Below are 56,070 nucleotides of genomic sequence, written 5' to 3' on the forward strand. Positions count from 1 at the left end.
GGGCGGCCTCGGGGGCGGGGGGCTCGGCGCGTCGTGGAGCCGTCAGCCGGGAGATGAGGCCCTCGGCGCGGATGCGCTTGGTGGACAGCTTGCGCATGGCCGCGATTCGCTGGCCATCGGACGAAAAGAAGTCGAGGTCGCTGTGGAAGAGGTCGTCCGCCACCAGTCCGGTGCTGTCCTGCCGCACATGGACGAACACTCGCTCCCCGGGGGACGCGAGGGCGCGGAATGACTCGATGTGGATGGGAATGAAGGGCTGCAGGGCCATCTCCGGCCGCTGCTGGATGTAGAGGAAGGGCAGCAGCGTGGCGCTGTCCAGGAAGACCGGGTGGAAGTGGAAGTCTTCCAGGTGGTCTCGGGCCGGCTCGCTCAGGTGCAGCGCGCCGAGGACGCCCTCTGCATGGAAATGAAGCGTCCCCTGGCCCTTCATGAACTCGAAGTGCTCGATGGACGCCCCTCGGGCGTAGACGTACGCGTCGTCCACGTCCGTGGTGCGGGACGCGTGACGCACCACCGCTTCGAGCTCGATTCGCCCCGTCAGCGGCGCCTCGACGAAGTGGACCTCGCAGCGGAAGTGCTCCGTGCGCTCCTCCGAAGCGTCCGTGCCTCCGGCGGAGACGGGGTGGCTCTCCGCCTCCACCTGCCAGCCGAGCGTGTCCGCGCCCTGCCGTGGGAGGAATCGCAGGTGGACCCTCCGGTCGCTGTGCTCGGTGGTGGCGACAGGCTTGATGAACAGGATGTTGCGAAGCTCCACCTCGCGGGTGTCGACCCCGTGGGCGCTCAGGGCCCGGAGCACCAGATCGAGGAAGACGACCCCCGGCATGATTCGCACGCCATGGACCCGGTGGTCCCTGACAAGCGGATCGTCATTGCAGACCAGGGTGCTGCACTTGAACTCTTGTCTGAGTGGCTTCACGAGATGAAGCAGAAGCACATAAATGAAGCTGAATCCAAATGTCTACACTGAAACAGCGAATGAGTGTTTTAAGAGGCCATGCTCCGCTGGGTTGCATGTTAATCGCGGAAATTCATTTGTTGGTGAATGCGCCGCACTATGGCGGCCGTTCCCTGACATCTGTGTCGTGCTGTGGTCGGGATGTTCTGCCAATAGTGAATTGGCGCTCCCGGAGGTCTCTTGTATCGCGGCCTTGGCCGCGCCGTGTTGTGGCATTGGATGTTACAAGTTTGAGCCGTGGTGTGGGAATGTTGCGTGTTGCATTTGATGCTACAGATTGGCCGGTGGATTCTCACTAGGTGAGAATCGGGGCGCTGGAGAAGGGGGGGGCGGGCTCGTGCCCCCCAGTCGCCTTGGTGGGGGCCCCAGGTTCGCGCCCCCGGGCGCCCCGGTGCCCTCGGTGGCATTCCCCCTGGACTTGTCCGAACCGCTCTTCCGCGCGAGCCCCACTCCTGCCTCGTCCGGGAGGGGCGGACCTCAAGGCGGCCATGGACGTGCGCGGTGGCCCCGCTGTGTCCAGGCTGTCCGGCGCCCTGGAGCGGCTGTCGGCGAGCAGGGCGCAGGGCGCCGCCACCGCCTTCGAGGCCCAGCCCACGCGGATGACGCTCGCGGCGCTGCTCACGGCGCGGAAGGCGGCGGAGGCGCGCTCGCCCGGGCAGAGGGGCGCTGGGCGACAACTTCTGCCCGGTGAGGACGACGTCCCGCATGGTGCGCCCGCCGTCGCTTCGGCAGGGGACTCTCGGTCGTATGACGCGGGCATCCGGGCTGCCCTGCTGGGCGGCGCACGCAACCCCGTGACGCCCATCCAGGCCGTGCTGGAGGCGAGCGTCGAGGCTCAGGTGCATGGCCGTGAGCAGAGCCGCTGGCGCTCACGGCGACGGAGCCTGCTGCTTTCAACGCGGGAGCTGATTGATTGGCGAGGCCATATGTCTGACTGGGCTGTGCACCCCGGGGCGTACGAAATCCGCGTATCGCCAACGACTCCGGCGCCCAGGTCGATTGTCAGACAAATTCGCGGTCGTGGTTTTCCAATCGCATTTCGCGAGGAGAAGTCCATGGCGAAATGGCATCCCATGGTGGGGGAGTTGGTTGGGCTGTTCGATGCCAATGGTTGGGGGTGTGGCTTTAGTAGGGTTGTTACACATGCATGGCGGTGCCGCCAATGCCTCTCGAAACCGCAACGTGAACGACTGCATGGATGTCATCGCTGCGCCAGTCGGAGGCGACTCCCAGGGCCGCCATCGGCTGAAGCCGCACCGCAGGTTCGATGCGGGGAGTGCACTCCCGGTGGTGGATGCGTTGGTCGCGCCGGGGGCACCCTGCAACCGCGCCGGTGTCTCGTCAGGAATGCTCCGTCGTGGGCCGGCTGAGGGGGCTTCGGGGGCCGAATCGTCGAGGCGTTTCTTCCCAGGCAACCGGTGGTGGCTGGCCCCTGGCGCTCTGGGGGGGCAGCGCGCGTGGCCTGCGACGCAGGCACTACTTGATTCCCGCCCGGTGGGATGCCTACTCCTAGCGCCGTCGTGGACTCTCCTTGTCGCGCACGCGACCCTCTGAGGCCCCCTTGAACTCGAAGAAGCCCGGCCGTAACGACCCGTGTCCCTGTGGCAGTGGCAAGAAGTACAAGGTCTGCCATGCTGCGGAGGACCGGGCCCGCGCCGCGCCGCCCGCCGCTCCCGCTTCGTCCGCGAGGGCGGACCTCGAGGCGGCGATGGAAGTGCTGGGCGACCCCGATGTGTCCCGGCTGTCCGGCGCCCTGGAGCGGCTGTCGGACCTGATGACGGACTGGGGCCCGGCGTCCGGCCTGCGCTTCGACGTGAAGGGCTTCTCCGAGCACGTGGGGAAGGAGCTGGCCCGCCTGTCGGAGACCACGGAGCAGGACGCGGCCAGCGCCCGGCGTGAGCTGCTGGTGGGCACGGTGCGCGAGTTCGGGACACCGGCCTTCCTGGCATCGCTCGGCGCCGCGCTGATGGCGAAGATGTCCACGCCGGGACTGTCCGCCGAGGACCGGCGGGCCATTGGCGTGGGGGCGCTGCTGGCCTCCGCGTTCAAGCGGATGGGCAAGGCCCGGCCGGAGGACATCCCCGTGCTGGACGTGGTGTTCGACGTGCAGTTCCGCGAGTGGAGCGCCAGGCACAAGGAGCTGTCCCAGAAGTACGAGGCGCTGGTGAAGGGCTTGGAGGAGGAAGCCTTCTCCGACGAGGCGAAGGCCGCGCTCCAGCAGGCCCGGGGCGGCGACGTGGGCGCGCTGCTCAAATACGTGCAGGAGGACCCGGAGCTTGTCGAGCGCATCGCCCGCGAGGCCAAGGAGCGGGCTGTTCGTGTGGAGTCGTGGCTGCGGTCCGCGACGTCACCGGCCGTCTTCTCACCCGAGGAGGAGCTGTGGCTGACCTGCGCGCTCTGGGAGCCGATGCAGGCGCTGAAGTCCCTGCCCACGGGCGCGGAGCCCTCGGTGCGCCGGGACGCGGTGACGGCGTTGATGCGGGCAGTGAAGAGCGCGCTCGACGAGTCCTTCCTCTCCGGGCTGCTCGGCAGGCTGCGCGAGAAGGCGAAGGACCCAGGGGCGGATGACGCCGCCCGCGCGGCGTACATGGACGCCGCCATCGCCTTCGAAGCGGAGCCAGCGAGGATGTCGTTGGCCGCGCTGCTCACTGCGCGGAAGGAGGCGGAAGGGCGCTCCCCCGAGGAGATGGTGGCGCTGGCCGACCTCAAGGCGCTCACGGCGTGGACGCCGGAGGCCTTCGAGCCCTACCGCGAACTGCTGGTGAGCATGGGGCTGCCTTCCGCCGCCGCGCTTATCGAGCGCTGCCAGGCGTGGCTCAAGGACCACCCGGTGACGCTTCGCACCGAGCAGGTCTGAGGCGTTGCTGCGTCACGATGCCTCGGGCCGGCACGGCGCGGGGCGTCCACGGGACGCACCTTGTTCACGTCGAGCATGTTCTGGGCGCGCTGGCATGCCCCGGCCGCCTGAGACCGTCATCGGCCGCGGAAGGTCGCGGGCCGGCGTTCGAAGTGGGCGGAGAGCGCCTCCTGGACGTCCTCGGTCGTCGCGAGCTGCTGAATGGCCGGCAGGAGCTTCTCCGCCGCGGCGCGCTCCCCTTCGAGGACGGCCGTCCGCGCGCTTTCGAGGGTCGCCTTGATGGCGAGGGGCGGCTTCGACGCGATGCGGGCCGCGAGGCCCATCGCTGTCTCCATCAGCGCCTCGCGCGAGACGACACGCTGCACGAGCCCCAGCCGGTGCGCTTCACGCGCGTCGAGCGCATCGCCCGTCAGCAGGTACTGCATCGCGTTGCCCCAACCCATGGTCCGCACCCAGCGGGCCGTGCCCCCGCCGAAGGGGAAGATGCCCCGGTCGATTTCAATCTGCTCGAAGGTGGCGTCCTCGGAAGCCACCGTGATGTCGGCCGCGAGCATCAGCTCGATACCGAGCGTGAGGCACTTGCCATGCACCGCGATGATGAGCGGCTTCGTCCTCGCGGGGCCATGCGTGGCCCACGGGTCGATGCCCGCCGCGCTGAACAGCGTCTGGGCGTCACCCAGCCTGGGAAACACATCCATGAGGTCGAGCCCCGCCGTGAACACGGTGCCGTGAGCGAAGAGCACGCACACCCGGACGTTCTCGTCGGCCTCGGCCCGTCCCAGGGCACCCGAGAGTTGCTCGATGAGCGCGATGTTCATCGCGTTCCGCTTCTCAGGGCGGTTCAGTCCAATCTTCCGCACGAACCCTTCGGTCTCTTCCGTGATGAAGTTGCTCATGAGTCCCTCGTTGGGTGGTGGAGTCACTTCGTCTGTTGGAGCCAATCCGCCGCCTCCACCCAGACGGCCTCGGGCGTGCTGGAGCGGAACCAGCCGAAGTGGCCGATTCGCTTCATGCCGAGCTCCGCGGGCGTGCGGTGCAGGTGCTCGCGCGTCGCGTTCGGGTAGTAGTCGAGCAGCGCACGCGCGGCGGCCTCCGGCGCGATGGCGTCGTCGGAGAAGCTGTAGAGCCGTATTCGTGCCCGGACCCGGTCGTTGTACGGCCGCAGCGGCGCACCGTCGTCATCGGAGACGTAGTGTGGGCTGCGGCACCAGCGCGCCCACTGCTTCGCGATGCCTCCTGGCAGGTCTTCCGAGCCCACGGCGCGGCCCGGGAAGTAGCCCAGCAGCGCGACGGAGGCGGGCAGCGCGACGTACCAGATGGCGGCCAAAGCCAGCCCTTGGCGGAGCGGCCAGTGTCGCCACCAGCCGTGCTGTGAGCCAATCAGCAGCACGGCCTGGATGCGCGAGGTGTTCTCCGCCAGCCCCAGCATCTGCCCGCCCGCCGAGTGACCCACGACGGCCAGCCGGTGCGAGGGGAACCGAGCCGTCACCCAGTCCAGCACCGCGGGCATGTCCAGTTCGCCCCAGTCCTGGAAGCGGGCCTGGTTGCGCAGGGACGCGTCGACGACCGACTCCCCCATGGTCCGGTAGTCATACGTGACGACCGTGAAGCCACGGCCCGCGAGGAACCGGGCGAAGGCGTCGTAGTACCTGCGCGGCACCGCCGTCGCGGGATTGATCTGGACGACCACGCCATTGTCCTGGAGCCCCTGGTACACCGTCGCGGCCAGGGGGAGCCCATCCCGGGCGGGAATCCGGACGGTCTCCGTCGAGGCCGTCGCGACGGGAGAGGGCAGGGCGTCATCCCGCATCATGGCACCTTCCGGGAGGGGGCTGTCTCCGGACGCAGGCATCGCCAGGCGGCATCTGCGAGCACCTTCTCGATGCCGGCCTTGAGCTCCACGTGACCGTTGGCCCAGGCGCGCAGCAATTCCTGGGCGGGGCCGAGCAGCAGCGGCATGTAGACGGCCGGAGGCAGTGGCAGCAGCTCGCCCGCGTGGGCATGGGCCTTCATCCGGCTGAAGCCTTCCCGGATGAAGTCGCCCGTCGCGGATTGGATTTCCTGTTCGGCCGCGGCCACGGCTTCCTCACGGCGCATGCGCAGGAGATAGCGGGCGGCCTCCGGGTGCTCCCGGGACCACGCGATGTGGTGGGTGACGATGGTTCGCACGAAGGCTTCCGCGTCGTGCTTCCGCTCCAGCCGACCCCGCAGCGACTCCTGATGGAGGCGCAGGCAGTCGATGTAGAGCGCCACCGCGATGCCCTCCTTCGCACCGAAGTGGTGGTAGACGCTGCCCACGCTGGCGCCGCTGACCTTGCGGATGTCCTCGATGGTCGTCGCCGCCCAGCCCAACCGGGAGAAGCAATCCAGCGCGGCGTCCAGGATGGCGCGACGGCTCTGCTCGCCAGTCGCGCTGCGGCGTTTACGCTCCATGACTAGAATCTGATTCTAGAGCCAGATTCTAGTCAAGCGGCCGGCCGGGCCGGCCCATGTTGTCTGGAGGTCAGAACGCTGGCGCTGGCGTTCCTGTGTCTACAGGGTGGCCGCGCGGACGAGCCGCAGGACGACCGTGAAGTGGAGCCCCGCGCCGACCAGCGTCAGGGCGTGGAACAGCTCGTGGTAGCCGAAGACGCCGGGCCGGAGGTTCGGCCGCTTCAGGGCATAGGCGAGGGCGCCCGCCGTGTAGGCGACGCCGCCCGCGAGGATGAGCGCCAGGTTGCTGCCCGTGAGGGCTTGCCGTGCTTCATCGAAGTACGGCACCAGCGTCCAGCCGACCGCGACGGCCAACGCCGCCGTCACCACCTTGGGCGCCTGTATCCAGAACAGCGACTGAAGGACTCCGGCGAGCGCGCCTGCCCAGATGAGGAGCAGCAGGCGGTTGCCCGCGGCCCCGGAGATGCCCAGCAGCGCGACGGGCGTATAGGTGCCCGCGATGAGGATGAAGATGGAGGCGTGGTCCATCCGTCGCATCCATGTCCTCCCCCGCGTGGACCAGTTCACCCGGTGGTAGGTCGCGCTGACCGAGAACAACACCACCAGGCTGACGGCGAACACGGCGGCGGCCGCCGCGGCCCGATCGGTCGGGGCCATCAAGACGAGCACCAGGCCCGCCCCCAGCGCACCCGTGGCGGCGAACTGATGCAGCACACCCCGCAGTTTCGGCTTCTCCGCGGCCTGGGCGCTCAGGACCGGCCCCGCGATTCATTGACGGCGAGGACGTTGAGCTCGGCTGTGTCGGGCAAGACGGCTCGGCGAGAGACGGGATACATGAGGGGCTCCAACTCCACCGGAGAGTTACCAGTTGGTAGGTTCCGGTCGGGTAAGTTACTGTTGGGTAGGTTAGAGGTCAACGTGGCGACGAAGAAGCGACTGTCGGGTGCCGACCGCCGGGTCCAGTTGATGGCGGTGGGGCGAGGCGTGTTTGCCTCGAAGGGTTACGAGGCGACCTCCATCGAGGAGGTGGCTCAGCAGGCGGGCGTGTCGAAGCCCATCGTCTACGAGCACTTCGGCGCGAAGGAGGGGCTCTACGCGGCCATCGTGGACCGGGAGATGGATGACCTGGTGACGCGCGTGTCGGAGAGCATCGCCTCGGGCACGCCCCGCGAACGGTTCGAGCGGGCGGTGCTGGCCTTCATGACGTACGCCAAGGAGGAGCCCGCGGGCTTCGCGGTGATGACGCGCGATTCACCGCTGGCGGCTGGACGGCGGGGCCTGACGCGCGTCATCGACGACCTCGCGCTGCGGGTCTCGGACATCTTCAAGAGCGAGTTCGAGCACGCTGGCTACAACCCCAAGGTCGCGCCCATCTATGCGAACGCGCTGGTGGGCATGGTGACGCAGGTGGGGCAGTGGTGGGCGGAGGATGGGCGCTCCTTCTCGATTGACCACGTCGCGCGTCACGTCGCGGCGCTCGGGTGGATGGGCTTGCGGCACCTGCCGAAGGAGCCGGCCGCTTCGAATGGGCGGCGAGGCGCGAAGCGACGCGGTGGCTGAGCCCCGCGGCCCGGTTCGAGCATGGGAAACTGGTGGAGCGCCTCGACTTGGTGGATGGTCTCCCCATCACCGTGGACTCCTTCCTCCGTTCACCCCTCCGCTGGCTCTGGCTGCGCTGGTTCTCCATCTCACCGGCGACGCTGCTGGCGCTCTCCTTCGCGGTCCTCATCGGGGTGGGGACGGCGGGGCTGCTCTGGCTCCCGGCGTTGTATACGGGCCCGCGCCTGGGCTTTCTCGACGCGCTCTTCACCATGACCAGCGCGGTGTGCGTGACGGGGCTCTCCGTGGTGAACACCGCGACGGCCTTCACCCGCTGGGGGCATCTGTGGCTGCTCGTCTTCATCCAACTGGGGGGCCTGGGGCTGGTCACCCTCACCACGCTCGTCATCGGCGCGTTGGGCCGGCGGTTGTCCCTCCGCAGCGAGGTCATCGTCGGTGCGCCCATGGACTACACGCACCGGCAGAACGTGCTGTCGCTGGCGCTGCGGGTCGCGCGCTTCACCTTGGGGGTGGAGGCGCTGGGGGCGTTGCTGCTGTGGCTGTTGTGGCTGCCGCGCTTCGGCTGGAAGGAGGCGGCCTGGCACGCCGTCTTCCATTCGGTCAGCGCCTTCTGCAACGCCGGGTTCTCGACGTTCAGTGATTCGCTGGCGGGCTTCAACCGGGAGCCCCTCACGCTCCTCGTCATCTCCTTCCTCATCATCATGGGGAGCTTGGGCTACCTTTCGAGCGAGGAGGCGCTGCGCTGGTGGCGCAGCCGCGACCAGCGCTCCCGGCGGATGAGCGTTCACACCTTCGCGGCGCTGCTCGTCACCGGGGTGTTGCTGGTGGGCGGCACCGTGCTCTTCGCGCTCTTCGAGTGGCGGGGGGCGCTGGCGCCCCTGGGCTACGTGGACCGGGTGGCCAACGCCTGGTTCATGTCCGCCACGGCGCGCACTGCGGGCTTCAACAGCGTGAGCTACTCCGAGGTGAGCAACGCGAGCGGTTTCTTCACCATCCTGCTGATGGTGGTGGGGGGCAGCCCTGGCTCCACGGCCGGGGGCTTGAAGACGACGACGCTGGCGGTGCTGGGCGCGCTCGCCTTCACGCGCATCCGGGGCCGCCGACACGCCGAGTTGCATGGCCGCGCCATCCCGGAGGGCACCATCGAGCGCACGGTGTCGCTGGCCCTCATCGCCTTCGGGGTGATGACGGCGGCCGTCTTCGTGCTCTCCTTCACGGAGGGGCGCGGAGCGGAGTCGGTGCAGGCCGCGCGCGCCAGCTTCCTTCCCGTCTTCTTCGAGGTGGTCAGCGCCTTCTGTACGGTGGGGCTGACCATGGATATGTCGCCCAGCCTGAGCGTGGCGGGCAAGCTGCTGATCATCGGGCTGATGTTCGTGGGACGGCTGGGGCCGCTGTCCTTCTTCGCCGCCCTCAGCCTGCGCGCCCGGACGCACCTGCGGCACGTGCGCCCCGCGCAAGAGGACCTCATCGTTGGTTAAGGAGCACGGATGAAGCGCATCATCGTGGTGGGTCTGGGCAACTTCGGCTCGGTCATCGCCGCGCGCCTGCATGAGCAGGGGCATGACGTCATCGCCATCGACCCGCGACCGGCGGTGGTCGACGCCCTGGGCGCGCGCGTGTCCAAGGCCATGGTGGGAGACGCCACGCAGCGCCAGGTGTTGGAGGAGGTGGGCGCGCGGGGGGCGGACGCCGCCATCGTCTCCACGGGAGAGGACCTTTCGGCCAGCATCCTCGCGCTGCTCGCCCTGAGGGACTCGGGCATCCAGGACATCTACGTGAAGGTCCGCTCGGATGACCATGCGCGCATCGCCAACGCGCTGGGGGCCACCGAGAGCATCTTCCCGGAGCGGGAGAGCGCCCTGGGACTGGCCAGCCGCATCACCAGCGGCCGCCTCCTCCAGTACGTGCAGCTGGGAACGGAGTTCGGCCTTCAGGAGATGCCCGTGCCGGAGGCCTGGTATGGCAAGAGCCTGCGCGTGCTCGCCCTGCCGCAGCGCTACCGCGTGCACGTGGTGGCCGTGCATGACGTGCTCCAGGACCGCATGCTCCCGGTGCCAGACCCGGACCGGCTGCTCACCCCGTCCGACGCGTTGCTCGTCGCGGGTGAGCCCTCCGCGCTCGAGGCAGTGGCCGCGCTGCGCTGAGCTCGTGGCGTGGACGGCTCGGTCCTTTCGCCCGAAACGCCCGAGCCCTTCTCAATGACAACTGGCGCCACCGGCGTTCACGCTCACCGCGCGGTAGACGAGCACCGCCGCCGCCGCCAGCGGCACCGCCCGTTGGAGCAGCAGGGACACCCACCTCGGGCGGTGCTTCCACAGCGCCGCCTGAAGCTGCGCCCCCAGCAGGGCGGGCAGGCCGCCGAGCGCGAACGCGGCGAGCACCAGCGCTCCGCCTCCGAACGAACCGCTCGCCAGCGCCACCGCGAAGACGCCATAGAGGAGGCCACAGGGCAGCAGCGGTGTGACCGCACCCATTGCGCTCGCGCGGCCCGTCCACGAAAACTTTGCGCCCCAGCGCGTGACATGCCGCGCGAGGTTCTCCATGCCCGGCAGCGGGCGCAGGCGCTTGCCCAGCTCCAACGCGGACGCGACCAGCGCCACCGCCATCAGCCAGGGAAGGTAGGGGCGGGTGGAGACCGCCAGCGCCTGGGTGACGCCTCCACCCAGCATGCCCAGTGCGCCGCCCACGAGGGCATAGGCGCCCAGGCGCGCGCCCTGGTAGGCGACGACGGCTCGGCGGCGCTCGGGCCCTGGCGCGCCGGGCAGACCCGCGCAGGCCAGCGGTCCACACATGAGGAGGCAATGCACGCTCCCCGTGAGCCCCACCACGAAGGCGCCCAGTGCGCCGGCGATGACGGTGGGTTCGGAGGTGTGCAGCAGCGAGGCGAGTGCGGCCGGTTCGGGCGACATGAACGCGGTGCATCGCAACAGGCATGCCGTTCGCAAGGTGACATCGTGAATGCCTGCCTCCACGACATCGGAGCCTGCTCCGGCCGCCTGTCTCCACTGCGGCAGCCCCGTTCCTCCGGGAGGCGCGGCGCGCGACTTCTGCTGTGTGGGGTGCGAGGCCGTGCACGGCCTGCTCGTGGAGCAGGGGCTCACGCGCTACTACCAGCTCGCGCAAGGAAAGACGGCGCCCGCGTCTGAGCCGCGCAAGGAACGCGCGTTCGCGTGGCTGGAGCCGCTCATGAGCCGCGCGGAGTCGACGCCGGGCCCCTTGTGCGCGCTCGAACTGGACGTGCAGGGCATCCACTGCGCCGCATGCGTGTGGCTGATGAATGAGCTGTTCCGCCGGCAGCCGGGCGGGGCGGGGCTGACGGTGGACCCGGCCCTGGGCAAGGTGCGGATGCTGTGGCGGCGCGGCGCCTTCGACGTGGCGGAGTTCCTTCGCGGCGTGGAGGGCTTTGGCTACCTCTTCGGCCCCAGCCGCAAGCGCTCGGAGCGCACGAGCCTGGACCTGCCCATCCGCCTGGGCATCTGCGCCGCGCTGTCGATGAACGTGATGCTGTTCTCGGTGAGCTTCTACGTGGGGCTCACGCCGGAGGATGGCGATGTCTTCCGTCTCTTCACGCGGCTGAGTCTGTGGCTGTCGTCCGCGGTCGTGGTGGTGGGGGGCTGGCCCTTCTTCCGCTCCGCGCTTCAGGGCTTGCGGCGCGGCGTGCTGCACCTGGACCTGCCCATTGCCCTGGGCATCCTGCTGGTGTTCGGCATGTCGCTGGCGCAGGCGCGCGGAGGGCGCGGCGACCTGGCGTACTTCGACACGCTCAACACCTTCGTCACGCTGATGCTGGTGGGACGGTGGCTCCAGCAGCGGGTGTTGGAGCGCAACCGGCGCTTCCTGCTGGATGACGACGGGGCGGAGGGGCTCTTCGTGCGCAGGGAAGAGGGCGCGCGGCTCGCCACCGTGCGCGCCGCCGAGGTGGCCGACGGCGACGTGCTGGTGATTGCGCCGGGAGACCTGGTGCCGGTGGACGCGGTGCTGCTCGATTCGGGAGCCCGCGTGTCCACGGATTGGATTACGGGCGAGCCCGGCGAGCGCGCGGTGGGGCAGGGCGGTGCGTTGCCCGCGGGCGCGTTCAACGCCGGGCGCGAGGCCGTGCGTGTCCAGGCGAAGCAGGCGTTCACCGACTCTCCGCTGGTGGCGTTGCTCCGCCGGGCGCCCACGGACGTGGGGGGGGCCGCGCTGCACACCCGCTTCTGGGACCGCGTGTCGCGCCGCTGGGTCGTCACGGTGCTCTTCGTCTCCGCGTTGGGGCTCGTGCTGTGGTGGCCCGCCGGGCCGGACAAGGCGCTGGAGGTGGCGGTGGCGCTGCTGGTGGTGACGTGCCCGTGCGCCATCGGTATCGCCACACCACTGGCCTACGAGTTGGTCCAGGCGCGCCTGCGCCGCGGCGGCTTCTTCATCCGGAGCACGGACCTGCTGGACCGGCTGCCGCGCGTGCGAAAGGTGCTCTTCGACAAGACGGGGACGCTGACGCTGGGGCGGCTGGAGTTGGTGGATCGCGCCGCCGTGGCGGGGTTGACGCCCGCATCGCGCGACATCGCCTTCGACCTGGTGTCGCGCAGCAACCACCCCGCCAGTCGCTGCCTCGCGGCCGCGCTGACTCGGGAGGGCGCGCGCTTCAACCCGGAGGCGCGTGTGTCGGAGTTCGCGGGCCAGGGGCTCGAGCTGAATCGAGAAGGCGTGCGCTGGCGGTTGGGCCGCGCGGACTGGGCCACCGAGGCGCGTGCGGTGGAGACAGGGCAGCCGGACCACGAGCCCACGGATGGCGCGTCGCGTGAGTGGGGCAGCCCCGCGAGCCGCCACTCCAGGCCGAGTGGGCGTGTGGAGGTCCTCCTCTCCGGTTCGGGCCTCGCCGCGGGCCCGGTGCTGACCCGTGACGGCGTGCCCGTGGCCTTCTTCCAGCTCCGGGAGTCGGTACGTCCCGACGCGCGCCGTGAGGTCCAGGCGCTCCAGGGAGAGGGCCGCGAGGTGTGGCTCATCTCCGGGGACAGCCAGGGCCGCGTGAATGACATGGCCGCCGCGCTGGGCATCCCCACCCAGCACACCCTGAGTGGTCAGCGTCCCGAGGACAAGGCGGAGGCCGTCGCGAAGCTGGACGCGGCGGACACGCTGTACCTGGGCGACGGCGTCAACGACAGCCTCGCCTTCGAGCGCGCCCTCTGCGCGGGTACGCCCGCCATCGACCGGCCGGTGATGCCCGGCAAGAGCGACTTCTTCCTCCTGGGCGAAGGCCTGGGCGCCATCCGCGAGGCACTGCGGTTGTCGGCCCGGTTGCGCCAGGTGGTGCGCCGGCTGCTGGTCCTGGCGGTGGGCTACAACGTGGTGGCCGTCGCCGTGTGCCTCGCGGGTTGGATGACGCCCCTGCGCGCCGCCGTGGCCATGCCCGCCACCAGCCTGGCCACCGTGCTCTTCACGGTGTGGTGGCTGTCCGCCTCACGCGAGCGCGCCGCCGCCTCGCCCACGCCGCCGCTCCGGGAGGTGCCGGCATGAACGTCCTCGTCCTCCAGGTCTTCGTGAGCCTGATGCTCGTCGCCAGCTCGGTGCTGCTGTTCGTCTACAGCGTGCGCCACCGCGACCACGAGCACGCCGACCGGCTCTCGCTCTTCCCGCTCGAAGACGACAGCGCCGCTCCGGCGCCGCGTGCTCCCGAGCCTCCGCCCTCCGCTTCCCAGGAGTGAAGCCGTGCATCAGCAACGAATCATCTATGACGACACCACGGTCCGGCGCTTCATCATCGCGTCGGTGCTGTTCGGCATCGTGGGAATGGCGGTAGGGGCGCTGGCGGCCAGTCAGCTCGCCTGGTGGCAGGCGAACCTGGGCATCCCCTACACGACCTACTCCCGCCTGCGCCCGCTGCACACGAACGCGGTCATCTTCGCCTTCGTGGGCAACATGATGTTCGCGGGCATCTACTACTCCACGCAGCGTCTGTTGAAGACGCGCATGGCGTCGGACCTGCTCTCGAAAATCCACTTCTGGGGCTGGCAGCTCATCATCGTCGCGGCGGCGATTTCGCTACCCCTGGGCTTCACCACCTCCAAGGAGTACGCGGAGCTGGAGTGGCCCATCGACGTGGCCATCGCCGTCATCTGGGTCGTCTTCGCCATCAACTTCTTCTGGACGCTGGCGAAGCGCCACGAGAAGAACCTCTACGTCGCCATCTGGTTCTACATCGCGACCATCGTCACGGTGGCGGTGCTGCACATCGTCAACAGCCTGGCGCTGCCGCTGTCGGGGATGAAGAGCTACTCTGTCTTCGCGGGCGTCCAGGACGCGCTGGTGCAGTGGTGGTACGGCCACAACGCCGTCGCCTTCTTCCTCACCACGCCCATCCTGGGCATCATGTATTACTTCCTGCCCAAGGCGGCGGAGCGGCCGGTGTACTCGTACCGGCTGTCCATCATCCACTTCTGGGCCCTGGTCTTCATCTACATCTGGGCCGGCCCGCACCACCTGCTCTACACGGCGCTGCCGGACTGGGCGCAGTCGCTGGGCATGATTTTCAGCGTCATGCTGTGGGCGCCGTCGTGGGGCGGCATGCTCAACGGCCTGCTCACGCTGAAGGGCGCCTGGTACAAGCTGCGCGAGGACCCCGTCCTCAAGTTCCTCATCGCGGGCGTCACCTTCTACGGCATGGCCACCTTCGAAGGGCCGCTGCTGTCCATCAAGTCGGTGAGCGCGCTGGGCCACTACACGGACTGGATTGTCGGCCACGTCCACAGCGGCGCGCTGGGCTGGAACGGCTTCATGGCGGCCGGCATGTTCTACTGGCTGGTGCCCAGGCTGTACGGCACGAAGCTGCACTCGCCCAAGGCGGCGGACGCGCACTTCTGGCTCGGGACGGTGGGCATCCTCCTCTACATGGTCTCCATGTGGATCAGCGGCGTCACGCAGGGCCTCATGTGGCGCGCGGCGAACCCCGACGGCACGCTGCTCTACCCGAACTTCGTGGAGACGTTGCTGGCCATCCGGCCCATGTACATCGTCCGCTTCGTCGGCGGGTCCATGTACCTGGTGGGCTTCATCATGATGGCGTGGAACCTGTGGAAGACGGCCCGCGCCGGCAAGGCCGTGGACGGGGAGACCACCGTCGTGGTGGAGCCGCCCGCGCCCACACCCGTCGCCGAGCCCGTCCCCGCCAAGGCCCCGACGCCCGGCTGGGTGCAGGTCGTCACGGGTCGGCCGTTGGTATTCGCCATCGCCATCCTCACCGTGACGATGTTCCTCGGCTGGGCGAAGCCGGTCCGCGCGGTGGTGCTGATGGGCGCCATCATCGCGCTGGGCGAGTTCGCCTGGATTGTCACCCGCAGGGACCGTGAAGCAGGCCGTCCGTCGTGGTTCGGCCTCATCGAGGGCAAGCCGCTGGCCTTCACCGTGCTCACGCTCATCGCCATCCTGATTGGCGGTGTGGCGGAGCTGCTGCCCACCATCATGCTCAAGCAGGCGGTGCCGGCGCACGGCCAGGCGCAGGAGCCGTACTCGCCGCTGGAGCTCCAGGGCCGCGACCTCTACGTCCGCGAGGGGTGCTACACCTGCCACTCGCAGATGATTCGCCCCTTCGTGGCGGAGACGCAGCGCTACGGCGACGTGTCCCGCGCGGAGGAGTTCATCTACGACCACCCCTTCCAGTGGGGCAGCAAGCGCACCGGCCCGGACCTGCACCGGCTGGGCGGCAAGTACCCGAACCTCTGGCACTACACGCACATGATGGACCCGCGGGCGACGAGCCCCGGCTCCAACATGCCGCCGTACCCGTGGCTGGCCGAGCAGCGCATCGTCGTGAAGGACGCGCCGAAGAAGTTCGCGCTGATGCAGCGGCTGGGCGTGCCGTACAGCAACGCGGACGTGGACGGCGCCGAGGCGCGACAGAAGGCACAGGCGGAGGGCATCACCGCGGACCTGGCGGCGCAGGGCGTCCAGGTGGCGTGGGATTCGGAGATGGTGGCCATCATCGCCTACCTCCAGCGCCTGGGCCGTGGGCCGCAGGACCTGCCCGCGTCGCCGGAGAAGTCGCCCGCGCCGCCGAACCGTCTGCCTGCCGCCACCATCGCCAGTGAGGAGGGCCGCTGATGTACAAGCAATTCTATCAGGGGATGTCGCTCACCGAGCTGCCCCTCTTCGCCTTGGTCCTGTTCATCGCGGTGTTCCTCGGCGTCGTCGCCTGGGTGTTCGTGGCGCGGCGCAGCGGGGACTTCGACGCGCTCGCGCGGATGCCGCTGAGCGAGCAGGGGGAGGGCCGTCATGAGCAGTGAAAAGCCGCTGTTGCACTCCGTCTATGACGGCATCGAGGAGCACGACAACCACCTGCCCAACTGGTGGCTGTTCATCCTCTGGACGTCCATCATCTTCAGCGCGGGGTACTGGTTCTGGTACCACATCGCCGAGGCGGGGCCCGGACAGCTCGGTGAGTACGTCGCCGAGTCCGCGGAGGTGGCGAAGCGCGCGTCCGGAAACGCGCCAGCGTCTGACGGCATGCTGCTCGCGCTGGCCAAGGACCCGGCCTCCCTGGAGAGCGGAAAGCAGGTGTTCCAGGCGAACTGCGCGGCGTGTCACGGCGCGCAGGGGCAGGGCTCCATCGGTCCCAACCTGACGGACGCGTATTGGATGCACGGTGGCGGCCCCATGGCCATCCACAAGGTCGTGGCGGACGGCGTGGTGGCCAAGGGCATGCCCGCGTGGGAGCGCACCCTGGGCGCCGAGCGCGTCAAGGCCGTCACCGCCTACCTGCTCACGCTCAAGGGCACCAACGCGCCCGGCGGCAAGGAGCCGCAGGGCGAGCCCGAGCAGCCGTAGCCCACGGAGAGGACACAGTCATGTCGGCGGCACCGCAGCGGGATGGCCCGCGCATCGACCAGCTCACGTCCATCCACGCGGATGGTTCGCGGCTGGCGCTCCACCCGGCGGACGTGCGCGGCCGGTTCATCACTCGGCGGCGGGTGGGCTTCGCGGTCCTCATCGCCATCTACCTGGCCCTGCCACTGGTGGAGGTGGGGGGCCACCCGGCGGTGCACCTGGACGTGGCGGCGCGCCGCTTCTACCTCTTCGGGGGCACGTACAACGCGCAGGACTTCTGGCGCGTCCTGTTCCTGCTGACGTCGGTGGGCTTCGGCCTGCTGTTCTTCACCGCGTGGCTGGGGCGCGTGTGGTGCGGCTGGGCGTGTCCCCAGACGGTGTTCCTGGAGGCGCTGTACCGTCCCATCGAGCGGTTCTTCGATGGCCCCCGGGAGCGGCGGCTGAAGGCGGCGAAGGAGCCGTGGACGCCCGCGCGCGTGGCGCGGGCGGTGCTCAAGCATGGCGCGTACGTCGCGGTGTCGCTGCTCATCTCCCACGCGGCGTTGAGCCTCTTCGTCTCGGCGGGCGGGCTCGTCGCGATGGTGGCCGATGGCCCGGTGGCTTCGCCAGTGGCCTTCACGTGGGCCATGGTCGTGACGGGCGCGCTGTACTTCAACTTCGCCTGGTTCCGTGAGCAGCTCTGCGTGGTGGTGTGCCCGTATGGCCGCCTCCAGTCCGCGATGCAGGACCGGGACTCGCTCATCGTCGGCTATGACACGCGGCGCGGAGAACCCCGGGGGCGTCTCATCAAGGCCGCTCCGGGTGTCCCGGCCCCGCCTCCGCGCGGCGACTGCGTGGACTGCTTCAAGTGCGTGGCCGTGTGCCCCACGGGCATCGACATCCGCAATGGCTTGCAGATGGACTGTCTGGCGTGCGCGCAGTGCGTGGATGCGTGCGACGGCGTCATGGACAAGCTGGGCCGGCCGCGTGGGCTCATCCGCTATGACTCGCTCAACGGATTGGACGGGCAGCCACGGCGGGTGCTCCGGCCCCGCTTGTTCATCTACGGCGCGTTGATGCTGGTGGCGGTGGTGGGCCTCACGCTGAGCCTCGTGCGGCGCGTGCCCTTCGAGGCGAACCTGCTGCGCTTCCAGGGCATGCCCTACGTCGTCGAGCAGGGCACGGTGCGCAACCAGTTCGAGCTGCACCTGGTGAACAAGAACCCCTCCGAGACGGTGCTCACCATCCGCGTGGACAGTCCCGTGCCCGCGAAGGTGGTGGTACCCCAGGCGCAGGTGACGCTCGCCTCGCTGGAGAGCTTCCGCGTGCCGCTGTTCATCACCGTGGACCAGCGCGGAACGAAGCTGCCATTCCACTTCACCGTCGAGGTGGCCGACGCGGCCTCCGGTGAAGTGAAGCGCATGGAGGCCCGGTTCCTGGGTCCTGCCCCCACGGGAGGGTAGGGCATGCTTCCCCCGGTCGGGGGCGCCACGGCGCAGGGGTTGCGCCGTGGGTGGAGGGGGCCGCAAGGCCTGCGTGACTTCCACCGCATCCCCGTCCTGGATGATCCTGGCACGAGGCTTGGAATGGTGAGGCGGTGAGATGGAGCCCCCCCGCCAGGAAGTCCCCACGCCACCCGAAGCCCTGCTGCGCCGGTACGACGTCTCCGGCCCTCGCTACACCAGCTACCCCACGGCGCCCGAGTGGCGGAAGGACTTCGGTCCGGAGCACCTGGTGGAGCGGCTCGAGCATGCAGGCTCCCGGGAGCGCGCCGAGCCGCTGTCGCTCTACGTGCACTTGCCCTTCTGCCGCAGTCTCTGCTGGTACTGCGGCTGCAACGTCGTCATCAGCCGGGACCGGGCCGCGGCGGACCAGTACATCGACCATCTGGAGATGGAGCTGGACCTGGTGGTGCAGCGGCTCGGCTGCCGGCGCTCCTTGTCCCAGATTCACTGGGGTGGAGGGACGCCCACCTTCCTGGATGAGCGGCAGCTCGAACGGCTGTGGACGGCGCTCACCCGTCGCTTCCGCATCGCGTCGGACGCGGAGGTGGCCATCGAAATCCACCCGGCCGTGACGACGCCCGGCCAGCTCACCCTGCTGCGGAGCCTGGGCTTCAACCGCGTGTCCATGGGTCTGCAGGACTTCGACGCGCGCGTTCAGGAGGTCACCAACCGCATCCAGTCCCCGGAGGAGACGCGGGCGCTGCTGGAGCACGCGCGGCTGCTGGGCTTCAAGGGCGTGAACTTCGACCTCATCTACGGCCTGCCGCACCAGGACGCCGAGGGGTGGGCCCGCACGCTGGACACCGTGTTGTCGATGCGGCCGGACCGGCTGGCCGTCTACTCCTTCGCGTTCATGCCCGAAGTGCTGAAGCACCAGCGGCGCATGCCCGCGGAGGCCATTCCAAGCGGACGCGCCAAGCTGGAGTTGTTCCGCTCCGCCTACGCGGCCTTTGTGTCCGCGGGCTACCGGCCCATCGGCATGGACCACTTCGCGGTGGCCGAGGACGAACTGGCGCGCGCGCAGGCCGAGCGCCGGCTGGGCCGCAACTTCCAGGGCTATACCGTCAAGGCCGCGTCGGATGTGGTGGCCATTGGCAGCACCGGCATCAGCGACGTGGATGGCGCGTATGCGCAGAACGTCCGCGCGCTGCCGCGCTACTACGAGCGCGTCTCCCAGGGCTGCCTGGCCACGGAGCGGGGCCTGTCGCTGACGGCGGACGACCAGCGCCGCCGCGCGGTCATCACCCGGCTCATGTGCAACTTCTGGGTGGACCTGGGGGCGGATGGCGCTGACTACTTCGCGCCGGAGTTGGAACGGCTGCGCGCGTTCGAGGACGACGGCCTGGTGACGCGCACCGGCTCGCAGCTGGAGCTGACGCCCATGGGGCGGCTCTTCGTCCGCAACGTGGCCATGGTGTTCGACGCGTATCTCGCGGGGACGGAGCGCCCCCGCTTTTCCCGCACGGTGTGAAGGGGTCGGTCATGGATGCATTGGACGTGTTGAACCAGGAGCACCGCCACATCCAGCGCGTGCTGGTGGTCCTGGACCGGGCGGTGGCGAAGGGCCGCGATGGGGAGTTCGTCTCGGCCTCGCTCTTCCTGCGCGCCGCGAACTTCTTCCTCACCTTCGTGGACGGCAGCCACCACGCGAAGGAGATGGTGCTCTTCCAGACGATGGTGGCGCACCGGCTGCCGCTGGCGCCGGGGCTGCTGGCCCAGGTGTCCGGCGAGCACGGCACCGGCAGCGAGCACGCGGTGGCCATGCTCTGCGCGGCGGAGGCGATGCTGCGTGGCGGGGAGACGGACCCCGCGCGCATGCTCGACGCGGCGGATGACTGGTTGCGCCTGTACCGGGGGCACACCGCGGTGGAGGAGGCGCAGGTGTTTCCCATGGCGCGGCGGCTGCTGCCCACGGGAATCCTGGACCGGATGCGGACGCGCTTCGCCCGAATCGAGGCGTCGCATGGCTCGCTGGCGGAGGCCGCTGACGCCATGGAGCGCGCCTTCACGCCCCCCCCGGCGGGACGTCTCTTCCCGCGCGGACCGGTGTGCTCGTTCTAGAACGCGACGGGCGCCGCGGAAGCACTTCCCGCGACGCCCGGAGTCCCGCTGTCTGCCCGCGCGGCTCAGTCCTTCGAGAGAATGCCGTCCAGCCGCTTCTTGTCGCTGGAGAAGGAGAAGTGGCTGTAGAGCATGTGGCCGTTCTGCGGGTCCAGGATGTACGGCTCCAACTCGCGCACCACGGCCAGCTTGTCCTGGGTGAACTGGAAGTTGCCCAGGAGCTGGCTCACCTGGGAGACCAGGAAGTAGTGGTGCTGGGCCGCCGAGACGAGCACGCGCATCTTGTCCTCGGCGAAGGTCTGCAGGGAGATGGAAGAGTGGATGCGGCGCAGCTCACTGTCCGAGATGGGCCGCACCATCGGCTGCGGGGGCGGCATCGGCGGCGGCGGCGGCGGGAAGACGGTGGCGAGCAGCGGCGCCCTGTCCACCAGGTCCTGCACGGCGTTCAGCGTCTCCTTGGCCTTTCGGAACTTGTTGCGCTCCTGCCGGTTCATCCGCTGCTCGGCATCCTTCAGCAGTTGCTCCAGCCGGTCCAGGCGCTCGTTCAACTCCTGCCGGTCCACCACCACCTGGCTGCCGGTGTGCTGCGGCGGGTAGTTGGGATGGTGCGGATGGTGCGGCTGCGGCATGGGCTGGCCCGGCGGCGGGCTGGGCGGACGGCGCATCTCCGCCTGGGCGTGGGCGTCCAGGGAGGGAAGGGCGAAGAGGAGAGCGAGGGAGGTGATCAGGGCCTTCATGGGGAGCGTCCTTTCATGTGCTCGAAGCATCCGACGCGCCGGGGCCGGTTACATTCAACCGGACGCGGTAGGGCGTGCAGCCTGCCTCCGGACCACGGAAGTTCCCCCTGGAGCGGCCTGGGCCGTCCTCGCGCCGCCGTGCGTATCCCATGACTCCCGGGGGATGGGTAGCCCCCCTGTGTCTTTACCTGAGTCAGGGAAGCGCGGTGCGCTTGGACTGCACCTCGCCGTCCGGCGACATTTCGTAGACGAGCGGCACCCCGGTGGCCAGCTCCAGCCCCACCACCTGCTCCCCCGTGAGGTTGTCCAGCCGCATCACCAGGGAACGGTTGGAGTTGCCGTGGGCCACCACCAGCACGTTCTTCCCCAGGCGCAGGTCCCCGGTGATGGCCCGCTCATAGAACGGCAACACGCGCTCCGCTGTCATCGCCAGGGACTCGCCGTTGGGGGGCGGCACGTCGAAGGAGCGGCGCCACTCCTTGATTTGCGCGTCCCCCCAGCGCTTCGCGGCGTCCGCCTTGTTGAGCCCCTGCAGGTCGCCGTAGTTGCGCTCGTTGAGGGCGGCGTCCCGGATGGTGGGGACCTGCTGTCCCAACGCGTCCAGGAGGATGGACAGCGTCTCCTGCGCCCGGATGAGCGCTGACGTATAGGCGACGTCGAACTTCATCCCTTTCAGCGCCTCCGCCGCGCGCCGGGCCTCCTGGCGCCCCTGGTCGGTGAGGGGGACGTCGACGAGGCCGGTGAAGCGGTTCTCTTGATTCCACAGCGACTGACCGTGTCGGACCAGGACGAGGGTAGGCATGGCCTCCAGGTAATCCCGAAGCCCGGGGGCGGCCAGGGGGGGACGTGTCCACCCGGGGCCAGGCGTTCCAGGCTCCACAGTCTCGCGCTCCGTTCAGGCTGCTTCTCGTGCGGTGCCCCTGGTGGAGCCGGGGCCCATCACGGGGGCCTGGAAGAGGTGGTCGCCGCGACGGGCTGGGTGCGGACGCTGGGGGGCGTGGACGTGTACCTGGCGGTACGGGCCCGAGTGCCGGGGCTGCGGCGGGCGGACCTGGGCGCTGGGGAGGGAGGCCGGAGCCTCAGCCCTGGAGCATCCGCGTGAAGCGGCGCTGCATCTCCTCGGGGGACACGTTCTCGATGCGGGCGTTGAGGGCCCAGCGATGGCCGAATGGATCTCTCAGGTGCGCCGAGCGTTCGCCGTAGAACTCGTCCTGGATGGGGCGCTCCAGGGTTGCGCCCGCGTCGATGGCACGCTGGGCGGCGGCGTCCACGTCATCCACCCGGAGGTTCAGCGAGCACGTCGTGCCCCCGCGGCTCTGGGGGCCCAGGATGTCGTACTCCGGGTATTCGTCCGCGAGCATCAGCGTCACACCGCCCAGGTCCATCTCCGCGTGGCCCACGCGCCCGCTCGGCTCGGTGAGCCGGTACTTCTCCTGTGCGCCGAAGGCCCGTGTGTAGAAGTCGAGCGCGGCGGGCGCGTCCTTCGTCACCAGGGCCAGGGAGAGGCGGGGGCCCTCGGGGAGCGTCGTGGCGGAGGAGGACGGGTTCTTGTCGTTCATAGAGTATCTTTCTGGGTGGGTGTGGATGCCAGGAGGATGCCTCCGCCGCGCTCGGAGGGATTGGACGAATTCTACTTAGGCTCCGTTTTCGCTAGCCGGGTCAGTTCGCGGTCCAGGGCGCCTGCGAACTGCTGCCGGTCCTGTGCCGAGTAGCCGTCCGGGCCTCCGGTCATCACGCCGCTCTCCCGGAGCTCCTGCATGAAGTTCCGGACGGAGAGCCGCTCGGCGACGTTCTCCTCGGTGAAGACCTCTCCGCGCGGGTCCAGCACCACGACGCCCTTGGGCACGAGCAGCGCGGCGAGCGGAATGTCCTGGGTGATGGCCAGGTCCCCCGGCTGCGCCTGCTGGGCGATGTGTCGGTCGGCGACGTCGAGGCCCGCGCCCACCTGCACGCTGGAGACGTAGGCCAGCCGGGGCAGGGAGAGCGCGTGGTTGGCCACGAAGACGGTGTGGACCTTCACGCGCTGACCAGCACGCAGGATGATGTCCCGGACGGGGCCCGGGCAGGCATCGGCATCGACCCAGATTTTCATACGGACGCGACTATCTCAGGAACCGCGCGCGGACTCACCCACGGCGCGCCGAGCGCCCGTACCTTCCGGCCCAAGGCCCAGCGCGGACTCCAGGCGGGCGCGGTGGCTGCACCCGGTGCGTACGGCTGTTCTGTCGGTGTCCAGGACCAGCAGGTTCTCTCCCTGTGACAGCGTCTCCAAACTGGGCGACAGGGATGCCTTGGACGCCGGTGGGGACGAACGGCCCGGGGACGGGGACAAGCCGTGAGAGGTAATCCCTTTGGGGCGTCAAGACGCAATGTGTTGTTCAGGATGGAAGGCGTCGGCCGGGGGCTTTGTGGAAGGACGGGTGGTCGCATCTATGATGACGCCCATGCCTCTATTTTCAATGCGTGTCGTCATTCCAATCATTGCCATCGCCCTGCTCACCACTGCTTGCGGTACCGAAGCCACCGGGGAATGCCAAGGCACTCTCCTGGGCACCCGTGTGAAATGGCCCATTGATGGAGAAATGTCCCGGTGGATCCGCAATGGCTCCGGCGGGAATGGGCAGCACGGCACCTGGATTGTTCTGCGCTACGAGCCCAGGGGCGCCGTGGGCATGACGAGGTTCGGCGTGGACATCCGGCTCGTGAATGGGGCTGTCGTCAGCGGCGGGCCGGCGACGGTGGCGTTGACCAACGAGGACGGGCAGCGGCTGGTGCCGGCTACGGACTCGCTGGTGGTGGACTGGCTCGCCAGCGTGGCGACACACTCGACGACGGGCTATCCCGAAACGACGGGCGCGCCGGTGGCGGGCTCGGTGACCCTGGACGCGGTGAATGATGACCTGGCCGCGGGCCGCTATGTCTATCGTTACAGGGATGGCAGTGAGCTGACCTGCACCTTCAACGTGCCATCGCCGGAGCGAGCCGCTGGCTTCTTGGGCGGGGACTACGAAGACGATGATGATGACGATTGAACCCTGCTCATGAATCGCGCACTCGCTCGTGGTGTGTGTTGTAGGGTGAGCACATGAACAAGAACACGGGTGGCTGCTTTTGCGGAGCGGTGCGGTATGAGGTGAGCGCGCCGTTGACGGCAGTGACGTACTGCCATTGCTCGAAGTGCCGAAAATGGCATGGGCACGTCGGGGCCTACACGGCCGTGGACCGGGATGGCTTCCGGCTCACGGAGGCGCACGGCCTCAAATGGCACACCGTCTCGCCCACGGTGCGGCGCGGCTTCTGCGTCGAGTGCGGTTCCAGCGTGCTGTTCGATGAAGCGCCTTCCGCGAAGATGTCGATTTGCGCCGGGACGTTGGAGTCGCCCACCGGCATCCGCGAGAAGGCGCACATCTACCTGGGCAGCAAGGGGGACTACTACGACATCACTCCGGGCCTCGTGGAGTACGACACCTTCCCTGGGAAGTGACCCGTCGCGGTGAGGTTCAGGGGGCTCCGGCCGCCGCGTCGATGGCGTCCAGGGCCTCCACCCGCAAGCGCTCCTCCGGGGTGAAGGCGTCGAACAGCAGCCGCTGCACGGCGGCCTGACGCGCGGCGGGGTTCGGCTCGGACTGGCCCAGCGCCTCCCGGCGGGAACGGAACTCCGCCAGCCGCCGCTTCCACTCGGCCTCCTCGCGGTCCATGGCCTCCAGTCGCTCGGTGGCCTCCGCGCCCACGGTGGCCAGCCGGTGCTGGCGCAGGTCCTCGGCCGACGCACCGGATTCCACCAACTCCCGCTCCACCGCTTGCTGCCGCAGGGGCCGCAGCGCCTCATCGCGGCTGGCGCGGTATTCCACGGGGAGTTGTTCATCCAGCGCGGCGATGCGGCGCTCGCGCTCCTCGGGCGACAGCGTGGTGTCCTGCTGGAGCTTCATCCGCTCCACTGACACCGCGTCCACCCGCTCCTCGTCACCGAAGAGTCCCTCCGCCCAGGGGCCCAGGTGCTCGCGGCGCAGCTCGCGCAGGGACTCCAGCCGCGCGCCCACGTCCAGCACCGCGCCCCGTTGGTTCGCCGCGAAGGTTCGTGCCGCGTCGCGATACGCCAGGTAGTCATCCAGCACGCGCACGGCTTCCTCCATCGCCGCGGCTGGCAGATTCCTGGCCCGCAGCGAGGCGAGGATGCGCTCGCGGATGACGGGAAGCCCTTCCTCGCCCATCGCGGAAAGGTAGTAGTCGAACAGGCGGCGCAGGTCCGCCGACACCACCAGGTGACCCGACGCATCCACCTGCGCCGAGCCATCCTCCTCCGTGTCCTGGAGCGAGCCCGGCATGGGGGGCAGGGCGGGTGCGGCGGACGGGGTGTCCGCGGGCGACGCGCCGGGCACCGCACGACGCGGCGCCGGTGTACCCACGCGCGGCGCGGTGGGCATCGGCGGTGGGACCGCGGAGACAGCGGGCCCGGGCGGCGTAGGCGTCGCCCGGGCCTTCCACCATGAGAACACGCCCGCACCCAGCAGGGCGCACAGCGCGGCTACGGGAATGACGGCGCGGTTCTTCATGGCGGTCCTTCGCGCGCGGCCGTCTAGAGGCCGAGCCCCTTCAAGCGGTTGGCATGGTTGCGGAACACCGTCTTCGGGTTGGTGAAGAAGGCGGTGAGGCCCAGCACCTGGTTCACCTCGTCCAGGTGGTTCATGTCGTAGTTGTCACGCAGCACCGTGCCGAAGTGCGAGCTGCACTTGCCGACCAGGCCGTCGTTCGCCTCGCTGTAGAAGAACGAGCTCAGCTTCATCGGGTAGTCGGACGCGTCGAACAGGTTGGTGAATGGGTCCGTGCCGGACCAGGAGTAGTAGCGCTGGCCCTGCGTGCCTGTCGCGGCGCCCTGGCCACAGCTGGTGGAGGGGATGCCCGCCGGGTACTTCTGGTTGAACGCCGCCGTGCCGGACCTGCTGAGCGCCGCCAGCGCGCCAATGGCGTCCTGCGGGTTCGTCTTCCCCGACAGCAGCCCCAGGACGGTGCCCAGGCTGTTGGCGAAGTAGGCCAGCACGCTCTCCGTGAAGGAGCCGTCCCGGAGGTTGGCGCGCAGGTGGTCCGCCAGGTCCGCGCCCTTGTGCGGAGAGCCCACCGTCGTCACGGACGCCACCAGGTCCGGGCGCACCGCCGCCACGTAGCGCACGTCCAGGCCGCCGTGGCTGTGGCCAATGAGGTTCACCTTGCCCTTGCCCGAGCGCGCGACGATGTCCTTCACCTGCGCCAGCAGCGCCTCGCCTCGCTGCTCCGTGGTGTTGAACTGCGGAACGCTCGTCACGTACACCGTCGCCCCGCCCGCGCGCAGGTCGGAGCCGATGCCGTAGAAGTAGTCGTAGACGCCAAACAGTGAGTCGAAGCCCGCCATGCCATGCGCCAGCACGATGGGATAGCGGGTCTGCGTTTGGGTATTCGCGAGCGCGGGTTGCGCCCACAAGCCAAGTGCCGCGACAGCCAGAACCAGTGTCCGGACAGCGTTTCGCATGAGGAGGGGCTCCTGTTCGGGGGACGGGTCCACTGCGGATTGACCCGCGAATCAACGCGTAGGCCAATCACAGAACAGAATCAAGGCGCCTCCCGCATTATCAGCAAACCGGGTGAGCCCAGCTGTCGCATGTCCTTGCTGTGTTGCGTCAAGGATTCGCAGCGCAGTGCGTTGCGCGGAGCCGGCGCTGACGTTCGAAGGGCTTACGCCCCGGGCTGCGTGGCGGGATTGCCCGCGGGCGGGAGGAAGCGCGCTTCGTAGTCCGCGAGCAGCTCCGGGAAGACAATGCACTTCTGCGTTTCGGGATACACGCCGGTGGAGTAGCGGATGGCGGCGTAGCCGAAGATTTCCGTGAACAGCGCCAGCTTCGCCTCCGCGGGGGCCCGGCGGACGTGGTCATGGAAGGCGAGCACTTCTCCCTCCAACGAGAAGGGCCGCGCGTACATGGCATGGGGAATCACGTCATGGACGATGCGGAAGACGCAGTTCTCCTCCGGCGTCCACAAGGGATGCTCGCAGTGCTCGGTGTTGATTTCGAGCTGCCCCCGCTCCAGGTCCGCGACGATGTCCTCCGGGCCTGAGTAGACGGTGCGCGTCGAATAGCGGATGGACAGGCAGGGCCGGACGGCTTCGTAGACGTCGAAGGCGTGAGCCAGCAGGGCTCGCCAGGAGCCGCTGCATCCCTCATCAAGGTGCCGGGCGTCGGCTGCATAGGCATCCGTCACCCGGGTGGCGAACGCCAGCAGGGCGGCGGGTTGGAATGCGCGTGGCGCTGGGTCCGCATAGGCGGTGAGCGGAAAGCGTGCGTCAATGCGCTGGCGCAATTCGTTCAGCAACGTCATGGAACGACCCCCGTGACGGCCATTGGAGCGCGTGGCCAACCTCTCCGTCAACAGCGCAGCCTTCCCCGAATGGGCTTGTTTGTCGCGCCTCATCCCTTGTGGAGAAGTGTGTGGGGTCGTTAGAACTGAGAGGCTTCCAGGTCCCACTTCCACCTAGGGCGTCTCTCTCATGTCGAGCACTTCCTCCGCCGTCTCTCCGGCCTCCACGCAGTCCGCCCCTGCCGCCAGGGGATGGATGCTCTGGCTGGGACGCATGTTCACCGGACTCGTCGTCGCCACGCTCGCCTTCAGCGCGTCGATGAAGCTGGGGCAGTCACCCGAAGCCATCCAGGGAATCGAGAAGTCTGGCTACCCTGGCTCGGTGTTGCTGGCCATTGGAATTGCCGAGCTCGTCTGCATGGTGCTCTACGCGGTGCCACAGACGGCCGTCTTGGGCGCCATCCTCGTCACGGGCTACCTCGGTGGCGCCACCTCGACGCACGTGCGTCTGTCCGAGCCGTTTATCGCCCCCATCCTGGTGGGCGTTTTCGCCTGGGCGGGCCTCTTTCTGCGGGACGCGCGTCTCCGGGCCTTGCTGCCCCTGCGCCGCTCGCCCTGAGCACGCGCCACGGCTCCTCTCCCGGAGCCAGGAAAGGCAATCGCGTGTGGCGGACTCACCCCGGCATCGGGCGCCGAACCTATGCCTCCGACGGGAGGAGGCGGGAGAGCAGCTCGAGCCCTGGGGCTTGCAGGGGGATGCGCCCACGGAGCGCGGAGAAGAAGGACCAGCCATGGTTCGCCAGCAGCACCACGCCCGCATCCGCCCCGGCGGCGAAGCCCATGAAGCCGGTGTAGCCCCGGATGACGGAGGCGCGCCACACCACCGGCTGACCGCGCACCTGCGTCACGCTCCACCCGAGCCCCATCTTCCCAGGGTTCGCCTCCGCGCGCGGCACATGGGTCATCTGCAGGGCACGCACGACGCCCGCGTCGCCCCGGCCGAGGTTCGCATCGAGGAAGCGGAGCAGGTCCGGAGCGGTGGCGTAGGCGGCGCCAGCTCCCGGCAGTGCGGGGAAGGTCCATTGGGGGACGGGTTTGCCTCGCGCCGTGTGGCCGGGCGTCAGGCGCGGCTCCTGCTCCTCGGACAGGCGCAGCGTGGTGTCGGCCATGCCCAGGGGCTTGAAGAGCAGGTCCCGCAACGCGTGTCCGTAGTTGAGCCCCGCGCGCCGGGAGAGGGCGTGGCCCAGCACACCCATCCCCAGGATGGAGGGCGCATAGCGGCGCGGCGGCGGCCATTCCGGCTGATAGGTTTGGAGGAACTCTCCGAAGTGTCTCGCGTCGTAATGGCCGAAAGGGTCCTCCATCGTCTGGGCGTCCTGCTCCAGGTTGGGAGGCAGGTGGGGCATTCCCGAGGTGTGTGTCGCCAGCTGCTCCAGGGTGATGCGGCCCGCCGTGGCGTGCGCGAGCAGCGACCGGGGAATCACCTCGGACAGGGGTATGTCGAGCCGTGCCTTGCCCTGGTCCACGAGCAACGCGAGGAGGGCCCCCGTGAAGACCGGGGTCAGCTCGCCCAGCGCGAAGAGGGTGTTCTCAGAGGGCGGCGCGCCCTTGCTCCGCAGCACTTCGACGTGATGCACGCCTCCCAGGGTGATGCCGGCGCACAGGGACGCCGTGCGATATCCGCGCACGTAGGCGCGGGTGGCATCATGGAGCAATTCACCGGGGGGCGGCTTCGGCACGGAACGCATGGCGGGCCTTCTACACCATGTGTCCGGAGCGGCCAGGGAGGGCCGGCGTCGGAGCGTCCGCGCCTTGCTGTCACACGCCTGCCTGGGAATTGACGGAATGTCATTCGCCCGCCGCGCCGGAGCCGACCAAGTGCGCGGAATCTTGGGAATGAAGCGTTGGAACGGCATGTGTAATGGCTTCCTGGCAACAGGAGGTCCACGCCATGCCCGTTTGCCGTCCGCCCGTTTCCCCTGGGTTTTCCGCCACGCGTCACTTCGTCGAGCGCAGCTCGCTTCGGCAGCTTCGTGACGATGTGCTCGACTTCATCCTGGAGTTTGGCATCCGGACCCGGGCGACGGGCATGACGCACGTCACGGTGCTGGAGCGGGAGCTGCCTTGGGCCTGGCGGAGCCTGGATGTGGCACGGCAGGCGCGAGGGTGGATTGTCCTGCTCAATGACGAGGAGCGCCTCATCACCTGCTACCGGCGCGGCGATGCGAACCGCTTCATCCGCCGCAAGCCCAAGCACCGCATGTCTGGCGTCCAGCTTCAGGGCCTCTGAGCGGGAGGCGCTCACGCCGCGCGCAGCAGCAGGAACATCAGCATCGCCAGCAGCGCCGCGACGCCCACGGCCAAAGGGCCCAGCGGCGCCCGCTGGGTCAGCAGTCGCCTCGCGGAGATGGCGCTGTCGGGGCGGTCCTGGATGGCCTCCGAGAGCAGGCTTTTCAGCAACCGGCGCAGGTGCCGGGGCACGCCCTGGGGGAGTGGCTGCGTCTCTGGCAGTCCTCCCGTGAGCGCCTCGTGCAGGACGCGCCCCAGCGCATGCAGGTCCGACTGCGGGACTGCGCGGCCCCACTGTCGTTGCTCGGGGGCCTGGTAGCCATGGGCACCGGGCGGCACGAGCGACAGGCTGAAGTTCGTCAGCATCGCGCCGTCTGTCGCGAGCAGGACGTTCTGGGGCCGCACATCGCCGTGGACAAGCCCTGTGTCGTGCGCGGCGCCGAGCGCATCGAGCAGCCGCAGCGCCAGCCGCTCCACCTCTTGGAAGGGCAGTGCGTTCACCCGGTCCAGTCTGGTCTTCAGGTCGGGCGCAATCACGGGCTCCAGGGCGTACCAGCAGTGGCCGCGCTCCTCGCCCACCGCCAGGACACGGACGATGCTTGGGTGGCGCAGGCTCCGCAGGGCCTCCGCCTCCTGGTGGAAGCGCGCTCGCGCCTCCGCATCCGCTGTCACCGAGGAAGACATCACCTTCACCACGCATGGGCCCACATGGCCTTCCGCTGCGTACAGCCAGCCGGTGGCGTCGGTGCCCAGGCGGGAGTTCAGCTGGAAGCCCGCCAGGGATTCACCCGTGAGGTCCGGCTCCTGCGGTGTGCTTCGCGTCTGCGCGCCGGGCGTGAGGTCCGCACCGCAGGCGCAGGCGGCGCAGGTGCGTCGCGGACCTGCCTCGGCACCAGGGTGGGGCGTATGACATGTGGGGCAGGTCGGGTTCAAGGGGCCGGGCCGGGGCGATTCTCCGCCATCTTCCGGGCCGTCCTCGCCGTCCGCAAGCGATGCTCCCGTGTGGCGTGGCGGGGACGGTGCCCAAGGCCGTTGACTCGCCCCCCGCGTTGAGGGACGGGAAGCGCATGGCACAGCAGAAGGTCCAGGTTCCTCGTGAGGCCGCCGGTGAGCGGCTCGACCGCTTCCTGTCGAAGCAGGTCCCAGGCCTCAATCTGGAGCGGGCCCGGGCCCTGATTGATTCGGGCGCGGTTCGCATCCGGGGCAAGAAGTGCCAGCCCACGCGCAAGCTGTGGGGCGGCGAGGAGATTGAGCTCGAAAGGCCCGAGCCTCGCGCCGCGCCGATGGCCGCTTCTGAGGGGCCGGTGCTGCCAGTGCTTCATGACGATGCGGCCCTGGTCATCGTGAACAAGCCTCCGGGTATCGTGGTGGAGCCGGAGGGGCGTGCGGCCTCCGTGGTGGGGTTGCTCGCCGCGCAGCGGTCGCCCTTCGATGTGGAGGGCCTGGCCCAGCCAGGGGTGGTGCACCGCCTGGACCGGGAGACGAGTGGCTGTCTGGCCTTCCCACGCACGGACACGGCCGCCGCCGCGCTTCTGCGCTCCTTCCAGGAGAAGCGCGTGGACAAGCGTTACTGGACGCTGGTGCTGGGACAGCCGCCCGCGCGGGGACGTCTGGAGGGGCCCTATTCCAGAGATCCGGCGGACCCTCGGCGCTTCACCACCCGCGTGCCCTCCGCGCGTCGCGCGGCGCTCTCCTTCGAGGTTCGCGAGCGCTTCGCGGATGCAGCGTTGCTGGAGGTCGACCTGGACACGGGCCGCACGCACCAGGTTCGCGTTCAGCTCTCCGAGGCCGGGTTCCCCGTGCTGGCGGATTCACTCTACGGTCCGCCGGAGGCACGCGCGCATGCCGCGGCGCGGGCGTTGGGCCGGCAGGCGCTGCATGCCTTCACATTGGCGCTGCCGAGCCCCGCTACGGGCCAGCTTGTCCGCGTCGAGGCGCCATTGCCCGAGGACTTCCAGCGAGCGCTCACGGTGCTGCGTGGTGGGTGAGCGCGGTCATCCTTAGAAGCGCACCTGGAGCAACAGGTTGCCGCCCACGATGTCCGGCGAATCCCAGACGACCACCGCTGCGCCCGTGTCGCCATCCGCGTAGGTGGTCTGGTTCGGATCGCGTGTGTAGAAGAGCTCGGCCAGGACACCTGCGACCTCGCCCAGGTCCCACCGGGCGGTGGCCTTCGCGGTGAGGATGGGGCTCCGGTCTTCACCCTCCGGCAAATAGGAATACAAGGTGGTGCCCCGAATGATGAGGGGGTTGATGCGCGGCCACATCGGCATGGAAACCATCGACTTCAGTGTGGCCGGGGCGGTGACGCGGACGAGGAAGCCGGGCGTGAGCCCCCAGTCTTGGAAGAAGTAATCCGCCCCGACCGTCGCGGACAGCTCAGCCAGCGCCTCCATCTGTTCGAACAGGGCGCTTCCCGTCGGGAAGAAGCCCGGGTACGAAAGCACCATGAACGAGGGCGTCCTGTAGTACGCGAGCGCGTGAAGCCGGAGCTGGTCCCACTTGAAGCGAGTCACCAGCGCCGCGGCGTGCGCTGCTTGCTTTCGCATGGCACCTGGCACGGGCGACTCACTGTCGATGAGCTGCTGGGAGACGTAGCTCCCTTCCAGTGCGACGTGGGCTCCAAAGCCACCGGGATAGACGTCGGGGGCGAAGAAACGCTCGAAGAAGGTCGGGTCTCCCTCGTAGAGCGCCAGGTCGACGTTCGCTCCGACGGGGACGCCATGGCGCCACATCACTCGCCCGGACACGCCGCGCGTATAGATGTCGCCCTCCGAGCCCACGATGTAGGGCAAGCTCCCGGGGCCCAGGTCGAGGTTCGCGGCCCTGGCTTCCACCCGGAAGGCCGGGGAGAGGTTCACCCCTGCACCCACCAGGAGCATGAGGCGCCGCTCCAAATCCTGGGTCACGCCGTTCTGCATGCTGGGGAGCTTGGCGGCGACGAAGGCATCCCATCTCCGCCGCGACAGGCGCAGCTCCACGGCGGGTTCGCCGTCATCTCCCGAGCGTGTCATGGACGAGATGCGTGCCCATGCCACCGGGTTCTCGTAGCCCATGTGCAGCCGGGTGGCGCTCACCGGGAACACCGTCAATGCCAGGCGCTCATCGGGCGCCCAGGAGGAAGGCCGGTACCGGAGGCCGAAGAAGCTGGCGTTGTCCTGAAGAATGGTGCCGGAGACGGCGACCGGATTGATGAACAGCGACAGCCCTGCTTCGGCGCGCAGGCCGGACGCCAGCTCCGCCGTGCGCGCGTCCAGCGCGACGTGGAACCGCGTGGTGGCATCAGGGGCGCCGAAGTCGGTGTCTCCCGCGAGGAAGGACAGGCGCGTCTGGAGGAAGGAGCCTTCTGGCGCAGCGGGCTCCGTGGAGACTGGCTCCGGGCTCTGTCCCAGAGCGATGATGAGCGAGGCGGCGAGGAGCGAGGACGTCATGGGCACGCCGACATAGCCCAATTGCTGACATGTTGGCGATGTCACGCCTCGGGCCCCAGGAGTTACTTCTTGGGGCGCTTGAGGAGCGCCGCGCACGGGTCCTCCATGGGCATCGCCGGCGTGAACCAGACATAGTCGAAGGGCAGGGATTGCGCGCCGAAAGAGGCCGCGTAGTCCGCCGGCTCGCGCAGCTTCGGGTCGACCTCCAGCAAGCCCACGGCGCGCACGTCCTTGCCGTGCGCACGGGCCGCGAGCTGCGCGGGGACGCCCCGGTCCGTCCGTGCATGGCCGTTGCCGGTGATGAGCACGCCGCCCTGGCCGGTGTCCGCGTTCGACAGCCGGTCCGCCAGGTGCGCGTCCCGTGCACGCTGGGCCTGCACCATGGGGCCGAGCATCTCCTTGGGCAGATGACCGCAGTGCGCCTCGTCCTGCTCCTGGCGCATCGCCTGCTCCACCGGCTCAGGCAGCGGCGTGTCCAGGGACAGGCGCTGGCGCAGTCCGGGGGCCAGGGCCTCCGGGCCGCGCATCACCAAATCCCGCACCTGCGAGCGCGGCAGGTTGGCGGCGACGATGGGAAGCCCCGCCTCCAGCCCGGCCGCGAACACGGGCCGGTACAGGGCCCAGTCCGGCCAACCACTGCCCGCCCAGTTGACGGCGAGCGCGAGCGCATCCGCGTCGCGCGGAGCCTGCGCCAGCGATGCGTCCACAGCGGGCTGTTGGCCCACGTCCAACATCTCGAAGGCCAGCGCGGGCTTCTTGTCGCCCGTAGCCAGGGCCTGGACGAGCCACGCCTGGAGCTGGTGGTGGTCGGGCTGGTCATGGCGCTCGCCCAGCACCACGAAGCGGGCCTGTGTGAGGGCGCCGCGAAGTGCCTCCGCGTCCACGAAGCGAGCGGCCTTCACGTCCCAGATGCGGCCGGTGAGCGGGTGCTCACGGTGCAGGGGGGATGTCCATCCTCCGGGCATGGGGGACTGGGACCCCTGGGACGTCGCCGCCGGATGGGGGCGCGCTGCGCCAGCGTGCGAACAGGCGGTGGTGAACAGCAGGGCGGCGGCGGTGAGGAGCGTGCGCATCACGCGCTCCATTCATCCACAAGGCAGGCCGCGTGGACTACTCCCGGAAGTGGCGAGGTGGTGGACCGGTGACAACCGCTGGACGTGGACGCCCGTGCGCTGACGGCGCGCATCCCGGCCAGGCGGGCACTCCGCCTGGCCCGGGACGGTCCTGCTACTTCGAGTCCACCACGACGACCATCCACCGGTCCGTGGCGTGGTCGATGCGGATGTTGGCGGCGCCGGCCTCCTGGAACTGCTGGATGATGCCCTCCAGGAAGGTGAGGTGCTCCTTGGGCGCGTCCACGAAGATGTTCTTCGGGCCGTTGCCCTTCGCCTTGGCCTTCTTGGCGGGGGCGCCGGCCGCGCCGTTGATGGCCTCGGGGGCCGCGGCGGCGGCCTTCAGGCGGGCGGCGGCGTCGTCCACCGTCGCCTCGGTCTCCTCGGGCTCGGGCTCGGGCTCCACTTCCGGGGCGGGGGCGGGCGCGGCGGCGGCGGCCGACGCGGCTTCGTCCTCGGCCTGCTCGCGGAGCTGGTTGAACGTCTTCATGTTGATGGTGCCGCCAAACTTATCCTTGAAGGACTCCAGCGCCTCCTTGCTGCTGATGTCCGGCTGCTGGCGGAAGAGGTCGAGCAGAAACGCGTGGCGCTCCTGGGTCTGCTCCTGGGTTGTCCTGGCCATCGTCTACGTACTCCTGGGTGTGTCGCGATGTCGCGAAAGGCGGCGCACCCTATCCGGAGCCGTGTAGCGCCGCAAAGGGGGCCTGGGCCTCCCCTTCGCGGGCATGACTCGCGTGCCGAGCCACACGCGCTGGACGTGTGGTCTCAGTGCCGCGGCGGCGGCGGCGCGCTGTGGTCGCAGTGCAGCAGCGACGGCGGGTCGAAGCAGGTGAAGCGCTGGTTGTCGAGCCGGCACACGCCGTCCGGCGTGTTGGCGCACTGCACCTCGGTGCGCGTGGCCTTGCAGTCATAGCCGCAGGCCATGTCCTCGGAGGCGTTGAGGCAGCGGGGCGCTGGCGTCTCCGCGCCGTACTGGTGGATGACGGCGTCCGGCGGGTCCCAACAGGTCAGCTTGTTGAAGTTCGTGGAGCAGACGCCGTAGGGCGTCCGGTTGCAGGCCACCTCGCCGTTGAATTGACGGCAGTTGTAACCGCAGGCCACCTGGCCCCGGCTCTCCTTGCACTCCGGCTTCGCGCTCGTGGTGGGCGGGTGCTGGATGGCGACCAGGGGCGGGTCCCAACAGTGCACGCCTCCCGCCAGGACCTCACAGATGCCGTAGGGCGTCCGGGCACAGGCTGTTTGGGTTCCGGTCGTCTTGCATTGGTAGCCGCACACCGAGCGTCCCTGGGAGAACACGCACTGCGGAGGCGGGGGGCGGACCACGGGCTGTTCCGAGGTCGTCACGGGAGCCGTGGCGAGCCACAACGCGGAGAGGAGGCTGAGCATGGTGGGAGGCCCGACGAAAATCGCGGCGGTTTATTCAAACCGCGCGTTCGGGCTCCCTGGGCCCAGGGCGCTCAGCGGGCGCGAGGCCCACCGGGACGGCGCGCCCGGGGACGCGCGGTTCCATTCGGTCCGGTCCGGGGCGCGGCCTCGTGACGCGGCGCGGAAGCCCCCGTGTCGCGCTCGGCACGCTGCCGGCGCGCGGCCTCCCCGGGCGACTCCGGCGGGACGAGCGCGTGGGGCCCGCGGCCGATGAGGTCCTCGCGGCCGGCCAGCTTCAGCGCCTCGCGCGCCAGCGGCCACTGCTCCGGGTTCCAGTAGAGCAGCAGCGCCTTCTGGAGCCGCTTCTCGCGCAGGCCCTGGGCCGTGTAGACGGGCTCCATCTTCAGTGGGTCCAGCCCCGTGAAGTACATGGCGGTGGCCATGGCCATGGGGGTGGGGATGAAGTCCTGCACCTGCCGGGGCCGCTTGCCGTTCTGCTTCAGCCACAGCGCCAGCTCCACCATGTCCTCCAGCGTGGAGCCCGGGTGGCCGCTGATGAAGTAGGGGATGTCGTACTGCTCCTTGCCGGCCTCTTCGCTGGCGCACGCGAACATCTGCTGGAAGCGCTCGAAGCTCTCGATGCCGGGCTTCTTCATCTTCTCCAGCACGCGCGGGGAGACGTGCTCCGGCGCCACGGACAGCTGCCCACCCACGTGGTGCGCGGCCAGCTCCTTCACGTACTCCGGCGAGCGCTCCGCCAGGTCGTACCGCACGCCGCTGGCGATGAAGACGTGCTTGACGCCGTCCTCCTTGCGCACCTCCTGCATGAGGCTGATGAGCGGCCCGTGGTCCGTCTGGAGGTTCTCGCACACGCCCGGGTGGACGCAGGACAGCTTGCGGCACCGCTTCTCGATGTCCTCGCTCTTGCACTTGAGCTTGTACATGTTGGCGGTGGGGCCACCCAGGTCGGTGATGGTGCCCCGGAAGTCGCCCATGCGGCGCAGGGCGCGGACCTCGCGCAGCACGCTCTCCGCGGAGCGGCTCTGGATGACGCGACCCTCGTGCTCGGTGATGGAGCAGAAGGTGCAGCCGCCGAAGCACCCGCGCATGAGGACGATGGAGTGCTTCACCGTCTCGTAGGCGGGGATGCGCTCCCGGTACATCGGGTGCGGCACGCGGTTGAAGGGCAGGTCATACAGCTCGTCCATGGCCACGGACTTGCCTTCGCCGCCCGCGGTGCCCACGCCGTCCTCCAGCGGGAGCGCGGGCGGGTTCATGTAGATGGCGCGGTTGCCGTGGCGCTGCGCCAACGGACGCGCGTTGCCCGGGTTGGTCTCCATCTGGAAGTCGCGGCTCATCACCGCGAAGGCGTGCTTGTCCTCGATGACCTGCTCGTAGGACGGCAGCACCACCGTCTTGCGGTCCACCGCGCGTTTGGCCGGGTCCGCCTCCAGGGCGCGCATCTCCTCGTCGTTGATGGTGTACGCGGTGCCGCGCACGTCGCGGATGTCCTGGATGCGCTCACCCTGGCGCATGCGGTCCGCGACCTCCATGATGGGGCGCTCGCCCATGCCGAAGACGAGCAGGTCCGCTTTGGCGTCGAAGAGGATGGAGCGGCGCACCTTCTCGCTCCAGTAGTCGAAGTGGGCGATGCGGCGGAGGCTGGCCTCGATGCCACCCAGGATGATGGGGACGTCGGGGTAGGCCTCACGGCAGCGCTGCGCGTAGACGATGGTGGCCCGGTCCGGCCGGCAGTTCGTCTGCCCGCCGGGGCTGTACTGGTCCTCCGAGCGGTTCTTCTTCTGGGCCGTCAGCCGGTTGAGCATCGAGTCCAGGTTGCCCGCGGCCACGCCGAAGAACATGCGCGGCGGCCCCAGCGCCTTGAAGGGCTCGGCCGAGTGCCAGTCCGGCTGGGGGAGCAGGCCCACCTTGAAGCCGCGACCCTCCAGGAAGCGCGCGATGAGCACCGGCCCGAAGGCCGGGTGGTCCACGTACGCGTCCCCCGTCACGATGATGATGTCGCACTGCTCCCAGCCGCGCGCCTGCATGTCGGCACGGGTGGTGGGCAGGAAGGGATGGGCGTAGCGTGTCGAATAGGCCATGTCGGTGAGGGGCGGGGGGCTTCCACCCGGAACATCGGGAGGACGCGGAAGCAAGCCCGGCTGGAGAGGGTGTACACCGGGGCGGCCTGCCTTCCTACCCACCGCGCATGCACCCTGGGTGTGGCGCATTGACGGCGATCCAAGCCTCCCCTACCTTGGCCGGCCTCTTACATGTGGCGACCTGTTCGGGTGGGCAGGTCATGAAGTGTAGGTTTCGCGAGTGTTCGCCATGGCAGCCGCAGCGTCTTCTCCAGCCCTGCCGGAGGTAACGGCCCCGCGTGGCACCGGTGGCCCAGGGCCGGTGCGCGGCGAGGTGTGGAGGCCGCGCGTCCGATGATGCGGGGGCCGGAGGCGGGACGTGCGGGCGAGGCGGCGGAGCCCGGAGATGGGGGCTCTCAGTCGCCTGCGTCCACGCGCGAGCTGCATGTCGAATACGACGATGCGCCGCCGCCCGAAGCCGCTCCGCCCCGACGGGTGGGGGCCGTGCCGCGCTGGCGCAACACGTTCCAGGCCCCCGAGCCTCCACGTGAGGAGGACGTGGCGCTGCGGCGCACCGAGAACGCGGTGCGGGTGGAGCCGCCCCAGGCCCCCGAGCCCACCGAGGCGAAGGCGGACGTGGCCCGGGCGCCGAATCCGTTGCTGCTCGTGTCGCGGATGGCGCGGGGACGGGAAGGCGGAGAGGACGTTCCGTCGCGCGATGTCTCCGCGCCAGAGGACGTCAGCCCCGCGGAGCGCGAGGCGATGCGCGCCGCGGTGGCCACCGGGAAGCGCCGTGAGCTCTGGGCTCCGCCCGCGTATCTGCCGGAGGACCTGCGGGAGGCGCTGCTGTCCGAGCGCAGCCAGTACCGGGCGCAGCTGCTGCAGGACGTGCGCGGGGTCAGCCTCCAGGGACCCGGGGTGCTGTCGCTCATCCCGCGTCCGGCGGCGGACCCGGACTGGTCGGGAGGTTCGGTGCTCGGCTTCCAGGGGGAGGAGTGCGTCTTCGGCGGAGACGTCGTCCACCTGGACTTCGAATCGGGGCGGGTGTTCGCCGCGCCCAGCCACGGGGATGACGTGGACCGCCGCGCGCTGTCCGCGGACCGTTGGTGCTACCGGCCCTATGACTTCGCCGAGGCCCTGTGCGCGGCGGCCTCTGCCTACGAAGAGCGGCAGGATGCCCTCTCCGAGTCCCTGCGCCGCGCCTGTGGGGAGGCGCCTCCCGTCACGCTGACGCCCCAGGATGAGGCCCTGATTCCGGCAGACCGGCTGTGGCGCCAGCCCTGGGGCTGCATCTGGGGACCTCCCGGTACGGGCAAGACGACGGCGGTGGCGGACCTCATCGCGCGGGCGCTGCGCGCCTTCCCGGGCGAGCGCATCCTCGCGGTGGCGCCCACCAACCGCGCCGCGGACGAGCTGGTCCTCCGCGTCAGCGCGCTGCTGGAGCGCGAGCCCATTCCGCTGCGGCCCCTGGCGCGCAGCATCTTCCGTGGCGGCACCGGCGCGAGCGAGGCGCTGGTGAAGCTGCCCACCGTCATGCTGGAGGACACCAAGGGCGGCAAGCTGCGCGCCAGCATCGAGGAGCGGGAGCGGGAGCTCATCCTCCAGCGGGTCCGGGGCGGCCCCGCCCATGAGCTGGCCAAGCTCCAGGCGGAGCTGCGCGGGCTGCGCGGCAAGGTGAAGGACCCCACGCTCAAGGAAGTGGAGAAGGGGGACTGCCCGCTGGTGGTGGTCACCGTGCACCGCGCGTTGCGTCTGGTGTCGGAGCTGGAGGGAAAGCGGCACTTCGCGCGGTTGGTGGTGGACGAGGCCGGCATGGTGACCCGCGCGGCCACCGCGTTGATGGGGCCGCTGGCGGAGCGGGTGACGCTGGCGGGTGACCCGAAGCAGATTGGCCCGGTGAGCCGCGCCGCGGAGGGCGCGGGCAAGGGCACGCAGAAGTGGCTTCGCGGCAGCGGGCTGTCGCACCTGGAAGACGCGGTGAGGGACGCGGCGCGCGCTGACGTGTTGTTGCTGCGCACCCAGCACCGCATGCACCCGGACATCGCGAAGGTGGTGAGCCACTTCTGCTACGGCGGCGCGCTGGAGGACGGCGACGTCGTCAAGCAGCGCGCGGAGCGGCCCGCGCCAGTGGCAGCGTTCCCCTCGGTGCGCGCGGGCTGGGTGGTGCTGGACGGCCTCACGCGAGATTCAAAGCGCCTCACGCACGGCCGCGGGGAGACGGGCTCCGGCTACCAGCGCGAGCTGTCCGCCAACCTCGCCGTGTCCCTGGCGCGCGAGGCGGTGCGCTCTGGCCTCAGCGTCTTGTGTGTCACGCCCTACCGCGCGCAGGCCGCGCTGCTGCGCCGGCTGGGCAATGCCGCGGGCCTGCGCGGGGACGTCTTCAGCGCGTCCACCATCCATCGCCAGCAGGGCACCCAGTACGACGTGGTGCTGGTGGACACCGTCGCGGGAGGCAGGCCCTTTCCGCCTCACACGCTGGTGCCCATGCTCAACGTGGCCGCCAGCCGCGCGAAGGACTATCTGCTGGTGCTGGCCTCCCGCGACGAGGCGCGCGCCGCCACCATCCCCCAGCGCTTCCTGTCACTGCTGCCGCGCCTTCGTGTGCACCCCGGTGAGCCGCTGCGCCTGGAGCCGCTGCCCATGCCGCAGCGCGCGCCGCCACCACCACCCCCGCCGGTGCCGGTGGACCTGGGCGCGGAAATCTCGGGCGCGCGGCCTGGAAAGCCCCTCTTCACGCACGAGCAGGTGTCCCTCTTCGAGCGCCGCTTCGACGACGGGCACCACCTGGTGCGCGGCGTGGCGGGCAGCGGCAAGACGTACGTGCTGGCGCACTGGGTGGCGCGCTACCTGCTGGAGCACTCCGAGGCGCAGGTGCTGGTGTCCTTCTTCAATCGTGCGCTGGCCCCGCTGGTGGACAAGTTGTTGGTGGAGGCGCTGGCCCAGCGCGCGGGCCGCCTGCGGGTGCGCGAGCTGCGTGCACGGGTGACGGTGCGGCACGTGGGGGCGCTGCGCCGCCATGCCCCCGCCTCCTTTGACGGCGTCTTCGTGGACGAGGCCCAGGACATGGACGCCAAGGCGCTGGCCATGCTCCACACGCTGGTGCGTCCGGACACGTTGCCGGACGGGCGCGAGGTGCGCTGCTTCCAGCTCTTCATGGACGACTCGCAGAACGTCTACGGCCAGGTGCCCATCGACGCGCTCAAGGAGCAACTGCCCGAGGGGCTGTCGTTCCGAGGACGCACCCGCGTCCTCAAGGAGACGTTCCGCGCCACCCGGGACATCCTCGATGTGGCCTTCAACGTGGTGCTGGACCCGCTGCGCCAGCACGCCGCGGCCGAGCCCGGCATGCGTGAATACATGAAGGTGGGCGAGCTGGCGCGCGAGGGGCTCGTCTGGCTTCCGGAGGAGACGCTGGAGGGCCTCTTCCGCGTGCAGTCCACCGAGCGCGGCGGCGTGCTGCCCCAGGTGCGCGGCTTCGCTTCCAGCGCCAGTGAGGCGCGGCAGGTGGCTCGCGAGGTGGCCCGCCTCATCCGCGAGGAGGGCGTCCACCCCAGTGACATCCTCGTGGTGGCCCCCGTCATGCCCTCCCAGTACACGGAGGCGCTCAAGCGCGCGGGTGTGCCCGCGGAGGCCTACGGAGGCAAGGGCGGGCGCAACGTGACGGACTTCCGCGTCAGCGGCGTGGACCACGTGCGCGCCACCACGGTGTTCTCCTGCAAGGGGCACGAATGCCCCATCGTCTTCTTCGCGGGGCTGGATGCGCTGGACACCGCGGAGCAGTGGATGGCCGGTGCCCGCGAGCGCTCGGCCCGGGAGAACGAGCGCATCCGCCGCGCCATGTTCTACGTGGGCGCGACGCGCGCGATGAAGCGGCAGTACCTCACCGGCGTGAAGGGCGCGCGCTTCCTCCGCGTGGCCGCCACCTACGTGGAGACGTTGAGCGGGCTCGTGCCGGCGGCTCCGTCCCCCGAGGGCGCCTCGGGGGCGGACGCGCGGTAGGCCCACGCGGGCCGTTACTTCGCCGGGCGCTTGAGCGCGGGCACGTGCACCTGGACACCGGCGCGGCGCGCCGTCTGCAGGACGTTCACGGCCAGTTGCTTCACGTAGCGCTCCGTGATGGCGATGCGCTGCTTCTCATCCTTGATGGGGTTCGGATCCCCGGACGTCTCATGCTTGGGGTCGATGGCCAGGTCCACGCAGCCATCCGGCGACGCCAGGGTTTCCCGGCAATTGACGGACATGGCGACGGTGACGCGGCTAGTGGGCACGAGGGCCGCCTGTACGGCCTCGCCCGTGGACTCGGTGTCGAGCGATTGGGGGGCAGCGACCGCGTATGCACGCTTGCCATCCCGTCGCTCCACCACGGTGCCCATGCGCGGGTCCACCACGTAGGTGGAGCGCCGTTGGGGACTGCCGGCGTCTTGCAGGGTGACGAGGACGTAGGTGCCCGGGGGAATGTCCTCCGAGGGGGTCCAGTCCGGCGTCTTGCCCGTGTGCAGGCAGGCCGAGGTCAGGAACAGACACGAGAGAGGGAGGAGGTACTTCTTCATGGGAATGAACTCACGCGATGGATGAGGCGAGGGGATTACTCGAAGAGGAGCACCTGCTGGACCCAGGCGCTGGCGTGGCGCCGCAGCCATGCCTGACGTTCGTCGCGCAGGGCCACGGCCGCGGGGATGCCGTCGCGAATCCGCGCGAGGACGGGCTCGAAGAACGCGTGCGCTTCGTCGTCGGGAATCTCCTGCGTGGCGGCGAGGACGGCTCGCGCTCCGGATTCGATGAAGGCCAGCGGCAGTCCGAAGTTCTCGTGCAAATACGCGCTGGTATGCCCCGCGTAGCAGGCCGCGAGCAGCACCACCGGCCGACCCCGCAGCCGTTGTCCCTTCAGGTCGCCCGTGGTGAGCGCGAAGCGGCCACCCGGGGCCTCCGGTGAAAGCACGAGGACGGAGGCGTCCGCCACCGACGGGTCGATGATGCCGTGCGCGTGGACCTGCACCTCGGTGGCCTCCCGCATGGCGGCGAGGACGCGCGGCGGCGTGGCCGCGGCGCCGCGGAGCAGGGTGAGGTCTTCGCCCGTGTCGCTGGCCGGGTCCCACGCGCGCAGCGTGGGCAGGTGGAGCGACGCGGGCGCCAGCACGTCCGTCACGATGAGCCGCTGGATCTTCGCTTGCGACGGCGGCGAAACGGGCAGGCCGCTCACCCGGTAGGACCAGGCGATGTCGGGCGGCAGCAGCCCCGCGCGCCCCTGCACCGGCGGACGCGCGAGGACGTCCACGCTGGGGCAGGCGCGCAGGGCCTTCACCATGGCGTCAGGCACCAGGCCATCGACGCCCTCCAGCGGCGCCTTCCGGCCCGCGTCATGGTGGCCCAGGATGCGCCCCTCCGAGTCCCGGGCCACGACGAAGGTCCGCTCGTCGTCGACCGTGACGCCCAGGACGCAGCGCTCCGGCGCGGGCATGGCGCGCTCCTCGGCGAAGAGGGCCAGCCCCTGCGCCAGCTCGCCCGTCCGGCCCGCGTCGAGGATGAGTGACGTGTAGCTGTAGACGCGGGCCTTGCGCGCGCTCACGTTCGCCGCCGGCAGCATGGCGGCGTTGGCCAACGCCTGCCGCAGCAGCGCCTGTCCCCGGCGCGCGTCCTGCTCCAGGTAGAAGCGTCCCTCGATGTGGCGCAGCAGCGCGAGGTCCCCCGCGTCCTGCGTGCCCGAATCGCGCAGCGCCGCCAGGCCCTGCTCCAGCAACCGCGTGTCCTCCGGCTTGCTGAAGGGCGTGCGGGCCAGGTCGGCCAGCAGGGCCAGCCGCGCCATGGAGGGCTTCTGGCTGCACTGGATGGCCCGGTCGAGCAGCTCCCGGGCTCCCGCCACATCCAGCGCGCGGTGGTGCGCGAGCGCCAGGCTGGTGAGCGCCACCTCGGAGTCCGCGCAGCCCTCGGGCGTCTGGAGCAGCAGCTCCTCCACATAGGCCCGGGCCAGCACCAGGTCTCCCTGCGTCCGGGCCACCTGTCCCAAATCTTGGAGCAGGTTCCGCTGAGAACCCCACTCCCGGCTGTCGCGCGCGGCGCGCAGCGCGCCCACGAAGCGGGCGCGTGCATCGACGGGGCGGTGCAGCCGCGCCATCACCAGTCCCAGCTCCCGCTGCATCAACATGCACCGGTACTGCTGCTTGCCGGAATCCGTGCACGTCTTCACCGCGGCCTGGAGCCGCTCCCGCGCGCGCTGCGGGGCATCCGCCAGTGCGTCCGCCCGGGCCTGCCGCTCCTCGGCCAGCAGCGCGAACCACGGGTCCTTCGTCTCCAGCGCGAGCGCCCGGTACTCGTCCGGGAACTGGCGCGGGTCCGCATAGGCGAGCGCGCCCAGCAGCAGGTCTTCCTGCCGGGCCTCGCGCAGCCGCGACAGGAAGGACTCCAGCGCGGGGCCCTTCACCTCGCCCCGGGTGAGGCGCGCGTACTCACGGGCCAGGGAGGCTCGCGCGGAGAAGTCCCGCCGCGCGGTGCGGCGCAGGGCATCTTCCAGGTGCGTGCCGTCCTCCTTGCGGTCCAGCGCCACCGCCAGGGGATGCAGGGACTCCACGCGCTCGGGCGAGGCCGCGGCGCGCAGGGCGTTGTAGAGGCACACGCGCGCCATGCCCGGCAGGGCCTCCGCCTGCGCGGTGGAGAGCGGCGCACCCCCATCCACCATGCGCTGGCAGTCCTGGCGCATGCCCTTCCAGTCCTTCCGCTCCTGCTCCGCCGCGCTCCGCAGCGCCTGGGCGCGCTGGGCGGCCTCGTCGCTCCAACCGCGCTCGCCGAGCCGCGCCACCTGTTCGAAGGACTCCGCGGCGCGCAGTGACAGGCCGAGCCGCTGGAGCGCCAGCGCCTGGTTCCAGAGCGCCTGGGCATGGCGAGGCTTCCGCTTGAGCGCGCGCTCCAGCAGGACGAGCGCCTTCTCCGGTTCATCCTGTTGGAGCGCCAGGGCCGCGCGGTCCGTGTCCAGGTCGGCGGAGGCGGGCAGCTTGTCGAGGAACGCGGAGGCCTGGGCCAGGTCACCTCGCAGCAGGAAGGCCGAGGCGATGCCCCGGTGGTCCGCCGCTTCCTCCAGCCGGGCCAGCTCGCGCAGCGCCAGGGCCTGGGGCCGGGCGCCCGCGCCGCTGCGCATCACCTGGTAGGGCCGGTGTCCGTCCGCGCCGGGGTGGGTGAGGCGGACTTCCAGGGGCCGGGTGGCCGCTTCCGCCAGCCAGAGCCCGGGGGCGGAGTCGGTGGGCTGCGTCTGGGGCACCAGCACGAGCGCGGCCAGGCCCGCGGCGAGCGCGAGCGGCACCACCATCAGCCAGGACTTGTTCCGCCAGGTCGAAGGTGCGCCGAGCCGCTCCGGCCCCGGGCTGTTCAGCGCGTCGTCCGCGAGCAGCTCCAGGGCGACCAGCTCCTTCATCCGCGACTCGCACGCCGCGCAGCGGGCCAGGTGGTGGCGGAAGTTCTCCGCGTCCGCGGGGAGCATCTCCCCATCGACGAAACGCTCCAGGTTGTCGCAGACGCTGCTCATGATTCAGCCATGCCTTCGTGCGAGGCGTCCTTGCCGCCCAGCAGCTCGCGCAGCGCCTGCCGCGCCTCCGTGAGCCACCGTCCCACCGTCCCTTCCGTCGAGCGGAGCTGCTGGGCAATGGCCCGATACCGCAACCCCGCGACGTGCAGCCGGTAGGCGTCCCGCAGGTGCGGCGGGCGCAGCTGGTCGATGGCCCGCTGGAACTCGTCGCGAGACACGCGTTCCCACCGCTCCTGGGGCGCCGCTTCGCCTTCGGCGTCCAGGTCCTGCACCAGGCGCAGCATGGGCGCGCCCATGACCTCGGTGCGCCGCCGCCGGCAGTGGTCCAGGAAGCGGTTGCTCATCGTGGTGCTCAACCAGACGCTCACCGCCCCCGCGTTCTCCGCCATCAGCTTGTCGAAGTGGCGGTAGGCGCGCTCCAGCGTCTCCTGCACCAGGTCCTCCGGGTCGATGGCTCCACCCGAGCACAATCGCCGGGCGATTCGAACCAACGCCGGACGCCGTGCTCGCGCGAACGCGTCGAATTGACGGCGGTGCCCATCGCCCGGCGCGGCGGGGCTCTCAGTTGTCCTGCTCTCGTGTCGTTCCACCGGTGGGCTGCTCCCTGCGCACGGTGAGAACGGGCCGGGGAAATTCCCTTCGGTGAAATCGGACAGTGCGACGCGTTTGTCGGATGTGGGAGGTGCGCTGATGTGGGGCGGGCTGGGGCGCTGTCAGGCGTCGTTCGCGCCAGGGCGGAGGGCGTTGACGGTCTCCAGGGTGGGCACCGGCACCTCCAGCCGGAGCCGCTGGGGGCCACCGACGTCCGCCATGAAGGACAGGCGCCCGCCGTAGCGCTCGAGCAATCCGCCCACCACCTTGAGGCGGTCGTCGGCCAGGATGCCCGCGAAGCGCTCGATGAGCGCGACGGCCTGGTCCGCCGGGAAGGACGGGTCGGCCACCTGCACCTTGAGCACCATGGACGCGGCCGACATGCCGACCTCCGCGTTCACGCCATCCGGCGCTTGCCGGAAGGGGGCGTAGAGGCACGCCATCGTCTCGCGGTGCCGCAGCAGGCCCTTGAGGTATGTCACCAGCTCCGCGTCGTCCCATGGCTTGCTGATGAACCGGCAGATTTCGCCCTCGTTCACGGAGGCCACCACGGACTTGAAGTCCGCATAGCCGGAGATGATGAGGCGCAGGGCCAGCGGATGGCTGCGTTTGATGCGCTGGAGCAGCTCGCTGCCCGTCATTCCTGGCATCCGGAAATCCGTCAGGACGATGTCCGGGCTGAACCCTTCCAGCCGCTCCAACGCCTCGTTGCCATTGAAGGCAATCTGGACCTCGAATCCCTCTCGCTTCAACAGACGCTGCAGCGCGCGTGCGATGGGCTGCTCATCGTCGACCACCAGAACCTTGAACGCATCCATGACAACGTCGCTCCTCGGGCGCGCACTCTAGACCGGGCACCTACGGAAAATCCCAGAGTCTGGAAAATGAATGCCGGGTCATGCTCGCACCTGCGACAGGGTGGGTGGGATTGCTTCATCCCATTGCGCCCGGGGTTCATTTCAACGTCAGCAATGCACCCACGGCCATGAGCGTCACGCCCACACCCATCCGCCAGGTGAGGGGCAGGCTGAGCTTGTCCAGGGGCGCCACGCGGGAGCCGGGCCCGAGCTGGAGCGCGCGGAACTAGGCCAGCCACGAAAGGCCAGTGGCCACGCCGGAGAGCACCAGGAAGAGGAGCGTCTTGCGGTTGATGGCAGGCAGGGCGTGATGCTCCCCGCGCGCCAGGAGCGACTGGCGGTGGGGCGGCTCCTGGCATATGGCGGGGAGCCTTACACATGCCAGAAGGAGCCCGTCACTGTCCCAGGCAATCAGGCCTTCATTCCTCCTGCCCTCCGTGCTGGCGCTGCTGGCGCTGCTGAGCGCGTGTGGCGCGGAACAGGACTCGGGACTGGCGCGGGTGCGCCGCACGGGGGAGCTGCGGTGGGGCGCGGATGCCCAGGGTGGAGAGCCCTACGCGATGGAGGACCCGGACGCACCTGGGGGCATGCGAGGCTTCGAGGTGGAACTGGCGGAGGCCCTGGCGCGTGAGCTGGGGGTTCGGGCCCGGTTCGTCCAGAACGACTGGTCCAGCCTGGTCCCCTCGTTGGAGCGCGGCTCGTTCGACGTGGCGCTCAACGGCCTCGAAGTCACGCCGTCGCGCTCCGGGCGCATCCTCTTCACGCGGCCCTACTACATCTTCCAACTGCGCTTGCTGGCGCGGCGGGACGATGCGGCCGTCACCGGGCTGGACGCGCTGAAGGGCCAGCGGGTGGGGACGCTGGCCAACTCCCTGGCGTGGGACCTGCTCCGGCGCAGCGGCGTGGAGGCGGTGCCCTACGAAGGCGTGGAGGAGCCCTACATCGACCTGGAGCAGGGGCGGGTGCGCGCCGTGTTGATGGACGACATCATCGCGCAGCGCTACGGGCAGCCACGCCCAGGGCTCCGGGTGGTGGGCGACGTGGGGGACGGCTACTACGCCATCGCCGTACGGCCCGGTGAGGAGGACCTGCGAGAGGCGCTGGACACGGCGCTGAGGAACATCGCTCGCTCGGGCGAGCTGCGCGCCATCTTCCAGCGCTGGGGCATCGACAACGCCGAGCAGCAGCGCATGGTCGACTGGACCGACGCGCAGTCCCGCGAGGTGCTGGCGCCCGCGCAGACGGCGCGCATGGGCTGGGGCCAGTGGGTGCTGTTCCTCCAGGCCGCGGGCGTGACGCTGCTGGTGTCCGTGGGCGCCATGGTGCTGGCCATTCCCCTGGGCGTGGGGCTGGCGCTGACGCGGCTGTACGGGCCTGGCTGGGCGGCCCGGCTGTCCACCGGCTACGTGGAGTTGTTTCGCGGCACGCCGGTGCTGCTTCAGCTCTACGTCCTCTACTACGGGCTGGCCGGAGTGCTCCGGTTGGACCCCATCAGCGCGGCCATCCTCGGGCTGGGCTTGAACTACGCGGCCTACGAGTCGGAGGTCTACCGCGCGGGCGTGCTGGCCGTGCCGCGAGGACAGCTGGAGGCGGCGATGGCCCTGGGCATGCCCCTGCGGCTGGCGCTGCGGCGGGTCATCCTCCCCCAGGCCTTCCGCGTGGCGCTGCCGGGGGTGGCGAACGACTTCATCGCGCTGCTCAAGGACAGCTCCTTGGTATCTGTCATCTCCGTGGTGGAGCTCACGAAGCGGATGACGATTACCGCGGTGGATGTTCGAAGCTGGCTGATACCTGGCGCGTTGTGCGCATTGATGTACCTGGCAATGAGCTATCCCTTGTCCCGGCTGGCGAGGCACCTGGAAGCGAGGCTGGAGCGCGGATGATTGAAGTCGAGAAGCTGAGCAAGCGCTACGAGGGGCGGCCGGTGCTGGAGGGCATCAACGCCGTCTTCTCCCCGGGCGAGGTGACGGCGTTGGTGGGCCCCTCCGGTGGAGGCAAGAGCACGCTGCTGCGGTGCCTCAACGGGCTGGAGTCCTTCGACGCGGGCGTGGTGCGCGTGGGGCCGGACACGCTGGTCCCAGGCGATGTCCGCGCGCAGGGCGAGAAGGTGCGCCGCATCCGCCGCCGCGTCGGCTTCGTCTTCCAGCAGTGGCACCTGTTCGCGCATCGCACGGCGTTGGGCAATGTGACGGAGGCCCCCATGCACGTGAAGGGCATGGGCCGGCCAGAGGCCAACGAGCGGGGCCGGGCGTTGTTGGCGAAGGTCGGCTTGTCCCACCGCGAGGACGCGTACCCCTCCGAGCTCTCCGGCGGCGAGCAGCAGCGGGTGGCCATTGCCCGGGCCCTGGCCATGGAGCCGGAGGTGCTGCTGATGGACGAGCCCACCAGCGCGTTGGATCCGGAGCGGGTGGGGGCGCTGATTGATTTGTTGGAGCAACTGCTCGCGGACGGCCTCACCCTGGTGGCGGTGACCCACGAGATGCGCTTCGCGTACGAGTTGGCCTCGCGCGTGTTGGTGCTCCACGGCGGGCACATCATCGAAGAGGGCCCGCCCGCCCGGGTGCTCGCCAATCCACACCATGAGCGCACGCGTGCCTTCCTGGGGCTGGGCCGCGTCCCCGCGCTGCGCACCCTGGGGGCCTGAGCGCCTCACTGGCATCGCGGCCCGCCCGCCGGGCATGCTGGCGGACGGGCCGGGCAGAACCGGCGCACTGGCGGTGTTCCTCGCCGCGTCCCGCGAAGGAGAGGCATGCGTCGAGAGGTCCAGTGGATGGAGTGGGGGCAGGGGCGGGGGCCTCGGGTGCTGCTGCTGCCCGGACTGGGCGCGCGTGGCACCGGCTTCCAGGCGCTGGCCCACCAGTTGTTGCCCTGGGCCCGTCCCATCCTGGTGGAGTACCCCGAAGGTGAGGCGGCCGCGTGCGGCGCGGGCGCCTTGGCGCGGCAGGTGCTGCGCGCCGTGGGGGCGGTGGACGCGGTGGTAGCCAGCTCCTTCGGAGGCATGGTGGCCGCGCACCTGGCGGCGGCTGGCGCGGCGCGAGGCGTGGCCTTCCTGGGCGCCTTTACCCGCACGGAGCACCTGGGCGTGCGCGGGCTCGCCATTGGCATGATGGGCCCCATCGCCCGGTGGGCCCGGCCGGGCGCGGTGGCGGCGGGGCTCGCGGCCTGGACGCCGGTGTCATTCTCCCGTGTGCCCGAAGTCGTGCCCACCACGGCGCTGGAGCGCAGCTCCACCTGGCATCGCGCCCTGGCCATCCGGGGCGAGGCGCCCCCACCGGAGCTGCGCAGGCTGCCCGTGTCCTGCCTCTGTATCCAGGGGACGCGGGACGTGCTGGTGCCGCCGTCCACGGTGGAGCGCCTGGCCGCGTCGCTGCCGCCGGGAACGCCCCGGCACCTGCTGCGGGGCGCGGGGCATGTGCCCTACTTCACGCACCCGGAGGCGTGCGCGGGGCTCCTGCGGCCCTGGTTGGCGGCCCTGGACGCGGCGGCGGCGCCCGAATTGGAGAGCAGCGCCGCCTGACGCAGTCCGGCAGGGGGGGGCGGGGCTCTGTCGGGCCGACAAGGGGATGTACGGATGGCGCGGGGATCGCTACCTTTCGGGCGCCAATGCAGAACCGTCTCACGCGATTGCTCGTCACCCTCTTCGTTGTCTCCGCGACGCCCGCGCCCGCTGCTTCCGTGCAGGAGCCGTCGCCCTCCGCCGTGGCGCCCACGGCCGTGCCGCCGCCCGCCGCGGCACCGGAGGCCCCCGCTCCGTCGCCCGAAGTGGCGCGCAAGCACAAGGTGTTGCTGCTGGGGGACAGCCTCATCGCCACCGGCTTCGGGGAGTACCTCCAGGCCCAGTTGGACGCGCACCCGCGCATCCAGTCGGCCCGCCGCGCCAAGTCCTCCACGGGCCTGGCCCGTCCGGACTTCTTCGATTGGATGGACGTGGGCCGCGAGGAGGTGGAGCGTCACCAGCCGGACGTCGTCGTCGTCATCCTCGGGGGCAACGACGGGCAGTCGCTCCAGGACACCCAGGGGGGCAAGGCCATCCACTGGGGACATGCGGGGTGGGAGGCCGCCTACCGTCAGCGCATCAATGACTTCCTGACCGTGCTCTCCTCGCCCGGCCGGAAGATTGTCTGGTTGGAGCTGCCGGCCACGGGGCTCAAGCGCTTCGAGCAGAAGCTGCGCATCATCCGCGCCCTCCAGCGCGAGGTCATCTCCTCCCGGGAGGATGCGGTGCACCTGGACACGCGCCCCTTCTTCACCGACGCGAAGGGGCGGGCGCTGCGTCAGGCCCACGTGGATGGCTTCCGCAAGCCCATGCGCCTGCGCATGGCGGACGGCGTGCACTTCACCGTCGCGGGCGGCCGTTACTTCGCCAACAAGGTGTACCCCGAGGTGCTGGGCGTGCTGGGCCTGCTCCAGCAGGGCTAGCGGCGCGGCGAAGGCCGCATCAGCGCGGGCCCAGGGCGGTGATGAGCCGCTCGGCCTGCTCGCGGATGTCGCGGTGGGTGCTCGCCTGGCGTGCGTGAGCGCCTGGACCTTGTCGTTGTCCGCCAGGGCCAGCGCCAGGTCGAGATGACGGAGTGAGCCTTCGTCCCACTGCGCGCGCGAATCGAGCTCCACGGGCGTCCAGGTGGGATTCAGTGCGAGGGTGGGGCCGAGTCGGGCGAGCCGGGGTGGGGCCTCAGCCGGCGGACGGCGCGCAGTAGGAGCTCCTCGTCCCGGGGGCTGGCCAGGAAGCCGCGTGCGCCGAGCTCGCGGACCCGGTCGAAGCTCTCGTCGTCGCTGCCGTGGACGATGAGGGCGCCCTGGATGCGGACCTCCCCGGCCAGCAGGCCCTCCATGGCCTGGAGGGGCGCGAGCACGACGTCCTCCGGCCCGGTGTGCAGCACCTCCAAGGGGGTGGCGGTGCGGGCCTGGAGGCCGTTCCTCGCCAGCAGCCGGGTGATGAGCACCGCCGTGACGGGCGGCCAGCCATAGAGCAGCAGGGGGCCCCCGGGCGCGAGTGGGGGGGGCGCGGGCGGCTCGGCGGGCGTCTCGATGCCATAGAGGCCGGCCAGCGCACGGGCCAGCGCCGCGTCCGCGGCGATGTGCGCTTCGACGCGTGGCATTCCGGACACGGCGCGGACGGCGTCCACCGCATCCAGCGACACGGGGGCGGGCAGCGCGATGTGGAGCACTTCCCGCTCACCCTGGTCCAGCAGCACCTTATCGATGCGCAGCGGGACGACCCGATACTGGCGCGCCACGCGAGCGGGGATGTGGTCCAGCAGCCGGGTGTCTGGTGGGGTCCGTTCCAGGTCCACCGCGTCCACGCCGAACTGCTCGGCGAGTCCGCGAAGCACATCGGCTTCGGAGCAGAGGCCCTCTCGCACCAGCGCCCGCCCGAGCGGGACATGCACCTCATGGTGATGCACCAATCCCACCCGGAGCTGGGCGCGGTTGAGCACTCCCTGCTCCAGGAGAATCTCGCCGAGCGGACGTCGTGAGCCGGTCTCCATGAGAAGACATGAAGTCTTCACTCGACGCCCCGGTCGGCGAGAGGCGCCCCGCCGAGGGCTCGCCAGGTCGCCTGCCTTGCTGGCGGGGCTTAGCCGCGCGAGGCGAAGTGCTGCTCGTAGGCCTCGGGCTTGAAGCCCACGAGGACGGTGTCACCGGTGACGAGCACGGGGCGCTTCACCAGCTTCCCATCCGCGGCCAGCCACTCGACCAGCTCCGCGTCGCTGGCGGCATCCACCTTCGCCTTGCCGAGCGCGCGGTAGCTCTGGCCGCTGGTGTTGAGCCACTTGCGGACGGAGACGCCGCTGCGAGCAATCCATTGCTTCAGCTCCGCCACGGTGGGCGGCATCTCGACGATGGGGCGCACCTGGTGGGCAATACCCTGCTCCTGCAACCACTTCAGCGCTTTCTTGCAGGTGCCACAGCCCGAGTATGAGAGTACGAGGACGTCTTTCGCCATGCGCGCGCTTGTAACAGGGCACCCGCGTCCCTCCCAGCGATGAGTCCGCGGGTCGTGCGGACCCGGTTTGCGAGCCGCCAGCAGCGCGTGTTAGCGCGACGGGACATGAAAGCCTCCCGCCTCCCGCGCTCGCTGTTCGCGCTCCCCGTGGTCCTGGTGCTTGCTGCCTGTTCGTCGGGGCCCGATGACAGGCCCTCTCCCGGAGACGACGCGGGCACGCCAGACAGTGGCACCGATGCGGGCACGCCGGACGCGGGGCCGGACATCGAGGTCCCCGAGGATGGCGGCACGATTGTCAGGGGGACGTTGACGGGACGGCTCACGGTGGAGGGCTCGCCGTACCGGGTGGAGGGGGATTCAGACGGGGTCGTCACCATTCCCCGCGGACAGGTGCTGACGGTGGGGCCGGGCGTCATCCTGGACTTCCGTGGCCGGCCGGAGGTGTCGGAGCGGGACGTGGATTCGGACGCCCCGGACAATGTGATGAACCACCAGGCGGGCCGCGTGGAGGTCCGCGTGTACGGCGCCATCCAGGTCCGGGGAACGGCGGATGCGCCCGTGCTGCTGACGTCCACCAACCCCCATGGCTGGTGGGGGATGAACTTCTACGGCGCCAACTCCGTGGGCTCGGGTGACCCGGTGTTCGAGCACATGATTTTCGAGAAGGTGCGCAAGAACCAATACAACAGCGACCGCGATTGGACGCGTGCCGCGCTGTGGGTCTACTACCCGGGCGCGGTGACGATTACGGATTCGGTGTTCCGTGACAACGAGTCCTCCGCCAACTGCGGCGCGTTGGACCTGATGTTCACCGACGGTTCGCGAGTGGAAAACACCGTCTTCGAGAACAACCGCATCCGTGAAATCGACCGCTTCGCGCAGCCGGGCACCTCCTCGATGGCCGGCGGTGGCGCGGTGTGCATCACCCACGGTCGCAACACGGTGCTGCGTGGCAACACGTTCCGGGGCAACTTCGTGCAGGCCTTCGGCGGCTCGCTGACGAGCGACCTCTGGGAGCGGCCCATCCTCACGTGGCCCAACCCCCAGGGCATCTTTGACCTGGGCGGTGGTGCCGCCATCCACTACTTCCAGCCGGACAATGACCTGCTGGAGGGCAACGTGTTCGACGGCAACTTCATCCCGCTGGGCCCTGGCGCGGCCGTCCAGTTGGAGGACATCGGCGGGACGCGGACCGTCGTCATGCGAGGCAACCGCTTCGTGAACAACCGGGGCGGGGCCGGAGGTGTCATCACCTGCAACCGCGGGTCGAATACGGGGGAGCTGGTCATCACCCGCGACAACGTCTTCACTGGCAACACGGTGAATGGACAGCCGGCCACCAACATGACGGGCGACTGCGGCGTGGTGACGCAGTAACGGTCCTCACGGCGAGGCGAAGCGGACGCCCGCGCGGCTCAGCAGCGGGTCGTCCGCCAGTTGCCACAGCGCGACGGCGTGGTTCTCCTGCCGGGTGCCACCGAAGTGCAGGCCGAGCACTGCGTGCGTCTCCAAGTCGACGATGGGCGAGCCGGAGCTGCCGCCCAACGTGGAGCAGTCATGGGAGAGCTGCTGCCGGGCCGGGTCGAGCGAGAGCAGCTCGCCGGGCTGGAGCCGCTTCACGCCGAAGGCATCCGCGAAGATGCGCAGCAGCACCTCGGGCGGCGTCCGGCTGTGGTCCTTCATGGGGTAGCCCACGCAGTACAAGGCGCGGGAGTCCGTCGCGTCCGGTGCTTGAGTGGCGAGCCGCAGCGGGGCGGGACGAAGCACCGCCCCCTTGGGCTCGCCCAGTCGCAGCAGCGCCAGGTCATGCACGGCGTGAACCGCCGCGACGCCTTGGATGGGGAAGGTGGCCTGGGCATCGCGCTGGTGCTCCCCCAGCCAGTCCACCCGAGGCACCACGCCGAGCCGCAGCACCCACCTGTCCGTCGCCTGCCGACAGAAGTGCTGCGCGACGTGACGGTTGGTCATCACCAGCGTATCGGTCACCAGGAAGCCCGTGCCGAGCATGCCGCTTCCGGCCAACTCGATGCGTCCGGTGGCGTCGATGGTCCGCTCGATGTCCTCGCGGTGTTGCTCCAACATCTCCCACCCCACGGGCGGCGCACCGAAGCTGCCGTTCCGGATGGCGAGGGCAGGGCGCCCGAAGAAGGCGACGACCGTTTCCAGCGCCGTTCGCTCGGTTTCGGAGAGGGGTGAGTCTTCCCCTGAGTGCTCCAGCCGTGCCAGGACCTGAGCGCCCGTCGTCAGCAAGTCACGTAGCTCGTCGCGGAGAGCATCGGCAGTCACCTTGCCGACGACGGAGGTGGGCACGCGCCAGGAGGGGGGGAAGTGCGTGGCGACGAGCGCCTCCACACCCTCGGGGTGCAGTGCCTCGCGGACCTTCGGCAGGTCGCGGAGGGTGCGGCGTGCCAGGTGCAACGGCTCACGGTCTTGCTGGGTGGCGCTCATGGAGACGTCGTGCCTCACGGCGTCGGCAGGTCCGCCAGGGGGACCGCTGGGAGAAGGAAGGTGTCGCAGATGGACTGGACCGGTGCGTACTCGCGCCGTCCGCGCATGAGCGTGCAGGCCTGTCGCAGCAGGTCGTCCGGCCGGAGCGAGAAGACATAGGCACCGTCCGAGTCGAAGGTGGCGACGCGCGTGCCCGTCTCATCGGGCACCATCTCCAGGCCGGAGCGGGAGCCCTGGTGCAACTCAGCCACGTGCCGGCCATCGGAGGTTCGCCAGAAGTGGAGCTTGCCCGACGTGTCCGAGACACCGAAGCGCGCTTGGGCATGGCGGACCTTCACGTGGATATCCGTGCGCACGTCGATTCTGCGCACGAGCGCGCCTGAGTTCGGGTCGAGCAGGTGGATGGCATCGTCTGTCACCGCGACGAGCCGGGACGTATCCGGAGAGAAGGAGAGCGCCTTGACCTTGCCGTCGATGGCCGCCAGGGGCTTCTTCTCGCCGTTGGTGGCGTCGAAGAGGTAGGCCTGTCCCATCCAGTAGACGTCGGGGTGGTTGGCGACCGCGAAGTACTTGGAGTCCGGTGAGAACGCCATGACGGCGGCTCCCAGGCTCGTGGGCAGTGGCGCCAGCTTCGTCCCCGTGGCGCTCTCCCAGAGCGCGGAGGACTCGGGCACGTTGGAGATGGTGACGAAACGCTCGCCGTCCGGTGAAAACGAGGCGCCCTGGGATGTCATCGCCGAGGTGGCCAGAGGCGCTTCCCGCGTCAGCTGGCAGTCTCGGGCGGAGCCCAGGTAGACGGAGCGCTCGTCCTCAATCGCGAAGTATCTGCCGCTGGGGGCGAACTCGACGAGGGCGCTCTGGGAGAACGACCTCTGTGTCTGACACGCGCCCTCGCCAGGCACCTCGGTCCGCTGGAGGTGCGCACGGGTGCGAGGCGACGCCAGGAAGCTCTCGGTGGCGGTGTCCTCCGTGGGGGTGACGTGTCGCCATCGCCAGTGCGCGGGGAGCGAGGTCAGGTGGATTCCTGCTTCGATGGGCGGCGGCTGTGTGCGCGGTCCACGACTCGCCTGCGCCACGTCCCAGAACCGGACCTTCACGCCGCAGCGGACGGCGAGGAGCTGGCCGTCCCGAGAGAAGGCGCCCTCCAGGGGCGGATACACGTCTTTGACGTCACACGCGCCCAGTGCTGTCTGGCTCGAGGTCTCCCTGTCAACGAGTGAGAGCTGGCT

51 protein-coding genes (1 of these 51 only partly in view) are annotated in these 56,070 nt (G+C 69.9%); 23 read left to right on the plus strand and 28 right to left on the minus strand.

The annotated features are described in order from the left end of the window. Positions 1 to 823 (minus strand): polyketide synthase dehydratase domain-containing protein (locus HNV26_RS01445; RefSeq protein ID WP_253816073.1); only part of this gene is annotated, 823 nt, incomplete at its 3' end. Positions 824 to 2,516: 1,693 nt separating this feature from the next. On the opposite strand from HNV26_RS01445, the gene HNV26_RS01450 reads away from it, so the two are divergent. After that, positions 2,517 to 3,812: a YecA family protein gene (locus tag HNV26_RS01450; protein WP_253816074.1), complete on the plus strand. Its 1,296-nt coding sequence runs from the start codon at positions 2,517 to 2,519 to the stop codon at positions 3,810 to 3,812. 116 nt (positions 3,813 to 3,928) lie between these two features. Here HNV26_RS01450 and HNV26_RS01455 read toward each other — a convergent pair whose 3' ends face one another. The 4 genes from HNV26_RS01455 to trhA form a co-directional block, all read right to left on the minus strand. Next, a complete protein-coding gene (locus HNV26_RS01455) occupies positions 3,929 to 4,708 on the minus strand; it encodes a crotonase/enoyl-CoA hydratase family protein (RefSeq protein ID WP_171442700.1) in 780 nt (259 codons plus the stop codon). Positions 4,709 to 4,731: 23 nt separating this feature from the next. Beyond that, the gene (locus HNV26_RS01460; protein ID WP_253816076.1) at positions 4,732 to 5,625 is read right to left on the minus strand and encodes an alpha/beta hydrolase family protein; all 894 of its coding nucleotides are present in this window, start codon (positions 5,623 to 5,625) and stop codon (positions 4,732 to 4,734) included. After that, positions 5,622 to 6,245, minus strand: coding sequence for a TetR/AcrR family transcriptional regulator (locus HNV26_RS01465; RefSeq protein WP_171442699.1), 624 nt, complete (start codon positions 6,243 to 6,245; stop codon positions 5,622 to 5,624). Before HNV26_RS01465 ends, HNV26_RS01460 begins: the two co-directional genes overlap by 4 nt. A gap of 99 nt (positions 6,246 to 6,344) precedes the next feature. After that, on the minus strand, positions 6,345 to 7,013 hold the full coding sequence (gene trhA, locus HNV26_RS01470; protein ID WP_434349022.1) for a PAQR family membrane homeostasis protein TrhA: 669 nt from the start codon (positions 7,011 to 7,013) through the stop codon (positions 6,345 to 6,347). 150 nt (positions 7,014 to 7,163) lie between these two features. Here trhA and HNV26_RS01475 point away from each other — a divergent pair, with 150 nt between their 5' ends. From HNV26_RS01475 to HNV26_RS01485, 3 genes are read left to right on the plus strand one after another with little or no spacing between them, the layout of a single operon-like run. After that, complete coding sequence (locus HNV26_RS01475) at positions 7,164 to 7,805, plus strand: TetR/AcrR family transcriptional regulator (RefSeq protein WP_366816718.1); 642 nt, start codon at positions 7,164 to 7,166, stop codon at positions 7,803 to 7,805. Positions 7,806 to 7,855: 50 nt separating this feature from the next. Further along, positions 7,856 to 9,283, plus strand: coding sequence for a TrkH family potassium uptake protein (locus tag HNV26_RS01480; protein ID WP_366816724.1), 1,428 nt, complete (start codon positions 7,856 to 7,858; stop codon positions 9,281 to 9,283). A gap of 9 nt (positions 9,284 to 9,292) precedes the next feature. Beyond that, positions 9,293 to 9,949, plus strand: coding sequence for a potassium channel family protein (locus HNV26_RS01485; protein WP_171442696.1), 657 nt, complete (start codon positions 9,293 to 9,295; stop codon positions 9,947 to 9,949). A 51-nt stretch (positions 9,950 to 10,000) separates the two neighbouring features. Here HNV26_RS01485 and HNV26_RS01490 read toward each other — a convergent pair whose 3' ends face one another. Then, positions 10,001 to 10,714: a sulfite exporter TauE/SafE family protein gene (locus HNV26_RS01490; protein WP_171442695.1), complete on the minus strand. Its 714-nt coding sequence runs from the start codon at positions 10,712 to 10,714 to the stop codon at positions 10,001 to 10,003. Between the two features lie 49 nt (positions 10,715 to 10,763). Here HNV26_RS01490 and HNV26_RS01495 point away from each other — a divergent pair, with 49 nt between their 5' ends. The 8 genes from HNV26_RS01495 to HNV26_RS01530 all read left to right on the plus strand — a co-directional run bounded on the left by HNV26_RS01495 (position 10,764) and on the right by HNV26_RS01530 (position 20,146). Beyond that, positions 10,764 to 13,298, plus strand: a complete 2,535-nt coding sequence (locus HNV26_RS01495) for a heavy metal translocating P-type ATPase (protein WP_171442694.1) — start codon at positions 10,764 to 10,766, stop codon at positions 13,296 to 13,298. Further along, a complete protein-coding gene (locus HNV26_RS01500) occupies positions 13,295 to 13,486 on the plus strand; it encodes a hypothetical protein (RefSeq protein WP_011555496.1) in 192 nt (63 codons plus the stop codon). The genes HNV26_RS01495 and HNV26_RS01500 overlap by 4 nt, the downstream gene beginning before the upstream one ends. Before the next feature lie 4 nt (positions 13,487 to 13,490). Continuing rightward, a complete protein-coding gene (gene ccoN, locus HNV26_RS01505) occupies positions 13,491 to 15,878 on the plus strand; it encodes a cytochrome-c oxidase, cbb3-type subunit I (protein WP_171442693.1) in 2,388 nt (795 codons plus the stop codon). Further along, a complete protein-coding gene (locus HNV26_RS01510) occupies positions 15,878 to 16,060 on the plus strand; it encodes a cbb3-type cytochrome oxidase subunit 3 (RefSeq protein WP_011555494.1) in 183 nt (60 codons plus the stop codon). The genes ccoN and HNV26_RS01510 overlap by 1 nt, the downstream gene beginning before the upstream one ends. Continuing rightward, positions 16,050 to 16,601 (plus strand): c-type cytochrome, encoded by a 552-nt coding sequence (locus HNV26_RS01515; protein ID WP_171442692.1) that lies wholly within the window; start codon positions 16,050 to 16,052, stop codon positions 16,599 to 16,601. Before HNV26_RS01510 ends, HNV26_RS01515 begins: the two co-directional genes overlap by 11 nt. 20 nt (positions 16,602 to 16,621) lie before the next feature. Beyond that, a complete protein-coding gene (ccoG, locus tag HNV26_RS01520; RefSeq protein ID WP_171442691.1) occupies positions 16,622 to 18,043 on the plus strand; it encodes a cytochrome c oxidase accessory protein CcoG in 1,422 nt (473 codons plus the stop codon). A 139-nt stretch (positions 18,044 to 18,182) separates the two neighbouring features. Then, positions 18,183 to 19,556, plus strand: coding sequence for an oxygen-independent coproporphyrinogen III oxidase (gene hemN / locus HNV26_RS01525; RefSeq protein WP_171442690.1), 1,374 nt, complete (start codon positions 18,183 to 18,185; stop codon positions 19,554 to 19,556). 11 nt (positions 19,557 to 19,567) lie between these two features. Next, positions 19,568 to 20,146, plus strand: a complete 579-nt coding sequence (locus HNV26_RS01530; protein ID WP_171442689.1) for a hemerythrin domain-containing protein — start codon at positions 19,568 to 19,570, stop codon at positions 20,144 to 20,146. Positions 20,147 to 20,211: 65 nt separating this feature from the next. Here HNV26_RS01530 and HNV26_RS01535 read toward each other — a convergent pair whose 3' ends face one another. The 4 genes from HNV26_RS01535 to HNV26_RS01550 all read right to left on the minus strand — a co-directional run bounded on the left by HNV26_RS01535 (position 20,212) and on the right by HNV26_RS01550 (position 22,975). Then, positions 20,212 to 20,883: a proline and serine-rich protein 1 family protein gene (locus HNV26_RS01535; protein ID WP_171442688.1), complete on the minus strand. Its 672-nt coding sequence runs from the start codon at positions 20,881 to 20,883 to the stop codon at positions 20,212 to 20,214. Between the two features lie 193 nt (positions 20,884 to 21,076). Further along, the gene (locus tag HNV26_RS01540; protein WP_171442687.1) at positions 21,077 to 21,685 is read right to left on the minus strand and encodes a 2,3-bisphosphoglycerate-dependent phosphoglycerate mutase; all 609 of its coding nucleotides are present in this window, start codon (positions 21,683 to 21,685) and stop codon (positions 21,077 to 21,079) included. Between the two features lie 277 nt (positions 21,686 to 21,962). Next, on the minus strand, positions 21,963 to 22,442 hold the full coding sequence (locus tag HNV26_RS01545) for a VOC family protein (protein ID WP_171442686.1): 480 nt from the start codon (positions 22,440 to 22,442) through the stop codon (positions 21,963 to 21,965). Between the two features lie 71 nt (positions 22,443 to 22,513). Further along, positions 22,514 to 22,975 (minus strand): YaiI/YqxD family protein, encoded by a 462-nt coding sequence (locus tag HNV26_RS01550; RefSeq protein ID WP_171442685.1) that lies wholly within the window; start codon positions 22,973 to 22,975, stop codon positions 22,514 to 22,516. A 490-nt stretch (positions 22,976 to 23,465) separates the two neighbouring features. Here HNV26_RS01550 and HNV26_RS01555 point away from each other — a divergent pair, with 490 nt between their 5' ends. Together HNV26_RS01555 and HNV26_RS01560 are read left to right on the plus strand one after the other, a co-directional pair. Continuing rightward, the gene (locus HNV26_RS01555) at positions 23,466 to 23,915 is read left to right on the plus strand and encodes a hypothetical protein (RefSeq protein WP_253816079.1); all 450 of its coding nucleotides are present in this window, start codon (positions 23,466 to 23,468) and stop codon (positions 23,913 to 23,915) included. A gap of 53 nt (positions 23,916 to 23,968) precedes the next feature. Then, complete coding sequence (locus HNV26_RS01560) at positions 23,969 to 24,367, plus strand: GFA family protein (protein WP_171442683.1); 399 nt, start codon at positions 23,969 to 23,971, stop codon at positions 24,365 to 24,367. Positions 24,368 to 24,383: 16 nt separating this feature from the next. On the opposite strand, the gene HNV26_RS01565 is transcribed toward HNV26_RS01560, so the two are convergent. From HNV26_RS01565 to HNV26_RS01575, 3 genes are all read right to left on the minus strand, one after another. Beyond that, positions 24,384 to 25,436, minus strand: a complete 1,053-nt coding sequence (locus tag HNV26_RS01565; protein WP_171442682.1) for a lipase secretion chaperone — start codon at positions 25,434 to 25,436, stop codon at positions 24,384 to 24,386. Between the two features lie 23 nt (positions 25,437 to 25,459). Continuing rightward, positions 25,460 to 26,386 (minus strand): lipase family alpha/beta hydrolase, encoded by a 927-nt coding sequence (locus tag HNV26_RS01570; RefSeq protein ID WP_171442681.1) that lies wholly within the window; start codon positions 26,384 to 26,386, stop codon positions 25,460 to 25,462. A gap of 203 nt (positions 26,387 to 26,589) precedes the next feature. Continuing rightward, the gene (locus tag HNV26_RS01575) at positions 26,590 to 27,228 is read right to left on the minus strand and encodes a hypothetical protein (protein WP_171442680.1); all 639 of its coding nucleotides are present in this window, start codon (positions 27,226 to 27,228) and stop codon (positions 26,590 to 26,592) included. Positions 27,229 to 27,463: 235 nt separating this feature from the next. Here HNV26_RS01575 and HNV26_RS01580 point away from each other — a divergent pair, with 235 nt between their 5' ends. After that, complete coding sequence (locus tag HNV26_RS01580; protein WP_171442705.1) at positions 27,464 to 27,826, plus strand: DoxX family protein; 363 nt, start codon at positions 27,464 to 27,466, stop codon at positions 27,824 to 27,826. A gap of 79 nt (positions 27,827 to 27,905) precedes the next feature. Here HNV26_RS01580 and HNV26_RS01585 read toward each other — a convergent pair whose 3' ends face one another. Further along, positions 27,906 to 28,955 carry a serine hydrolase domain-containing protein gene (locus HNV26_RS01585; RefSeq protein ID WP_253816081.1) on the minus strand — a complete coding sequence of 350 codons (1,050 nt, stop codon included), beginning with the start codon at positions 28,953 to 28,955 and terminating at the stop codon, positions 27,906 to 27,908. A 173-nt stretch (positions 28,956 to 29,128) separates the two neighbouring features. Here HNV26_RS01585 and HNV26_RS01590 point away from each other — a divergent pair, with 173 nt between their 5' ends. Further along, positions 29,129 to 29,497, plus strand: coding sequence for a hypothetical protein (locus HNV26_RS01590; protein ID WP_141591150.1), 369 nt, complete (start codon positions 29,129 to 29,131; stop codon positions 29,495 to 29,497). An 11-nt stretch (positions 29,498 to 29,508) separates the two neighbouring features. On the opposite strand, the gene HNV26_RS01595 is transcribed toward HNV26_RS01590, so the two are convergent. Continuing rightward, a complete protein-coding gene (locus HNV26_RS01595) occupies positions 29,509 to 30,429 on the minus strand; it encodes a serine/threonine-protein kinase (RefSeq protein ID WP_171442678.1) in 921 nt (306 codons plus the stop codon). Between the two features lie 134 nt (positions 30,430 to 30,563). Here HNV26_RS01595 and HNV26_RS01600 point away from each other — a divergent pair, with 134 nt between their 5' ends. Beyond that, positions 30,564 to 31,484, plus strand: a complete 921-nt coding sequence (locus HNV26_RS01600) for an RluA family pseudouridine synthase (RefSeq protein ID WP_171442704.1) — start codon at positions 30,564 to 30,566, stop codon at positions 31,482 to 31,484. A gap of 12 nt (positions 31,485 to 31,496) precedes the next feature. Here the strand turns inward: HNV26_RS01600 and HNV26_RS01605 are convergent, their stop codons facing one another. The 5 genes from HNV26_RS01605 to HNV26_RS01625 all read right to left on the minus strand — a co-directional run bounded on the left by HNV26_RS01605 (position 31,497) and on the right by HNV26_RS01625 (position 37,506). Further along, complete coding sequence (locus tag HNV26_RS01605) at positions 31,497 to 32,927, minus strand: hypothetical protein (protein WP_171442677.1); 1,431 nt, start codon at positions 32,925 to 32,927, stop codon at positions 31,497 to 31,499. Positions 32,928 to 32,989: 62 nt separating this feature from the next. Then, entirely contained in the window at positions 32,990 to 34,000 is a 1,011-nt protein-coding gene (locus HNV26_RS01610; protein ID WP_171442676.1) for a ChaN family lipoprotein, read from the minus strand. Between the two features lie 154 nt (positions 34,001 to 34,154). Further along, complete coding sequence (locus tag HNV26_RS01615; RefSeq protein ID WP_171442675.1) at positions 34,155 to 34,661, minus strand: hypothetical protein; 507 nt, start codon at positions 34,659 to 34,661, stop codon at positions 34,155 to 34,157. Positions 34,662 to 34,804: 143 nt separating this feature from the next. After that, complete coding sequence (locus tag HNV26_RS01620; RefSeq protein ID WP_171442674.1) at positions 34,805 to 35,425, minus strand: hypothetical protein; 621 nt, start codon at positions 35,423 to 35,425, stop codon at positions 34,805 to 34,807. A 71-nt stretch (positions 35,426 to 35,496) separates the two neighbouring features. Next, positions 35,497 to 37,506 carry a YgiQ family radical SAM protein gene (locus HNV26_RS01625; RefSeq protein WP_171442673.1) on the minus strand — a complete coding sequence of 670 codons (2,010 nt, stop codon included), beginning with the start codon at positions 37,504 to 37,506 and terminating at the stop codon, positions 35,497 to 35,499. Positions 37,507 to 37,839: 333 nt separating this feature from the next. Between HNV26_RS01625 and HNV26_RS01630 the strand changes: the two genes are divergently transcribed. Next, positions 37,840 to 41,484: an AAA family ATPase gene (locus HNV26_RS01630; protein ID WP_171442672.1), complete on the plus strand. Its 3,645-nt coding sequence runs from the start codon at positions 37,840 to 37,842 to the stop codon at positions 41,482 to 41,484. Between the two features lie 14 nt (positions 41,485 to 41,498). On the opposite strand, the gene HNV26_RS01635 is transcribed toward HNV26_RS01630, so the two are convergent. The 4 genes from HNV26_RS01635 to HNV26_RS01650 form a co-directional block, all read right to left on the minus strand. Next, positions 41,499 to 42,035 (minus strand): hypothetical protein, encoded by a 537-nt coding sequence (locus tag HNV26_RS01635; RefSeq protein WP_171442671.1) that lies wholly within the window; start codon positions 42,033 to 42,035, stop codon positions 41,499 to 41,501. A gap of 35 nt (positions 42,036 to 42,070) precedes the next feature. Next, entirely contained in the window at positions 42,071 to 44,998 is a 2,928-nt protein-coding gene (locus tag HNV26_RS01640) for a CHAT domain-containing protein (RefSeq protein WP_171442670.1), read from the minus strand. After that, positions 44,995 to 45,588 (minus strand): RNA polymerase sigma factor, encoded by a 594-nt coding sequence (locus HNV26_RS01645; RefSeq protein WP_140865510.1) that lies wholly within the window; start codon positions 45,586 to 45,588, stop codon positions 44,995 to 44,997. The genes HNV26_RS01640 and HNV26_RS01645 overlap by 4 nt, the downstream gene beginning before the upstream one ends. A gap of 123 nt (positions 45,589 to 45,711) precedes the next feature. Beyond that, on the minus strand, positions 45,712 to 46,407 hold the full coding sequence (locus HNV26_RS01650; protein WP_171442669.1) for a response regulator: 696 nt from the start codon (positions 46,405 to 46,407) through the stop codon (positions 45,712 to 45,714). A gap of 476 nt (positions 46,408 to 46,883) precedes the next feature. On the opposite strand from HNV26_RS01650, the gene HNV26_RS01660 reads away from it, so the two are divergent. The 4 genes from HNV26_RS01660 to HNV26_RS01675 all read left to right on the plus strand — a co-directional run bounded on the left by HNV26_RS01660 (position 46,884) and on the right by HNV26_RS01675 (position 50,865). Then, a complete protein-coding gene (locus tag HNV26_RS01660) occupies positions 46,884 to 48,329 on the plus strand; it encodes an ABC transporter substrate-binding protein/permease (RefSeq protein ID WP_171442668.1) in 1,446 nt (481 codons plus the stop codon). Further along, entirely contained in the window at positions 48,326 to 49,090 is a 765-nt protein-coding gene (locus HNV26_RS01665; protein WP_140865506.1) for an amino acid ABC transporter ATP-binding protein, read from the plus strand. Before HNV26_RS01660 ends, HNV26_RS01665 begins: the two co-directional genes overlap by 4 nt. 105 nt (positions 49,091 to 49,195) lie before the next feature. Then, on the plus strand, positions 49,196 to 49,963 hold the full coding sequence (locus HNV26_RS01670; RefSeq protein WP_171442667.1) for an alpha/beta fold hydrolase: 768 nt from the start codon (positions 49,196 to 49,198) through the stop codon (positions 49,961 to 49,963). A gap of 86 nt (positions 49,964 to 50,049) precedes the next feature. Then, entirely contained in the window at positions 50,050 to 50,865 is an 816-nt protein-coding gene (locus HNV26_RS01675) for an SGNH/GDSL hydrolase family protein (protein WP_253816085.1), read from the plus strand. A gap of 209 nt (positions 50,866 to 51,074) precedes the next feature. Here HNV26_RS01675 and HNV26_RS01680 read toward each other — a convergent pair whose 3' ends face one another. Both HNV26_RS01680 and HNV26_RS01685 read right to left on the minus strand, forming a co-directional pair. Then, a complete protein-coding gene (locus tag HNV26_RS01680; RefSeq protein ID WP_216611709.1) occupies positions 51,075 to 51,935 on the minus strand; it encodes a GspE/PulE/PilB domain-containing protein in 861 nt (286 codons plus the stop codon). Between the two features lie 89 nt (positions 51,936 to 52,024). Beyond that, a complete protein-coding gene (locus HNV26_RS01685; RefSeq protein ID WP_011555454.1) occupies positions 52,025 to 52,393 on the minus strand; it encodes an arsenate reductase family protein in 369 nt (122 codons plus the stop codon). A 105-nt stretch (positions 52,394 to 52,498) separates the two neighbouring features. Between HNV26_RS01685 and HNV26_RS01690 the strand changes: the two genes are divergently transcribed. Further along, entirely contained in the window at positions 52,499 to 53,770 is a 1,272-nt protein-coding gene (locus HNV26_RS01690) for a right-handed parallel beta-helix repeat-containing protein (RefSeq protein WP_171445017.1), read from the plus strand. A 6-nt stretch (positions 53,771 to 53,776) separates the two neighbouring features. Here the strand turns inward: HNV26_RS01690 and HNV26_RS01695 are convergent, their stop codons facing one another. Continuing rightward, positions 53,777 to 54,859: a trypsin-like serine peptidase gene (locus tag HNV26_RS01695; RefSeq protein WP_366816719.1), complete on the minus strand. Its 1,083-nt coding sequence runs from the start codon at positions 54,857 to 54,859 to the stop codon at positions 53,777 to 53,779. After that, positions 54,856 to 56,070, minus strand: the end of a protein-coding gene (locus tag HNV26_RS01700) for an nSTAND1 domain-containing NTPase (RefSeq protein WP_216611710.1). The gene runs 3,501 nt beyond the window's last position; the window shows 1,215 of its 4,716 coding nt (coding positions 3,502–4,716); its start codon lies beyond the right edge, outside the window; it ends in the stop codon at positions 54,856 to 54,858. The genes HNV26_RS01695 and HNV26_RS01700 overlap by 4 nt, the downstream gene beginning before the upstream one ends.

This window comes from Myxococcus xanthus, assembly GCF_013116825.1.
Lineage (GTDB): Bacteria > Myxococcota > Myxococcia > Myxococcales > Myxococcaceae > Myxococcus > Myxococcus xanthus_B.

Coding starts and splice junctions, on each gene's coding strand:
- HNV26_RS01455 (WP_171442700.1), bottom strand. CDS start 4,708: ATGAGCAACTTCATCACGGAAGAGACCGAAGGGTTCGTGCGGAAGATT.
- HNV26_RS01460 (WP_253816076.1), bottom strand. CDS start 5,625: ATGATGCGGGATGACGCCCTGCCCTCTCCCGTCGCGACGGCCTCGACG.
- HNV26_RS01465 (WP_171442699.1), bottom strand. CDS start 6,245: ATGGAGCGTAAACGCCGCAGCGCGACTGGCGAGCAGAGCCGTCGCGCC.
- HNV26_RS01485 (WP_171442696.1), top strand. CDS start 9,293: ATGAAGCGCATCATCGTGGTGGGTCTGGGCAACTTCGGCTCGGTCATC.
- HNV26_RS01490 (WP_171442695.1), bottom strand. CDS start 10,714: ATGTCGCCCGAACCGGCCGCACTCGCCTCGCTGCTGCACACCTCCGAA.
- HNV26_RS01495 (WP_171442694.1), top strand. CDS start 10,764: ATGCCTGCCTCCACGACATCGGAGCCTGCTCCGGCCGCCTGTCTCCAC.
- HNV26_RS01500 (WP_011555496.1), top strand. CDS start 13,295: ATGAACGTCCTCGTCCTCCAGGTCTTCGTGAGCCTGATGCTCGTCGCC.
- HNV26_RS01510 (WP_011555494.1), top strand. CDS start 15,878: ATGTACAAGCAATTCTATCAGGGGATGTCGCTCACCGAGCTGCCCCTC.
- HNV26_RS01515 (WP_171442692.1), top strand. CDS start 16,050: ATGAGCAGTGAAAAGCCGCTGTTGCACTCCGTCTATGACGGCATCGAG.
- ccoG (WP_171442691.1), top strand. CDS start 16,622: ATGTCGGCGGCACCGCAGCGGGATGGCCCGCGCATCGACCAGCTCACG.
- hemN (WP_171442690.1), top strand. CDS start 18,183: ATGGAGCCCCCCCGCCAGGAAGTCCCCACGCCACCCGAAGCCCTGCTG.
- HNV26_RS01530 (WP_171442689.1), top strand. CDS start 19,568: ATGGATGCATTGGACGTGTTGAACCAGGAGCACCGCCACATCCAGCGC.
- HNV26_RS01535 (WP_171442688.1), bottom strand. CDS start 20,883: ATGAAGGCCCTGATCACCTCCCTCGCTCTCCTCTTCGCCCTTCCCTCC.
- HNV26_RS01540 (WP_171442687.1), bottom strand. CDS start 21,685: ATGCCTACCCTCGTCCTGGTCCGACACGGTCAGTCGCTGTGGAATCAA.
- HNV26_RS01545 (WP_171442686.1), bottom strand. CDS start 22,442: ATGAACGACAAGAACCCGTCCTCCTCCGCCACGACGCTCCCCGAGGGC.
- HNV26_RS01550 (WP_171442685.1), bottom strand. CDS start 22,975: ATGAAAATCTGGGTCGATGCCGATGCCTGCCCGGGCCCCGTCCGGGAC.
- HNV26_RS01555 (WP_253816079.1), top strand. CDS start 23,466: ATGTCCCGGTGGATCCGCAATGGCTCCGGCGGGAATGGGCAGCACGGC.
- HNV26_RS01560 (WP_171442683.1), top strand. CDS start 23,969: ATGAACAAGAACACGGGTGGCTGCTTTTGCGGAGCGGTGCGGTATGAG.
- HNV26_RS01565 (WP_171442682.1), bottom strand. CDS start 25,436: ATGAAGAACCGCGCCGTCATTCCCGTAGCCGCGCTGTGCGCCCTGCTG.
- HNV26_RS01570 (WP_171442681.1), bottom strand. CDS start 26,386: ATGCGAAACGCTGTCCGGACACTGGTTCTGGCTGTCGCGGCACTTGGC.
- HNV26_RS01575 (WP_171442680.1), bottom strand. CDS start 27,228: ATGACGTTGCTGAACGAATTGCGCCAGCGCATTGACGCACGCTTTCCG.
- HNV26_RS01580 (WP_171442705.1), top strand. CDS start 27,464: ATGCTCTGGCTGGGACGCATGTTCACCGGACTCGTCGTCGCCACGCTC.
- HNV26_RS01585 (WP_253816081.1), bottom strand. CDS start 28,955: ATGCGTTCCGTGCCGAAGCCGCCCCCCGGTGAATTGCTCCATGATGCC.
- HNV26_RS01590 (WP_141591150.1), top strand. CDS start 29,129: ATGGCTTCCTGGCAACAGGAGGTCCACGCCATGCCCGTTTGCCGTCCG.
- HNV26_RS01600 (WP_171442704.1), top strand. CDS start 30,564: ATGGCACAGCAGAAGGTCCAGGTTCCTCGTGAGGCCGCCGGTGAGCGG.
- HNV26_RS01605 (WP_171442677.1), bottom strand. CDS start 32,927: ATGACGTCCTCGCTCCTCGCCGCCTCGCTCATCATCGCTCTGGGACAG.
- HNV26_RS01610 (WP_171442676.1), bottom strand. CDS start 34,000: ATGCGCACGCTCCTCACCGCCGCCGCCCTGCTGTTCACCACCGCCTGT.
- HNV26_RS01615 (WP_171442675.1), bottom strand. CDS start 34,661: ATGGCCAGGACAACCCAGGAGCAGACCCAGGAGCGCCACGCGTTTCTG.
- HNV26_RS01620 (WP_171442674.1), bottom strand. CDS start 35,425: ATGCTCAGCCTCCTCTCCGCGTTGTGGCTCGCCACGGCTCCCGTGACG.
- HNV26_RS01625 (WP_171442673.1), bottom strand. CDS start 37,506: ATGGCCTATTCGACACGCTACGCCCATCCCTTCCTGCCCACCACCCGT.
- HNV26_RS01630 (WP_171442672.1), top strand. CDS start 37,840: ATGATGCGGGGGCCGGAGGCGGGACGTGCGGGCGAGGCGGCGGAGCCC.
- HNV26_RS01635 (WP_171442671.1), bottom strand. CDS start 42,035: ATGAAGAAGTACCTCCTCCCTCTCTCGTGTCTGTTCCTGACCTCGGCC.
- HNV26_RS01640 (WP_171442670.1), bottom strand. CDS start 44,998: ATGAGCAGCGTCTGCGACAACCTGGAGCGTTTCGTCGATGGGGAGATG.
- HNV26_RS01650 (WP_171442669.1), bottom strand. CDS start 46,407: ATGGATGCGTTCAAGGTTCTGGTGGTCGACGATGAGCAGCCCATCGCA.
- HNV26_RS01665 (WP_140865506.1), top strand. CDS start 48,326: ATGATTGAAGTCGAGAAGCTGAGCAAGCGCTACGAGGGGCGGCCGGTG.
- HNV26_RS01670 (WP_171442667.1), top strand. CDS start 49,196: ATGCGTCGAGAGGTCCAGTGGATGGAGTGGGGGCAGGGGCGGGGGCCT.
- HNV26_RS01675 (WP_253816085.1), top strand. CDS start 50,050: ATGCAGAACCGTCTCACGCGATTGCTCGTCACCCTCTTCGTTGTCTCC.
- HNV26_RS01680 (WP_216611709.1), bottom strand. CDS start 51,935: ATGGAGACCGGCTCACGACGTCCGCTCGGCGAGATTCTCCTGGAGCAG.
- HNV26_RS01685 (WP_011555454.1), bottom strand. CDS start 52,393: ATGGCGAAAGACGTCCTCGTACTCTCATACTCGGGCTGTGGCACCTGC.
- HNV26_RS01690 (WP_171445017.1), top strand. CDS start 52,499: ATGAAAGCCTCCCGCCTCCCGCGCTCGCTGTTCGCGCTCCCCGTGGTC.